We start from the raw sequence: 57,671 nt of genomic DNA, 5'->3' as shown, positions 1-57,671 counted from the left end.
TTGTTGTGCGAGATGAACAGGAACTGGGTCTGCTCGCTCATGTTGGCGACCAGATTGGCGTAGCGCTCGGTATTGGCGTCGTCCAGCGGCGCGTCCACCTCGTCCAGCAGGCAGAACGGCGCGGGGTTCAGCTTGAACAGCGCGAACACCAACGCGGTGGCGGTCAGCGCCTTTTCGCCCCCCGACAGCAGATGGATGGTGCTGTTGCGCTTGCCGGGCGGCTGCGCCATGACCTGCACGCCGGCATCGAGGATTTCCTCGCCGGTCATGGTCAGCTTGGCCTCGCCGCCGCCGAACAGCTTGGGGAACAGTTCGCCGAAGTGGCCGTTGACGACGTTGAAGGTCTCTTGCAGCAACTCGCGGGTTTCGCGGTCGATCTTGCGGATCGCGTCTTCCAGGGTCTCGATGGCGGTCATCAGGTCCTGGTGCTGGTCGTCCAGGAAGCCCTTGCGCTCGCGCGACGTGTTCAGCTCGTCCAGCGCGGCCAGGTTGACCGAGCCAAGCGACTCGATCTGGCGCGAAATGCGGGTGACTTCCGATTGCAGCCAGCTGGCGCGGCGCCATTCGTCCGGCTGGTTGGCCAGGTCCTGGGCCAGGGCCTCGCGGTCGACCTCGCGGGCGTTGAGCTGCTCGGTGAATTGTTCCTCGGCCAGGCGCGCGGCCTGTTCCTGCAGCTGCAATTCGGTGATGCGGGCGCGGCGCGGCTCGAGCGTGCGTTCCTGTTGCAGCCGGTCTTCGTCGGCGCCACGCAGCAGCGCCGCCAGGTTTTCCATTTCCTGGCGGGCGCGCGACAGCGCCTCTTCGCGCTCGGCGCGCACTTCCAGGGCGTCCTGCAAGCCGGCCTGGGAGGCCGAGGCGTCCAGGTCGACCAGGTCAGCCAGCAATTGTTCGAGTTCGACGCTGCCGCGCTGGCTCTGGTCGGCCGCCAGCTGCTGGTTGCGTTGCAGGTCGGTGATGCGGACCTGGATGCCGCGCTCGGCGAACTCGGCTTCCTGGGCGGCGCGCTCGAGTTCGCGCAGGCGGGCGCGGGCGGCCTCGGCCTGGGCGGCGAGGGTTTCGCCATCCATTTCGGCGTCGGCGAAACGGGACTGGTGTTCGGCCAGCTCCTCGTCGAGCGCCTCGAAGCGGGCCTCGGCCTCTTCGCGGGTGGCGCGCAGGTCTTCTTCGTGGGCCGCGATCTCTTCGAGATCCTGGCGCAAGCGCGCGGCGTGCTGGCCGGACTGCTCGGCCTGCTGCTGCAGGCGCGAGTGTTCCAGCTGGATGTCGTGCACCCGGCGGGTCACTTCGGCAACCCGCTGGCGCGCCGGCGCGATCGCCTGGCTCACCTGTTGCCAGGCCACTTCGGCGCGGGCGACAGCGGCGCGGGCCTGGTCGGCGATCAGTTGCTGCGCCTTGATCTCGCGTTGCAGGTTTTCGATCTCCTGCTGGCGCGCCAGCAGGCCGGCCTGTTCGGAATCCGGGGCGTAGAAGCGCACGCTGTGCGCATCCACCAGGTGGCCGGCCTTGACCACGCAGGCGGCGCCGGCCGGCAGCGTGGCGCGGGTCGCCAGGGCCTGGGCCAGGTCGGTGGCGGTATAGATGCCGGCCAGCCAGTCATTGAGCAGCGTGCGCAGATCGGGATCGGTGATGCGCAGCAGGCTGGCCAGCGGCGTCAGGCCCGCGGGCGCCGCCGGGGCGGGCGCCGCGGGGGGCAATTGGTAGAAGGCCAGGCGGGCGGGCGGCGCGTCGTCGGAAAAGGCGCGGGCCCAGTCCAGGCTGCGCACTTCAAGGGAGGCCATGCGTTCGCGCAGGGCGGCTTCCAGCGCGGTTTCCCAGCCCGGCTCGATGTGCAGCTTCTGCCACAGGCGCGACAGGCCGGCCAGCTCGTGCTTGGCCAGCCAGGGTTCCAGGGCGCCCTGCTTCTGCACGTCTTCCTGCAGCTTCACCAGGGCCGACAGGCGGGCTTCCAGGCGGGCCAGGTTCTGCGCATCGGTCTGGGCGGCGGCCTGGGCGCGGCTGCGCTCGGCGTCGGCGTCCGGCACCTTGCCTTCCAGGGTGGCCAGTTCCGCCTGGGCCTCCTCGAGCTGTTCCTCGCCGGCGACGCGATCGCCGGCCAGTTGCTCCAGGCGCACCGGGTCAGGGCTGTGCAATTCGCGCAGTTCCTGCTGCAGGCGCTCGCGGCGCTGCTCCAGGGCCTGCATCTGGCGGTCGGCATCGCGCTGGGTTTGCGCCACCAAGGCCAGGTTCTGTTCCACGCGGGCCAGGGCGGCGCGCATCTCGTCGCGGCCGGAGGCGGCTTCGCGCACGCGCTGCTCGACCGACGGCAGCGCGGCCTGGGCGTCCTCGGCGGCGGCGCGCGCCTCTTCGGTGCGGGCGGCGCCGGCGGCCAGGTCTTCTTCGGCCTGGGCGATCTGCTCGGCGCAGTGCTCGCGCTGGCTGTTCCATTCGGCGATCTGCTGCTGCAGCTGGTCGCGCCGCGCCTGCAGGCGGTTGCGGGAATCCACCACGTGGCGGATCTCGGCCTCGAGGCGGCTGACCTGGGCGTTGGCCTCGTACAGCGCGCCCTGGGCGGTGTGGACCGCGTCGCTGGCGGCGTAATGGGCCTGGCGCCGGGATTCGAGCGCGGCCTCGCCGGCGCGCAGGCCGGCGATGGCGGCTTCCAGCTCGTTCTGGGCCTGGGCCATTTCCTGGGCCTTCTTGGCGCGCTCTTCGCGCGCGCCGGTTTCCTTCAGGAACCACAGCGCATGCTGTTTCTTTTCGCCGTCTGCCTGCAGTTCGCGGTAGCGCGTGGCGACCTCGGCCTGGGCTTCCAGCTTTTCCAGCTGGCTGTTCAGTTCGCGCAGGATGTCTTCGACGCGGGTCAGGTTCTCGCGCGTGTCGGACAGGCGGTTTTCGGTCTCGCGGCGGCGCTCCTTGTAGCGCGACACGCCGGCGGCTTCTTCCAGGAACACCCGCAGTTCCTCGGGGCGCGCCTCGATCAGTCGGTTGATCATGCCCTGGCCGATGATGGCGTAGCCGCGCGCGCCCAGGCCGGTGCCCAGGAAGATGTCGTGGATGTCGCGGCGGCGGACCTGCTGGTTGTTGACGAAGTAGCTGCTGGTGCCGTCGCGCGTCAGCACGCGGCGCACGGCGATTTCGGCGTAGGTGCTCCATTGCCCGGCGGCGCGGCCTTCGCTGTTGTCGAACACCATTTCGACCGAGGCCCGGGCCGCCGGCTTGCGGTTGCCCGAGCCGTTGAAGATGACGTCCTGCATGGACTCGCCGCGCAGTTCCGAGGCCTTGGCCTCGCCCAGCACCCAGCGCACCGCATCGATGATGTTCGATTTGCCGCAGCCATTGGGGCCCACCACGCCCACCAGCTGGCTGGGCACGGGAATCACGGTGGGATCGACGAAGGACTTGAAGCCGGCGAGTTTGAGCTGAGTAAGACGCACAGTACGATGACGACGGGGTGGGTTGAACGAAAGGCGTTAACGGACCTGCCGCACACATTGCAAACCGGCCCCTGGAGGGCCGGCTCGCGGATGGGTCGTATGATACCGCAGGCAGTCTGTCCCCAAACGTGAACAACGGTCAAGCCGGGGACTGCCCTCCCCCTTGCCGCGCGCCGCCTGACCTGCCGCAACCCGCGGGCAAACGCTGAATAGCCCTACCTGCGCCACGGGCTATACTCGCTGACACTTTTTCGCAAGACGCATAATTTTCACGCAGACCGACCGGGCTCAGGTCAAAGTACGGGGACATTCTTGAAACGAGGTTTCTATCTGGTCATGGCCGCGCAGGCCTTCTCGTCATTGGCGGACAACGCGCTATTCATCGCCGCGATCGCCCTGATACAGGAACTGCACGGCCCGGACTGGCTGGCCCCGATCATGAAATGGTCCTTCGCGCTGGCCTACGTGGTGCTGGCGGCCTTCGTCGGCGCCATCGCCGACTCCTACCCCAAGGGCCGCGTGATGTTCTCCACCAACGCCCTGAAGGTGGCCGGCTGTCTGCTCATGTTCTCGTACGCCAGCATCGGCGTCGCCCCTGAATACCAGACCTACCTGGTCTGCGCCGCCTACGGCGTGGTGGGCATCGGCGCGGCGGCCTACTCCCCCGCCAAGTACGGCATCGTCACCGAAATGCTGCCCCCCACCATGCTGGTCAAGGGCAACAGCTGGATCGAAGGCCTTACCGTCTTCTCCATCATCCTGGGCACGGTGCTGGGCGGCCTGCTGATCTCGACCACGGTATCGACCGCGCTGCTGCAACATTCCTTCATCGGCAAGCTGGTCCACACGCCGGCCGAGGCGGCCATCCTGGTCATCGCCTTCGTCTACCTGCTGGCGGCGCTGTGCAATTTGCTGATCCCGCCGACCCACGTGCGCTATCCGCCGCAGCAGAAGAACCCGGTCAAGCTGATGCGCACCTTCTGGGGCTACGTCCGCGTGCTCTGGAAGGACAAGCTGGGGCAGATTTCCCTGGCCGTCACCACCCTGTTCTGGGGCGCCGGCGCGACGCTGCAACTGATCGTCATCGAATGGGGCCGCAGCCACCTGGGCTACCAGCTGGACAAGGCCTCGATGCTGATGGGCGTGGCCGCCCTGGGCACGGTGGTGGGTTCGATCCTGGCCGGCCGCATTCCGCTGCGGCGCGCCCTGGCGGTGCTGCCGGTGGGCGCGGCCATGGGGCTGGTGGTGCTGCTGATGCCGCTGGTCTATTCGCCCTGGAGCGTCTACCTGCTGCTGCTGATCACCGGCGGGCTGGCGGGCTTTTTCGTGGTGCCCATGAACGCCCTGCTGCAACACCGCGGCCACGTGCTGCTGTCGGCCGGCCATTCGATCGCGGTGCAGAACTTCAACGAGCAGCTCAACATCCTGCTGATGGTGGCCATGTACACCCTGCTGCTGTGGCTGCAACTGCCGATCAACATCATCATCGTGATCTTCGGCACCGTGGTGGCCGTGCTGATGGTGGTGTTCATGCGCTGGAGCCGGCGCAACCTGGCGGCCAACCCCGAGCTGCATGACCAGATCGGCCAGGAAGGCCACGGCCACGCGCTCGACCCGCACACGCGCTGATCATCATCGCGGCGGGCCGCCCTTGCGGCCCCGCCCATTGGCGGCCTTGCCGGCCGGGCCCGGTCTAGAGCTGCCGGGCCGCCAGTTTCAGGTCTTGCCAGGCGCGCGCCTTCTCGGCCGGACTGCGCAGCAGATAGGCCGGGTGATAGCTCACGATCACCGGGATCTCGCGCCCCTCTTCCGTCTTCATCTGGTGCACGCGGCCGCGCAGGCTGCCGATGGTCGCGTCCGTGCCCAGCAGCGTCTGGGCCGCGAACCGGCCCAGCACCAGGATGCGCTCGGGCTTGAGCAGCGCGATCTGGCGCATCAGGTAAGGACTGCAAGCCGCGATTTCCTCGGGCTTGGGATTGCGGTTGCCCGGGGGCCGGCACTTGATCACGTTGGCGATGAATACATCGCGCTCGCGGCTCATGCCTACCGCCGACAACATCGAGTCCAGCAATTGCCCGGAACGGCCGACGAAAGGCTGGCCTTGGCGGTCTTCCTGTTCGCCGGGCGCCTCGCCCACCACCAGCCAGCGCGTGGGCTGCTGGCCGCCGTGGCCGAACACCGCATGGCGCCGCCCGCTGCAAAGGCCGCAGGCAGTGCAGGCCACCACCTGTTCGCGCAATTCGTCCAGGTTGGCGTTCTTGACCGCTTCGGCCACCGGAATCGGCAGCGGGGCGGCGTCGGCCGCGACCTCGGGCTTGGGCGCCGGCTTGGGCGGCGGGCCATTGCGCAGGCCCGGGCCGGGCCCGGCGGGACGCGCGGCGACGGGCGATGCCACGGCCGCCGGCGCTGGCGCGGCGTCGCGGACCGGTGCCGGCGGCGCGCCGCCCGGCGTCGCCATTGCCGGCGAATCCTGTTTGGAAACAACGGCCTGGGCCTCGGACGCGACCGCGGGCCGCGGCGCCGGGCGCAGCCACAGGCGCTCCATGCCCAGCTCGCGCAGCCACAGGCGCTGCAGCGGATTGACGCGAGGCGCGGCCGCCGACTGCGTGGGGTTCGGGGCCGTCACGCCATCGCTCCCTTGGGCCTGTCCAGGCGCTTCTGCATCACCAGGGCATCCTCGCGTCCGCCCTTTTCGGCCGGATAGTAGCCACGCCGCAGGCCGATCTGCAGGTAGCCGCGGGCCTTGTAGAACTCGACCGCCGCGGTATTGGATGGGCGCACTTCGAGCAGCACGCCGTCCAGGCTGCGCTCGCGCGCCTGCTGTTCGCACCAGTCGAGCAGGACGCTGCCCAGCCCCTGGCGGTGCAGGCTGCGCGCCACCGCGATCACCAGCAGATGGGCCACGTCGGGCGCAAACATCAGGATACAGAAACCGGCCACGCGGCCATCACGGCGCAATGTCCAGGCGCCATAGCCGGCCGCCAGCGCGTCGGCGAAGTTGCCGCGGGTCCAGGGAAACGACTGGACATTGGCCTCCAGGGCCACCACCTCGTCCAGGTCGGCGTCGGTCAGCGGCTGGGGATATGCCGGCGCCAGCGTGGATTGCGCCTTGGGGTTGCCGCCCTCGCCCCGCAGGCGTTCCGCGGTGGTGAAAGCCACTTTGTCTCGGACGTAGAGCGGCGCGGCCTGCTCCGGCGCGACGGCCTCGCCCCGCGACCAGGCCTGGCGCGCCAGGCGGGCGACGCTGGCGGCCTCGGGCCGCTGCGCCTCGCCGGCGCGCCGCCATCCGGCCGGTATCGACATGTCCGCGGCGTAGGCATCCCAGGCATCGCCCGCCAGCAGGGGCTGCAGCGCCCGGCCAGCGGCGCGGGACCACGCGGGCAGGTGGTGCGCCGTCCAGGGCACGACCTCGGCCGCCGCGATCAGCAAGGGGGCCTGCAGGGTTTCCCAGACGGACTCTCCATCGGCGCCGGCAACCGGGCGATAGACCGCCAGGTAGACTTCATTCATGCGGGCGTCCAGCGCCACCACGATGGCGTCGTCCGGCACGCCGCCCGCCTGGGCGGCCACGGCCTGGTGCGACACCACCGGCAATACCGGGATCCCCAGCCCCATGGCCATGCCCTGGGCCACGCCGCAGGCCACGCGCAGCCCGGTAAAGCCGCCCGGCCCCTGGCCGAACGCCACCGCCTGCAGGGCGCCGGGCGCCAGGCCGGCCTCGGCCAGCAGTTCGTTGGCCATGGGCAAAAGGCGTTCCGCGTGCTCCTGGGAGCCCTCGTGTTCGCGAACGGCGACCTCCAGCCGCCCGTCGAAGGCGCGCAAAAGGGCCACGCCGCAGCGCGACGAAGAGGTTTCCAGAGCCAGCAGGTTTAGTTCCATAGATGCAGATTGTACGAAATACCGGGGGCTTGCCCCCGTATGTAAGGGGGATTTCAACCATGGTTCGCAATGTGTAATATCTTGTGAACGCCCACTAGCCGCTGGTTCTTGTCACTGTTACATTTCCGGCCATGAATACGCAAAACACCACCCCCACCCGAAAAATCCTCGTCGTCGACGATGATCCGCGCTTGCGCGATCTGCTGCGCCGGTATCTGTCCGAGCAGGGATTCAACGTTTTCGTTGCCGAAGACGCCAAAGAGATGGGCAAACTCTGGCAACGCGAGCACTTCGACCTGCTCGTGCTGGATCTGATGCTGCCCGGCGAGGATGGCCTGTCCATCTGTCGCCGGCTGCGCGGTGGCCACGACAACACCCCCATCATCATGCTGACGGCCAAGGCGGAAGAAATCGACCGCATCGTCGGCCTGGAGATGGGCGCGGACGACTACCTGTCCAAGCCCTTCAACCCTCGCGAACTGCTGGCCCGGATCAACGCGATCCTGCGCCGCCGCGGCACCGAGGAACATCCCGGCGCCCCCAGCCAGGAAAACGAATCCATCGCCTTCGGCCCCTACGTGCTGAACCTGTCGACCCGCACGCTCACGCGCAACGGCGAACAGGTGCCCATCACGACCGGCGAATTCTCGGTGCTCAAGGTGTTTGCGCGCCACCCGAAGATTCCGCTGTCGCGCGACAAGCTCATGGAACTGGCCCGCGGCCGCGAATACGAAGCCTTCGACCGCAGCCTCGACGTGCAGATCTCGCGCCTGCGCAAGCTGATCGAGCCGAACCCGTCCAAGCCCGTATTCATCCAGACCGTCTGGGGTCTCGGATACGTGTTTGTGCCGGACGGTGGCAGTTGATCGATACGCCCGCCCCGGGCAGGAGCGCAGCCTCGTGCCCCGCTTGCGCAGAACCTTCAGGAACCTGACTTCACGTCTGCGGCTCGGCTTGTTCGGCCGCACGTTCCTGTTGCTGGCCGCGCTCATGCTGGTCAGCCTGGGGGCGTGGCTACAAGTCTTCTTCAGCATGGAGCTGGGACCGCGCGCCAATCAAATGGCGCAGCGGGTGATCACGGCCGTCAATATCACGCGCACCGCGCTGATCTATTCGCACAACGGCGAACGCAGCAAGCTCCTGCTCGACCTGGCCACCAATGAAGGCATCCAGGTCTATCCGCGCGAGGTCACCGACTTCGCCGAAGCCCTTCCCGACGACGATTACTGGCAGCGCGTGGCGCAGCACATCCGCACGCGCTTCGGCCCCGAGACCCAGATCGCCTGGGGCGTGAACCAGGTGCCGGGCTTCTGGGTCAGTTTCCAGATCGAGAAAGACCTATATTGGCTGGTGTTCGAGCGCGAGCAAATCGGACTGACGGGCGGCATCGAATGGCTGGGATGGGGCGCCACGGCGCTGTTGCTGTCCCTGGTGGGCGCGGCGGTCAGCGTCGGCTTCGTCAACCGGCCACTGTCGCGGCTGGCGCGCGCGGCGCAGGTGCTGTCGCGTGGCGAGACCCCGGCGCCCCTGCCCGAGCAGGGGCCGCTGGAAATCCGCGACCTGAACGCCTCGTTCAACCGCATGGCCAAGGACCTGCGGCAGGCCGAGGCCGACCGCGAGCTGATGCTGGCCGGCATTTCCCACGACCTGCGCACGCCGCTGGCGCGCATGCGCCTGGAAATCGAACTGAGCGGCGTGTCGGAAGACGCGCGCCAGGCCATCGACGAGGACCTGGGCCAGATCGACCACAGTATCGGCCAACTGATGGAATACGCCCGTCCCGCCGGCACCCTGCCGCAACTGGCCACCGATATCTCGGCCGTGCTGGCCGAGCTGTACGAGCGTGAACGCAGCCACACGTCCTCGCTGGGCGGCGAACTGGACGCCACCCTCGAACCGGGCCTGCGCGCGCGCATCACCGCGCTGGACCTGAAACGCATCGTCAGCAACCTGATCGAGAACGCGCGCCGCTATGGCCGTTCGACCGACGGCATGGCCCATCTGGTCATGACACTGCAAGCTGAGGGCGGCATGATCGTCATCGAGGTGTCCGACCGCGGCCCCGGCATCGCCCCCGAAGACGTCGACCGCCTGCTGCGGCCGTTCTCGCGCGGCGAGGCCGCCCGCACCGGCGTCAGCGGCGCCGGCCTGGGCCTGGCCATCGTCGAACGCCTGCTCAAGCACGTGGGCGGCGCCCTGCGCATGCTGCCGCGCGAGGGCGGCGGCCTGACCGCCCGCATAGAGCTGCCCAAAGCGAAGTTTAGGAATTATCAATTAGACAACGATAATCCATAGCGTAGAATTTATGGTTTGAGGCACCGCCTTAATTCCACCAACAACTACTGGGAGTAAACATGAAAACTGTTGGCGACAAACTCGAGCCCTTCAAGGTTACCGGCGTCAAGCCCGGCTTCAACCAGCACGAAGAAAACGGCGTCTCGGCTTTCGAAGACATCACCGAAAGCTCGTTCCCCGGCAAGTGGAAGGTGATCTACTTCTACCCGAAGGACTTCACGTTCGTGTGCCCGACCGAAATCGTCGGCTTCAACAAGCTGGCCAAGGATTTCGAAGACCGCGACGCCGTCCTGCTGGGTGGCTCGAGCGACAACGAATTCGTCAAGCTGGCCTGGCGCCGTGAGCACCCGGACCTGAACAAGCTGGGTCACTACCAGTTCGGCGACACCACCGGCGCCCTGATCGACCAGCTGGGCGTGCGCGAAAAGGGTGCTGGCGTTGCCCTGCGCGCCACCTTCATCGTCGACCCGGACAACACGATCCAGCACGTTTCGGTGAACAACCTGAACGTCGGCCGTAACCCGGAAGAAGTGCTGCGTCTGCTCGACGGCCTGCAAACCGACGAGCTGTGCCCGTGCAACCGTACGGTTGGCGGCGCCACGCTGTAATTTCCAGCCCGGCCGGGACCTGCTCGCGGGTCCCTCGCCGGGCTTTAACTGCGCTAGATTATAGGTAAAAACTATGGAATTTCTGACGACCATTAAGGAACAGCTGCCGGATTGGGCCAAGGACATCCGCCTGAATCTGGACGCCGTGATCGCCCGCTCGACCCTGGCTCCGGAAGACGCCGTCGGCGCCGCCCTGTCGGCCGCCTACGCCGCGCGCAGCCCGGTGCTGATCGAAGCCTTCAAGAGCGGCCTGTCCGAAACCGACGCCAATGCCGCGCTGACCGCCTCGGCGCTCATGGGCATGAACAACACCTGGTACCCCTACGTCGAGATGAGCGGCGACGCCCAGCTCAAGAGCCTGCCGGCCCAGCTGCGCATGAATGCCTACGCCACCCATGGCGGCGTGGAAAAGAAGCGCTTCGAGCTGTTCGCGCTGGTGGCCTCCATCATCGGCAAGTGCCATTTCTGCGTCGGTTCGCACTACGAGAACCTGAAGCAGGACGGCCTGTCGACCGAGCAGCTGCGCGACGCCGGCCGCATCGCCGCGGTGGTCAACGCCGCCGCCCTGGCGCTGGCCGCGCAGGGCAAGTAAGCCCGCCTCCGCCACGCAGGCCCGCCCCGCCGCGCGCGGGCAATGAAAAAGCCCGCCTGTTCGCACAGGCGGGCTTTCTTTATTTGCCGGAAGGCGCTTGCGCCGCCCCGCTGCCGCTATTGTCCCTGGGACTTGACGGGAGCCGTCGGCAGGCCGTTGGCGAGCCAGGCCTCCATGCCGCCGCGATACCAGTAGACCGGCCAACCCATCATGCCGGCGCGCAGCGCGGCGTTATAGGAGGAGCGGTCGTTCATGCCGGCGCCCACGATGATCAGCGGCACGTTGTGTTCTTTCTCGGTGCCCGTCTTCTTGTGCAGCCAGCCGTCAAAGGCTTCCTGCATCTGGTCCGTCACACTGCCGTCCGAACCCGCATCGCTCAGCGGGAAGGCGCCGGGAATGGTGTCGCGCAGGCCGCTGGTGTCGATCACCAGGAAGTTCTTGTTCTTTTCATCGGTCAACAGGGCCACCACGTCCTTGGTGGTGATCACCTTGGCGCGGGGATGGGAGTTCGGCGTCGGGCCCTTGTAGGGCGCCGAGAACAGCAGGGTCGTCGGCGGCACGCCGCTATCCTGCAACTCGTCGAAACCGCCGTTGCTGGGCGCGCGCTGCGGCTGGCCGGCGGGCGGTTGCTGGCGCGGCTGCTGTTGCGGGGCCTGTTGCGGGGCTTGCTGCGGCGCCGCCCCGCCCTGCTTGGGCTCGCCACCGACCGTGCCCATCTCGATATCCGAGATCATCACCGCGATGTTCTCGATCAGCTCGTAGCACATGGTGATGGAGCCTTCGCGCGGGCTGTACCAGGCGTTGAGCTTGCCGCAGTCCTTGAAGACCACGTTCACCGGCCGCGGCAGCACGTAGGTCTGGCCCAGCAGCTTGATGTTGTTGGTGATGGCTTCGGACAGGTTGTTGGCGAACAGGTTGCCGATGCGGCGCGACGACGGTTCGAAGGTCACGTTCACCGGTGCGCCGGGGGCGTTCGCCGGCTGCTGGCCATCGGGCGACCACGTGCCGACGCGGGTATGCGGCGCCAGGATCCGGCGCCAGGCGCGGTTCTGCTTGGTGAATTCATCCGCGCAGCGCGCCTTGGTGCGGTCTTCGAAGCCGACCTGGTCGACCAGCGACGCGAACACGCCGGGGTTGCCGCCATACATGATGCACAGCATGTTGCGAAAGCGCTTGAGGTCGCCCGTGTGCTCGTCCTGCCAGGGCGAGTTGCCGGCGCCCTTGGCCTCGGCCAGCTTGCCGCTGTAGTACCACTGCAGGGCCGCGTACTTGGCCGCGCCCTGGGCCATGGCGTTGGTGTCCTTGTCGCTGGACGGGTACATGGTCGGCTCGACGATCTGCAGCGCCGAATAGATATCGACCGCGTCTTCCTCGGCGCCGGTCGAGGGCAGCTCCAGTTCGCCGATCAGCGCGTGGCCGAACTCATGCATGAAAATGCTGCGCATGATGCCGATGTACACCGCCACGATGCGCAGCGAGTCGCCGCCAAAGCGCGGATACGGGCCGGAACCCGGCAAGCCGCTGCTGGCGCCGGAATCCGGCGAGGCCTGCGGCGCGCGCGTCGGCTGCTGTTGCGGTTGCCCACCGCCGCCCTGGCCGGTGTTGGCATTGACGTTCGTGTTGATGGCGAAGTCCGCGATCCCGAAGGTGCCGACCTCGTAAGCCATGATGCCGAGCTCGGAACCCAGCGCGGGTTCGTTCTCGATATCGCCGATCTTCTGGCCGTTGACGATGAAGCGCGCCGCGCCCGGCACCTCGACAACCTTGATGCGGTCGGAGCCGTCCAGCTTGGCCACGTTGGGCACGTTGGCGATATCGCGGCGCTTGTCGCCGTCCAGACAGAACAGCAAGGTCTGCTTGGCGGCCGTGAGTTCGAGCAGGCACAGCCCCTTGCGCGAACGGTTGGTCAGCGCCAGGCCGATGGAAGCCTTGGGATTCTTCGAATTCAGGACCACGTTCACGTCGGTGATGCGGCCGCCTTCGGGCGGTTGTCCAACGTTCAGGTAGAGCGTTTGTTCGCTGCCGGCCGTGGCCTTGTTGCGCAGCGTGAACCAGCCATCCTCGACCCCTGCGGTCCAGCCTTGCAGCAGCTGCGTGCGGACAGCGCCCGCGAGCGGGCCGAGCTGTTGCTCGAATTCTGCATGTGCAGGCGAACCAAAGGCGACGAGAGCCACGAATAAGGCAGCGCCACGTACATGCATCCTAGTGTCCCTATTATCCAGACGTTAAGTAGCGGCAGAATATTCCAGTTCAAATGCCCCGGCAAGACGAAAACACGGGGCGTTTTCGGCCTGTACGCCCCAAACGACGCGGGATGCGCGCCAAACCGCAGCAGCCACGCGGCCCGCGCCCTTTTTTGCGGTTTGTTAATTTGTTGTGGACATGTATCCGTGCGAATAAAACAACGCCCGCGCACCGAAAAAATGGCGCGGTAAACACCGCGCCATCGATGCAAGCGGGGTGTGGGACGGCGCTCAGGTCCGCGCCAGCAGCGCCACCACCGTGGCCGAGATGCCTTCCTTGCGCCCCAGGTATCCCAGGCCTTCGTTGGTCTTGGCCTTGATGTTGACCTCGGTTTCGGCCAGGCCGGTATCGGCGGCGATGTTGCCGACCATGGCGGGCGCATGCGGGCCGATCTTGGGCGCCTGGGCATGCACGGTGGCGTCGATGTTCACGGGCGTCCAGCCGGCCTGGCGCACGCGCGCCACGGCTTCGCGCAGCAACACGCGGCTGTCCGCGCCCTTGAAGGCCGGATCGGTATCGGGGAAGTGGCGGCCGATGTCGCCCAGCCCGGCGGCGCCGAGCAGCGCGTCGGTGATGGCGTGCAGCAGCACGTCGGCATCGGAATGGCCCAGCAGGCCGTGGCTGTGCGGAATGGTCACGCCGCCGATGATCAGCGGGCGGCCTTCCACCAGCGCATGCACGTCAAACCCCTGGCCGACGCGGAAGGGAATACTCATAGCCATTTTTCCATCAGTTCGAAATCGTCCGGCCAGGTCACCTTGAAATTGCGCATGGCGCCGGGCACCAGCAGGGGCGCATAGCCCGCGGCCTCGATCGCCGAGGCCTCGTCGGTGACGGCAACGCCGTTCACCGCGGCCGCCGTCAGCGCATCGCGCAGCACGCCGGCGCGGAACATCTGCGGCGTCTGCGCCAGCCACAGGCCGTTGCGGTCCAGCGTGCGCTCGACCCGGTCGTGGCCGGCCTTGACGGTATCGGCCACGGGCAGCGCCAGCAGCCCGCCCACCGCATCCGCGAGGCAGGCGTCGATCAGGCGCGCCAGGGCCGGCGCCGGCAGGCCGGGGCGGGCCGCGTCATGCACCAGCACCCACGTGTCATCGGCCACGCCGCTCTCGGCCAGGGCGCCGGCCACCGTATCGGCGCGCGTCGCGCCGCCGCAGGCGCGCCAGACGGTGCGCGGCAGGCCGGCCAGGGCGTGGTCGACCCAGCCATCGCCGGGCGTCACCGCCACGCGCACCTGCGACACGCGCTCGTCGGCCAGCAGCGCCGCAACGGCATGGCGCAGCATGGGCTGTCCGGCCAACGGACGGTATTGCTTGGGCACGCTCTCGACGCCGGGGTGGCTGGCGCGGGCGCCGACGCCGGCGGCGGGAACGATTGCGATGATTGAGTCAGACATGGTGCGGTGATTTTATAATCTTCCGCTTGATGCCTGCTCCCAGCCTGATGCCCGCTCCCACCTCCTCCGCCACGGTAGCGCCGCCCGTCCCCGCGACCGCCCCCACTCTCGCCGCGCTCAAGCCCGGCACGCGCTATGCGCAACCCCGGCCGCCCGGCTCGGGCGATGCCTGGCTGCTGGCCGACCTGGCCCGGCAGGCCGGCGCGCCGCTGGTGGTGCTGACCGCGGAGCCGCTGGAAGCCCAGCGCCTGGCCGAGGAAATCGCGCTGTTCGCGCCCGGCCTGCGGGTGCGCCAGCTGCCCGACTGGGAAACCCTGCCGTACGACGCCTTCTCGCCGCACCAGGACCTGATCTCCGAGCGCCTGCATACCCTGCATTCGCTGATGATGAAGACGGTGGACGTGCTCACGGTGCCGGTCACCACCGCGCTGTACCGGCTGGCGCCGCCGTCGTTCCTGGCGGCCTACACCTTCTCCTTCAAGCAGAAGGACAAGCTCAACGAAGCAGCGCTGCGCGCGCAGCTGACGCTGGCCAACTACAACCACGTCACCCAGGTCACCGCGCCCGGCGAGTTCTGTCTGCGCGGCGGCCTGATCGACCTGTTCCCGATGGGATCGGCGCTGCCCTACCGGCTTGACCTGTTCGACGACGAGATCGAGACCATCCGCAGCTTCGACGTCGACACCCAGCGCAGCCTGTACCCGGTGCGCGAGGTGCAACTGCTGCCGGGGCGCGAATTTCCCATGGACGAGGAATCGCGCAACCGCTTCCGCGCGCGATTCCGCGAAGTGTTCGAAGGCGATCCCTCGCGCGCCCTGCCCTACAAGGACATCGGCAACGGCATCCCCTTCGCCGGGGTCGAGTACTACCTGCCGCTGTTCTTCGACGAGACGGCCACGCTGTTCGACTACCTGGCCGAAGGCACGCTCACCGTCACGGTCGGCGACATCGACGACGCCATGATGCGCTTCAGCCAGGACACCGGCAGCCGCTATGGCTTCCTGAAAAGCGACCGCGAACGGCCGGTGCTGCCCCCGTCCGCGCTGTTCCTGGACGAGCAGGCGCTGTACGCCCGCCTGAAGGATTTCCGCCGCCTGGCGCTGGGCGCCGGCCAGCCGCATCCCGACTTCCGCGCCGCGCCCGACGTCAGCGTCGCGCGCCGCGCCGAAGACCCGATCGCCAAACTGCGCGCGCTGGTGGGGCGGCACGATGGCCGCGTGCTGCTGTGCGCCGATTCGGCGGGCCGGCGCGAGACGCTGGTGCAGATGCTGAACGAGTTCGGCGTCACGCCCGACGCGCAACCCGAGACCATCGAGGCCTTTCTCGCGTCCGACGCCCATTTCGGCATCGTCGCCGCGCCCCTGGCCACCGGCTTCGAGCTGCCGCAGGCCGGGCTGGCGTTCCTGACCGAAAACGACCTGTATCCCGGCGTCGCCGCCACCGGCCGGCGCGGCAAGCGCGACCAGGAACGCGCCAGCAACGTCGAAGCGATGGTGCGCGACCTGTCCGAACTGCGCGCCGGCGACCCGGTGGTGCACGCGCAGCACGGCATCGGCCGCTACCACGGCCTGGTCAACATGGACATGGGCGAAGGCGAGATGGAGTTCCTGCATCTCGAATACGCCAACGGCAGCACGCTGTACGTGCCGGTGTCGCAGTTGCACGTGATCGCCCGCTACAGCGGCGCCGATCCGGAAGCCGCGCCGCTGCACCAGCTCGGCTCGGGCCAGTGGGACAAGGCGCGCCGCAAGGCGGCCAAACAGGTGCGCGACACCGCCGCCGAACTGCTGGCGCTGTACGCCCAGCGCGCCGCGCGCGAGGGCTTCGCCTTCAACCTGCCGCTGAACGACTACCAGGCCTTCGCCGAAGGCTTCGGCTTCGAGGAAACGGCCGACCAGGCCGCCGCCATCGAGGCCGTGATCGCCGACATGACCTCGGGCCGGCCGATGGACCGCCTGGTGTGCGGCGACGTCGGCTTCGGCAAGACCGAGGTGGCGCTGCGCGCCGCGTTCCTGGCGGTGGCCAACGGCAAGCAGGTCGCCCTGCTCTGCCCCACCACCCTGCTGGCCGAGCAGCACGCGCAGACCTTCTCCGACCGCTTCGCCGACTGGCCGGTGCGGGTGGTGGAGCTGTCGCGCTTCCGCTCGGCCAAGGAAGTATCGGCCGCCATCGAGGGCATCAACGACGGCCGCGTCGACATCGTCATCGGCACCCACAAGATCCTGTCCAAGGACGTGAAGTTCAAGCGCCTCGGGCTGGTCATCATCGACGAGGAACACCGCTTCGGCGTGCGCCAGAAGGAAGCGCTCAAGGCGCTGCGCGCCGAGGTCGACGTGCTCACCCTGACCGCCACGCCGATCCCGCGCACGCTCGGCATGTCGCTCGAAGGCATCCGCGACTTCTCGGTCATCGCCACCGCGCCGCAAAAGCGCCTGGCGATCAAGACCTTCGTGCGGCGCGAGGACGGCAGCACGCTGCGCGAGGCGCTGCTGCGCGAGCTCAAGCGCGGCGGCCAGTGTTACTTCCTGCACAACGAGGTCGAGACCATCCACAACCGCCGCGCCCGCCTCGAAGAGCTGGTGCCCGAGGCCCGCATCGCGGTGGCCCATGGCCAGATGCCCGAGCGCGACCTGGAACAGGTGATGAAGGGCTTCTACCAGCAGCGCTACAACGTGCTGCTGTGCACCACCATCATCGAGACCGGCATCGACGTGCCCAGCGCCAACACCATCGTGATCCACCGCGCCGACCGCTTCGGCCTGGCGCAGCTGCACCAGCTGCGCGGCCGCGTCGGCCGCTCGCACCACCAGGCCTACGCCTACCTGCTGACGCCGGGCGAGGACGCCATCACCAGCAACGCCAAGAAGCGGCTGGAAGCGATCCAGGCCATGGAGGAACTGGGCTCGGGCTTCTACCTGGCCATGCACGACCTGGAGATCCGCGGCACCGGCGAGGTGCTGGGCGATTCGCAGTCCGGCAACATCCAGGAAGTCGGCTTCTCGATGTACAACGAGATGCTCAACGAAGCGGTGCGCGCCCTGCGCGCCGGCGAAGAGCCGGACCTGGACGCACCCTTCAACCTGGCCTGCGAGGTTAACCTGCACGCGCCGGCGCTGCTGCCGTCCGACTACTGCGCCGACGTGCACGCGCGCCTGAGCGTCTACAAGCGCCTGGCCCACGCCGCCGACGAGGACGACCTGATCCAGATCCAGGAAGAACTGATCGACCGCTTCGGCAAGCTGCCGGAAGCGGCGCAGACGCTGCTGACCACGCACCGCCTGCGCCTGGCCGCGCAACCGCTGGGCATCGTCAAGATCGACGCCAGCGAAACCCAGGCGCTGCTGCAGTTCGGCCCCAAGACCAGCGTCGATCCGGCGAAAATCATCGAGCTGGTGCAGCGGCAACGCCACATCAAACTCGCCGGACAGGATAAATTGCGGGTTGAGATCAAGGCCGCGCAGATCCCGGCTCGCGCCGATGCCGTGCGCGCCGTGCTGCGCGCCTTGAAGTAACCCGCCCCGACCTTCGCATTTTTATGACTATCCATCACCTCGTCGTCCAATCCCCCGGCCTGACCGTCGAACACGCCGAACAGCTCGCCGCCCTGGCGCAGGCGCAAGGCGTGGCCCGCATCAGCGCCACGGCCGCGCGCCTGCTCGACGTGCAGCACGATGACGCCACGCGCGCCGACGTGGTGGCGTGGGCCGAGCGCCATGGCATCGACACCGCCTTCGTGCCGGCCGGCCTGAAGCTGTCGCACTGCAAGGTGCTGGCGATGGACATGGACTCGACGCTCATCAACATCGAGTGCATCGACGAGATCGCCGGCGTGGCCGGCGTCAAGGACAAGGTCTCGGAAATCACCGAGGCCGCGATGCGCGGCGAGATCAAGGACTTCGCCGAAAGCCTGCGGCGCCGCGTGGCGCTGCTCAAGGACGTGCCGGCCGAAGCGCTGGAACAGGTCTACACCGAAAAGCTGCGCCTGAACCCGGGTGCAGAACGCCTGATCACCACCGCCCAGGCCGCCGGCATCAAGGTGCTGCTGGTGTCCGGCGGCTTCACCTTCTTCACCGACCGCCTGCGTGAGCGCCTGAAGCTGGACAGCGCGCACGCCAACACGCTGGAAATCGACAACGGCGTGCTGACCGGCCGCGTGCTGGGCGATATCCTGGACGCCGACGCCAAGGCCGTCTACCTGCGCGAGTTCGCCCGCACCCACGGCGCCACCAAGGAGCAGGTCATCGCCATGGGCGACGGTGCCAACGACCTGAAGATGCTGGGCGCCGCCGGCTTCCCGGTGGCCTACCACGCCAAGCCGCTGGTGCGGCAGCAGACCCGCTACGCGCTGAACGTCTCGGGCCTGGACGGCGTGCTGAACTGGTTCGAAAGCTGATCCTGCCTCAGTAGCGCATGTTCACGCTCAGGATCGCCGAGCGGCCCGGCGCGATGTTGGCGTAGTGCGCCGGATAGGCCTTGTCGTAGTAGGTCTTGTCGAACAGGTTGAAGACGTTCAGCTGCAGGTTCCAATTCTTGTTGAAGCGGTAACCGGCCATCGCATCGAAGCGCCAGTACGACGGGATGTAGGTGGTGTTGGCGGTGTTGCCGTACTGCTTGCCGACGTAGTAGGCGCCACCGCCCAGCGTGAAGTCCGGCGTCACCGCGTAGGTCGACCACAGGCTGAAGCTGTTCTCCGGCGTGTTGGGGAACGCATTGCCCTCGTCGGCGCCGGCGCCGTCCTTGAGCTTGCTCTTCATGAAGGTGTAGCCGCCGAACACCTGCCAGGCGGGCGTGATGCTGCCCGAGAAGCCCAGCTCCAGGCCGTTCACTTCCTTCTTGCCAGCCATGGCGTAGTCGCCCGACGGCAGCGTGACGCGGGCGTTGGTGGTCTCGGTGCGGAACAGCGCGGCCGTCAGCGTCATGCGGCGGTCCAGCACGTCCCACTTGGTGCCGATCTCGTAGGTCTTGTTCTTTTCCGGCGCCATGTCGGCCGCGTTCATGCCGACGTTGCCGCGGCCCGGCGTGAGGGCCAGGCTTTCGCTGCCTTCGCCCAGCGTGGCGTTGGACGGCGTCGACGAGGTCGCGTACGACACGTACACGCTGCCGTTGTCGGCCGGCTTGAACACCAGGCCCAACTGGTAGTTCAGCAGGGTGTCGTCACGCTTGATGACCTGGTACTTGTTGGCCGGCGTATTGGTGAACTTGGTCTCGTAGCGGTCCAGGCGCAGACCGCCGTTGACCAGCCATTGCGGCGTCAGTTCCACGGTATCGAAGGCGTAGATCGACTTGGTGATGGTGCGCGAACGGGTCGGCTGGCCGACGCGGTCGCCGTCCAGCGTGTTGACCCAGGGATCGTGCGGATCCGGGTCGTACAGGCTGGTGCAGTTGTAGTTGGAGGCCGCGCCCAAGGACTTGCAGGCATTGGCCGCGCCGGAGCCGGAACCGCGATTGATCGCCAGCGTATCTTTCTTGCCCTCCTCCTTGGACAGCTCGATGCCCACGTTGAAGCTGTGCTTGAGCGAGCCGGTCTCGAACTTGCCCGTCAGCTCGGTCTGGTTGGCCAGGCTGTCGACGCGGCTGGCACGGGTGTTGGCGCGGCGCCAGACGCGGCCGTTGAGCACGTTGCCCTGGCTGTCGTCGGGCTGCGTCCAGACGTAGTCCTGGGTCGAATAGGTATAGCGCGTCATGTTGCGCAGGGTCAGGCGGTTCGAGAAATCGTGCTCGATGCCGATCGTGCCCATGTCGGACGTGGTCTTGCGGTAGTCGCTGGACAGGCCGTAGAAATTATTGCGGTCGACGCTGGCCGGACCGGTCTGCGTGACGCCCATGAAGCTGCCGTTGCGCTGCACCTTGGTGCTGGGATAGGCGTACGGGATGCCGCTGTCGGGCAGGTCGTCCGACTGCATGTGGTAGTAGCTCAGCGTCACGCGGGTCGGCGTGTTCACGCCGAAGGTGATGGTGGGCGCCACGCCCCAGCGGCTGTTGTTGACCATGTCGCGGCCGGCCACGTCGGCGTCGTGATACATGGCGTTCAGGCGGAAGGCGGTCTTCTCGCCCAGCAGCCAGTTGCTGTCGATCGTGCCGCGATAGTAGCTGTCGGTGCCGATGCCCAGGCTGGCCGCGGTGAAATTCTCGGCCTTGGCCGTCTTGCTGATCAGGTTGATGCTGCCGCCGGCGCCGCCACGGCCGCCAAAGGCGCCGTCCGAACCCTTGATGACCTCGATCTGCTCCAGGTTGAACACCTCGCGCGAGGTCGCGCCGATATCGCGCATGCCGTCGACGTAGGTGCTGGCCTGGGCGTCGTAGCCGCGGATGATCGGGCGGTCGCCGAGCGGATTGCCGCCCTCGCCCGCGCCGAACGTGATGCCCGGCGAGTTGCGCAGCGCCTCGGTCAGGGTGGACGCCGCCTGGTTCTGGATCACTTCCTGCGGAATGACCTGCACCGACTTGGGCGTGTCCAGCAAGGGCGCGGTGAACTTGGTGGAAGCGGAATCCTTGACGTCGTACGGCACCAGCGCATCGCCCTGCACCTGCACGGGTGTCAGCTGCGTCACGCCCTGTCCGCCCGATTGCGCCTGCGCGGCCGGAGCCAGGAACAGCGCCGGGGTCGCCAGCACCGCGGCCAGCGATCCGCTGAGCGACGTGACGGCAAAGGTGTCTTCGGATTTCAACGCTTTCTCCAGAATATGAATAGCAACGATTCTTGTTTTTTGGAAGGTTGCGATTCTGGCCTTCGAATCTGAAAGCCTCCTGAAAGAAAGATCAATTCCCCGTAAAGCCGGGAAAAAAACAACACAAGTTAAGAGAACTTCATTGATGTGGCTTTGTATATAACGGGGGTATTCCCTGAAACCTCGCTGAATCCGCAAGGGATCCGAACGGATCCGGCCGTCACTCCTGCCTTCAAAAAAACCACCGCGAAGGTGGTTTTTTGAAGGGTCCCGCTCAGTAGCGCAGTCTCACGGACAGCAGCGCCGCCCTGCCCGTGCCGAGCGCGGCGTGGTTCTTCGGCCTGGCCCGGGTGTAGAAAGTCTGGTCGAACACGTTCAGGACATTGAGCTGCAACGCCAGGTGGGAGCTGAACTTGTACTTGGCCATCGCATCGAAGCGCCAGTACGACGGCACCCAGCGCGCCTTGGGCGCACCGCTGGCATCGACGCCCGCGTCGGCGTTGCCGTAGACCTTGTCGACATAGTAGGCGCCGCCGCCCAACGTCAGTTCAGGCAGCACCTTGTAGGTGGACCACAGGCTGAACGCATTGCGCGGCGTGTTCGGCAGCTCCTGGCCCTCGGCGCCGATGTCCTTGCGTCCGCCCCGGATCAGCTTGCTGTCCAGGAAGGTATAGCCGCCATAGATGTTCCATGCCGGCGTGATGGAACCGGAGAAGCCCAGTTCGATGCCGCGCACGCGGGTCTGGCCCGCCTGCTCGTATTCGTTCGGCAACACCTCGATGTTGGTGTTCCTGCGCGTATCCTGGAACACCGCGCCCGTCAGCGTCAGGCGTTCATCCAGGACCAGCCACTTGACGCCCGCCTCGACCGAACGGCTTTTTTCCGGCGCCGCCGCCTCGTCCGAGCTTTTCCTGAGAATGTCGGAAGCCGTGGCACCCGCCACCGCGGACGGCGTGGACGACGTGCCATAGGACGCATAGATCGTGCCTTGGGGCACGGGCTTGTAGGCCAGGCCCAACTGGTAGTTGAACAGATTGTCGGTGCGGCGGTAGCCCTGCTTTTTCTTGTCGTGGCCGCTGGTGCGGTAATTGTCCCAGCGCAAGCCGACGCTGGCCTGCCATTGTTCGTCGAACTTGAGGGTGTCGAAGCTGTATAGCGCCAGGGTGTCGGTGGCGTAGGGAGCCGGCCAGCTGCGGGCGGTGCGGCAAGGATAGGCCACGTTCGGATCGGGATTGCGCAGCGAGGTCTGCGTCAGATCGGCCGGGCATTTGGTGACGCCATCCGAAGACAGGACCTGGTCGTTGGTGTAGGCCATGGTCTGCTTCACGCTGGTGTACTCGAAGCCCAGGTCGAACCCGTGCTTGACGGCGCCGGTCAGGAACTCGCCGCTCAGGTCGGTCTGGTTCGCGAATGCCTTGGTGGTGTAGTACCTGCCGTAGGCCGGCCTGTCCACGATCCCCGCGGGCAGGTTTGCGAGCGTGAGGTCGGGCTGGGTGGCGAGGTAATCGGCGGTTTCGCGGCCATATCGAACCACGTTGCGCAACGTGAGCTTGTCGGAGAAATCGTGCTGGAAATCGACGGTGGCCATGCCATCGCGCGTCTTCATGAAGTCGCGTTCGGCCAGGCCGTAGAAGTTCTTGCGGCTGATCCCCAGGGTCTCCGTGACCGGCAGACCCACTCGCGGGTCGTAGGGGATGGAGTAGTCCGGCATGCTGTCGTTCTGGTAGTGGTAGTAGCTCAGCGTGATGCGGGTCGGCGTGCCCATCCCCAGCATCAGCGACGGCGCCACGCCCCATCGCTCGAAATTCACCGCCCTGTCGCGGCCCGGCACGTCACCCTTGGTGCCCATGACATTCAGGCGGAAAGCGGATTTTTCGCCCAGCCGCCAGTTGCTGTCGACGCTTCCCCGGTAGTTGCGATCGGTGCCGATCTGGCCCGTGACCTCGGTGGCATCCTTGGCCTTGGGCGCCTTGCTGACGAGGTTGATGCTGCCGCCCGCCCCGCCGCGGCCGGAATAGACCGAATCGGGCCCCTTGATGATCTCGACCTGTTCCAGGTTGAAGGTGTCGCGCGCCTGCATGCTGGCATCGCGCATTCCGTCCAGGAACAGGCTGCTGGCGGCATTCTGGCCGCGGATGACGGGCAGGTCGCCGCCGGCGCGCCCGCCTTCGCCAGCAGCGAAGGTGATACCCGGCGAGTTCTGCAGCACGTCCTGCAAGGAGCTGGCGGACTGGTCGGACATGACCTGCTTGGGCACCACCTGCACCGAACGCGGCGTGTCCAGCAGCGGCGCGGTCATCTTGGGCGACTGCGCGGCATCGGGCTGGTAGGGCGAATCCTCGCCCTCCACTTCCACCGGCGCCAGCTGCGTGACGCCATGGGCGCCGGACTGCGCCAGCGCATAGGGGCTGATGAACAGTGCGGGAACCGCCACCGCGGCAGCCAGCGAACTGGCCAGGGTATTCAATGCATACGAGTCTTCGTGCTTCACCATCAACCTCCAGAACATGAATGACAAGCATTCCTGTTTATGACAGGTTGCGATTCTGTATTGGAAAGCTGATCGAGTTCAGGCCGTGCCCGGAAATCGGACGCGGTAACGCGAGAGTGGCGCGGTGTGATGCCATTTCGCCACGAAAACGGCAATCGACGGCAACGCTGGCACGCATAAGCCAAACGCCCCTTGCGGGGCGTTTGGCAGGTACTGCGAAGGCGTGGCGGGCGGTTCAGGTCCGCAGGCGGGGATGGCGCTTGAAGAGATAGCGATACACGAACCCCGGATAAGCCAGCACCAGGTACAGGCTCAACGTGATGGCGTAGAACTCCCAGGTCTGCGCGAAGCGATTGCCCAGCACGGACTCGAACGTGAATCCCAGGGCGCCCACGATCAGGTAGAACACCAGCACTTCGACCAGGCGCATCCAGAACGGCTTGACGGCCTCGGCCCCGCCCTGCTTCCACGGCAGCACGGCGAACACGCGCTCCGTCAGGAAAGGCAGGTTCGCGCTGACCAGGGCCAGCGCGATCAGGAGCCATACCGCCAGGGTCTGGTTCATCGCCCGTTCCGCTTACAGGCTGAGCGAGCTGCGGATGGCCTGCACGCACAGGGCCATCAGGCCGCCGGGCAACAGGCCCAGCACCAGGATCAGCAGGCCGTTGACCGACAGCACGCCGCGTTGGCCGCAGGTGGCCGACATCGGGGCGGCATCGGCCGCCGGCTCGTCGAAGTACACGACCTTGACCACGCGCAGGTAATAGAACGCGCCGATCAGCGAGAACAGCACCGCGATCACGGCCAGCGTGACGTGGCCGGCGCTGACCAGCGCCTGCAGCACCGCCAGCTTGGCGTAGAAGCCCACCAGCGGCGGGATGCCGGCCAGCGAGAACATCAGCAGCAGCACGATGGCGGCATGCCACGGGCTGCGGCGGTTCAGGCCCTTCAGGTCGTCGATGTGCTCGCACTCGAAACCCTGGCGCGACAGCAGCAGCACGATGCCGAAGCTGGCCAGCGTGGTCAGCACGTAGGTCAGCATGTAGAACAGCGACGCGCCGTAGGCGGCGGACGCCAGTTCCGGCTTGCCGGCCACCGAGCCCGACATCAGGCCCAGCAGCACGAAGCCCATGTGCGAGATGGTCGAGTAGGCCAGCATGCGCTTGAAGTTGGTCTGCGCGATGGCGGTCAGGTTGCCGATGGCCAGCGACAGCACCGCCAGGATCATCAGCATCGGCTGCCAATCGGCCGCCAGGCCGTGCAGGCCGTCGACCAGCAGGCGCAGCGTGATGGCGAAGGCCGCCAGCTTGGGCGCGCCGCCCAGGATCAGCGTGACCGCGGTCGGCGAACCCTGGTAGACGTCCGGCACCCACATGTGGAACGGCACGGCGCCGAGCTTGAACGCCAGGCCCGAAACCAGGAACACGATGCCGAACACCAGGGCCAGCTTCTCGGCCTTGCCGGCGGCGATGACCTTGGAGACTTCGGCCAGGTCCAGGTGACCGGTGGCGCCGTAGACCATCGACATGCCGTACAGCAGGAAGCCCGAGGCCAGCGCGCCCAGCACGAAGTACTTCATGGCGGCTTCGGTGGCGACGACGTTGTCGCGACGCAGCGCGATCAGCGCGTACAGCGCCAGCGACATCAGCTCCAGGCCCAGGTAGATCGAGATCAGGTTGCCCGACGAGATCATCACCATCTGGCCCAGCAGGGCGAACAGCGTCAGCACGTACAGTTCGCCGCCGCGCATCATGTCGCGCAGCTGGGCGTAGACGCGGCCGTAGACCAGCGTGACCGCCACCGCGATGTACGAGGCGATCTTGAGCAGGTGCGACAGCTCGTCGGTGACGTACAGGCCGTTGAAGGTCGAACCCGTGACGCCGTTCTTCCACTGCAGCGCCGACACCACGGTCAGCACGCCCAGCGCCAGCATGGTCAGCAGGAACGTCGGCTTGCGCTCGGGGTGATTGCTGACCGCGTCGACGAGCAGGATAGCCAGGCCGAAAACCAGCAGGAGGATTTCCGGTGTCGCCAGGGCGAAATCGATTTGGGATTGCATCATTGTCTTGTCTTACAGTTTCGAGACGGCAACGTGTTGCAGCAGGGCCTCGACCGACACGTGCATCACGTCGGTGAAGGGCTTGGGATAGATCCCCATGTACAGCACGGCGATCGCCATCACGCCAAGAATCACGAATTCGCGGCGGTTGATATCGGTCAGCTCGCGGACGTGGTCGTTGGCGACGTCGCCCAGGACCACGCGCTTGACCATCCACAGCGAATACGAAGCGCCCAGGATCAGCGCGGTGGCCGCCAGCAGGCCGATCCAGAAGTTGTGCTCGACCGCGCCCATGATCACCATGAACTCGCCGACGAAACCGCTGGTGGCCGGCAGGCCGCTGTTGGCCATCGAGAACAGGATGAAGAACGTGGCGAAGCGCGGCATCACGTTGACCACGCCGCCGTAGTCGGCGATGCGGCGCGAGTGCATGCGGTCATAGAGCACGCCGATACACATGAACATGGCGCCCGAGACGAAGCCGTGGGAGATCATCTGCACGATGGCGCCTTCGACGCCGGCCGTGTTGAAGATGAAGAAACCCAGGGTGACGAAGCCCATGTGGGCGACCGACGAATAGGCCACCAGCTTCTTCATGTCGTCCTGCACGATCGCCACCAGGCCGATGTAGATCACGGCGATCAGCGACAGCGTGATCATCAGGCCGGCCAGGCTGTGCGAGGCGTCGGGCGCGATCGGCAGCGAGAAGCGCAGGAAACCGTAGGCGCCCAGCTTCAGCATGATCGCGGCCAGCACGATGGAGCCGCCGGTGGGCGCCTCGACGTGGGCGTCCGGCAGCCAGGTGTGCACCGGCCACATCGGCACCTTGACCGCGAAGGCCGCCAGCAGCGCCACGAAGATCAGGATCTGCGGGGTGTAGCCCAGCTTGGTCTGCTGCCAGGTCAGGATGTCGAACGAACCGCCCGAGGCATTCCACAGGTAGACGAACGCCACCAGCGTCAGCAGCGAGCCCATCAGGGTGTAGAGGAAGAACTTGAAGGCCGCGTACACCCGGTTCGGTCCGCCCCAGACGCCGATGATGATGTACATCGGGATCAGCGTGGCTTCGAAGAACACGTAGAACAGCATGCCGTCCAGCGCGCAGAACACGCCCACCATCAGACCCGACAGGATCAGGAAGGCGGCCATGTACTGCGACACGCGGCTGGTGATGACTTCCCAGCCGGCCAGCACCACGATGATGGTGATGAACGCGGTCAGGAGCACGAACCACAGCGAAATGCCGTCCACGCCCAGGTGGTAGTTGACGTTGAAGGCTTCGATCCAGGAGGTCTTCTCGACGAACTGCATGGCAGCCGTCTTGGAGTCGAACCCGGTGTACAGCGGGATCGTGACGAGGAAGCCGGCGATCGAGCCGATCAGCGACAGGCCGCGCGTCAGGCCGGGACGGTCGTCACGGCCCACCGCCAGCACCAGCAGGCCGAATACGATCGGGACAAAGATCGCAAGCGTGAGCCAGGGGAAAGTGTTGGATGCCATCTCGCTTGCCATCATTGGGGAATCAGCACAAAGAAAGTCACCAGCGCCATGATGCCGATGATCATCGCGAACGCGTAGTGATAGATGAAGCCGGACTGCAGGTGGCGGCTGATCGCCGACACCCAGCCCACCACGCGGGCGCTGCCGTTGATCAGCAGGCCGTCGATGATGCCGCGGTCGCCGGTCTGCCACAGGCCACGACCCAGGCAGCGCAGGCCGCGGGCGATGATCTGCTCGTTGACCCAGTCGACGTAGTACTTGTTCTCAAGCACCTTGTTGACGCCCGACAGGCTCGACTTGATCGCGGCCGGGACCTTCGGGTTGATCAGGTAGCAGTACCAGGCGATGACCGCGCCGGCCACGACCAGCCAGAACGGCAGGGTCTGGAAGGCGTGCAGGCCGAAGGCGACCCAGCCGTGCCATTCTTCATGCAGTTCGTGCATGGCGGGATGCTGCGGCAGCACCGTGATCACGCCGTTGAAGAACTTGCCGAACAGCATCGGATCCACCGCCCAGGCGCCGATCAGCACCGACGGGATCGCCAGCAGGATCAGCGGCAGGGTCACGACCCAGGGAGACTCGTGCGGCTTGCCGCCGTGGTGGCCATGGTCGTCGTGGCCGTGGTCGTCATGGCCGTGCGCGTCGTGGCCGTGGCCATGACCGTGGTCGCTGGTGTCGAAGCGTTCCTTGCCGTGGAAGACCAGGAAGTACACGCGGAACGAGTACAGCGAGGTCACGAACACGCCGATCAGCGTGGCGTAGTAGGCGAAGCTGGCGCCCCAGACGTGGGCGGCGCCGGCCGCTTCGATGATGTGTTCCTTCGAGTAGAAACCCGAGAAGAACGGCGTGCCGACCAGGGCCAGCGTGCCCAAGAGGAAGGTGATCCAGGTGATGGGCATGTACTTGCGCAGGCCGCCCATGTTGCGGATGTCCTGGTCATGGTGCATGCCGATGATGACCGAGCCCGCGCCCAGGAACAGCAGCGCCTTGAAGAACGCGTGCGTCATCAGGTGGAAGATCGCCACCGAGTAGGCCGAGGCGCCCAGCGCGACGGTCATGTAGCCCAGCTGCGACAGCGTCGAATACGCCACCACGCGCTTGATGTCGTTCTGGATGATGCCCAGGATGCCCAGGAACAGCGCGCCGATGGCGCCGATCACGATGATGAACGACAGCGCGGTGTCCGACAGCTCGAACAGCGGCGAGAAACGCGCGACCATGAAGATGCCGGCCGTCACCATGGTGGCGGCGTGGATCAGCGCGGAGATCGGGGTCGGGCCTTCCATCGAGTCGGGCAGCCAGGCGTGCAGGGGCACCTGCGCCGACTTGCCCATGGCGCCGATGAACAGGCAGATGCAGGCCACGGTCAGCAGCATCCAGTCCGAACCGGGCAGCGTCAGCTTGGACAGCTTGTCGGCCTGGGCGAACACTTCACCGTAGTGCATGGTGCCGGCGTAGGCGAACAGCAGGCCGATGCCGAGGACGAAGCCGAAGTCGCCGACGCGGTTGATCAGGAACGCCTTCATGTTGGCGAAGATCGCGGTCGGGCGGGTGTACCAGAAACCGATCAGCAGGTACGACACCAGGCCCACCGCTTCCCAGCCGAAGAACAGCTGCACCATGTTGTTCGACATCACCAGCATCAGCATGGAGAACGTGAACAGCGAGATGTACGAGAAGAAGCGCTGGTAACCGGGATCGTCGGCCATGTAGCCGATGGTGTAGATGTGCACCATCAGCGACACCGAGGTCACCACGACCATCATCATGGCCGACAGCGGATCGATCAGGAAGCCGATTTCCAGCTTGGTCTGGCCGATCAGGCTCCAGGTGTAGACCGCGCCGTCGAAGCGCAGGCCGTTGAGCACGTCGCCCAGCACCACCACCGAACCGATGGCGGAGATGAGCACGCCCAGGATGGTGATGACGTGCGAGGCGCGACGGCCGATCGGACGGCCCAGGAACCCGGTGCCGAAAAGGCCCGCGAGGATTGCTCCGGCCAGCGGCGCCAGCGCGATGAGCAGGTAGAGATTGGGTGAGCTAGACATTTTCTTCCAATACCCCGTCAGCCCTTCAGGCGATCGAGTTCGTCAACGTTGATCGTGTTCAGGTTGCGGAACAGCAGCACCAAAATGGCCAGGCCGATCGCCGCTTCGGCGGCGGCCACGGTCAGGATGAAGAACACGAACACCTGGCCGGCGGTGTCGCCGAACCAGCTGGAGAACGCCACGAAGTTCATGTTGACGGCCAGGAGCACCAGCTCGATGGACATCAACAGGATGATCAGGTTGCGGCGGTTCAGGAAGATGCCGAAGATCCCGATGGCGAACAGGATCGCCCCCAGGATCAGGTAATGGGCCAGCGTCAGCGTCATTGTTTTTCTCCTTGGGGCGCGGCGGGCGCGGCGGTGCCGTTCTGGGCCTGGGCGCGCTCGCTCTGGGCGGGCATGCTCACCATGCGGAAGCGGTCCTTCGAGCGCACGCGGACGGCGGCGACCGGGTCGTTGTACTTGACGTCGCGGCGGCGGCGCAGGGTCAGCGCGATGGCGGCGACCATGCCGACCAGCAGCAGCGCGGCGCCGACTTCGATGGCGTAGATGTAGTGCGTGTACATCGCTTCACCGAGGGCGCGGGCATTGTTGTAGTCGCCGGCGACCGGGGCCTGCGGGCCCGCGCCGTACCAGGTCGAACCCAGCACGAAGGCCATTTCCAGCACCATCACCAGGCCGATCACCAGGCCCAGCGGCAGGTAGGTCTTCATGCCCTGGCGCAGCGCATCCATGCGGATGTCGAGCATCATGACGACGAACAGGAACAGCACCATCACGGCGCCCACGTACACCAGCACCAGCAGCAGCGCGAGGAACTCGGCGCCCAGCAGCATCCACAGCATGGCCGCGTTGGCGAACGCCAGGATCAGGTGCAGGACGGCGGTGACCGGGCTGCGCGCGGTGATCACGCGGAACGCCGCGATCACCAGCACGGCGGCCAGTATGTAAAACAGGACAGTGGTAAAAGTCATGGATCAGGACCCTGGGCTCAACGGTAGGGAGCGTCTTCGGCCCGGCGGCGGGCGATTTCGGCTTCGTAGCGGTCGCCCACGGCGAGCAGCATGTCTTTGGTGAAATACAGGTCGCCGCGCTTTTCGCCGTGGTATTCGTGGATGTGCGTTTCCACGATCGAGTCCACGGGGCAGCTTTCCTCACAGAAGCCGCAGAAAATGCACTTGGTCAGGTCGATGTCGTAGCGCGTGGTGCGGCGGGTGCCGTCGTCACGCTGGTCCGACTCGATGGTGATGGCCAGCGCGGGGCACACGGCTTCACACAGTTTGCACGCGATGCAGCGCTCTTCCCCATTGGGGTAGCGGCGCAGCGCGTGCAGGCCGCGGAAACGCGCCGAGGTCGGCGTCTTTTCCTGCGGGTAGCGCAAGGTCACCTTGCGCTTGAAGAAATACTTGCCCGTCAGGCGCATGCCCTTGAGCAGTTCGGCCAGCATCAAGCTGCCGAAGAAATCTTTGATCGCTTCCATATCCTGCCTCTGCCTGGCGGCTTAGCGCCAAATGTTCCAGGGCGTCTGCATCCAGATCGCCACAATGACCAGCCAAACACCGGTCAGCGGGATGAAGATCTTCCAGCCCAAACGCATGATCTGGTCGTAGCGGTAACGCGGGAACGACGCGCGGAACCACACGAACAACGAAACCACGACGAACGTCTTGAGACCGAGCCAGATCCAACCCGGGATCCAGGTCAGCGGCGCGATGTCGATCGGCGACGCCCAGCCCCCCAGGAACATGATCGAGGCCATGCACGACAGCAGGATCATGTTGGCGTATTCGCCCAGGAAGAACAGCGCGAAGGCCATGCCCGAGTATTCGACCATGTGGCCGGCCACGATTTCCGATTCGCCTTCCACCACGTCGAACGGGTGGCGGTTGGTTTCGGCCACGGCCGAGATCACGTAGATCACGAACAGCGGCAGCAGCGGCAGCCAGTTCCAGGACAGGAACGTCAGGCCCTTGTCGGCGAACCAGCCGCGGTTCTGCACATGCACGATCTCGGACATGTTCAGGCTGCCGGACACCAGCAGCACCGTCACCAGCACGAAGCCGATGGCCAGTTCGTACGACAGCATCTGGGCCGAGGCGCGCAGCGCGCCCAGGAACGCGTACTTCGAGTTCGAGGCCCAGCCGGCGACGATCACGCCGTACACGCCGATCGACGTGATGGCCATGATGTACAGCAGGCCGGCGTTGACGTTGGCCAGGACCACGTCGGGGCCGAACGGCACCACCGCCCAGGCGGCCAGGGCCGGCATCAGCGTGACCACGGGAGCCACGACGAACAGCACCTTGTTGGCCTGGCTGGGGACCACGACTTCCTTGGTCAGCAGCTTGAACACGTCGGCGAACGGCTGCAGCAGCCCCTTGAAACCGACGCGGTTCGGGCCCATGCGCACGTGCATGGCGCCGATCATCTTGCGCTCCCAGTACGTCAGGTAGGCGACGCACAGGATGATGGGCACGGCGATGACCACGATCTTGATGATCGTCCAGAGAACCATCCAGACCGTCGGACCGAGCAATGCCGTTCCGTGGCTTTCAAGAACATTGAGCCATTCCATCAGGCACGCTCCACGCTGAGTTGACCAAATGCGCCACCCAGGGCTGCGGTATTTTCAAAGGCTGCGGCGATGCGCACGGCGCGATCGGCCACGGCGTCGTCCTGCACGGTTTCGAGCTCGACAGCGCCCTGCCCGCCCGTCACGCGGACCTTGACGCCGGCGGTCAGGCCCAGGCTGGTGAGCGTGTTGCCGTTCATGCGGGCGGCGGGCTTCTTCGAAGCCGGCGCGGCCTGCAGCGGTTCCGAGCGGCGCACCATGGCGTCGCTGCGGTAGATCGGCACGTCGGCGACGCGTTCCAGCCCGGTCAGGGGCTGGCCCAGGCCCAGCGGGGCCTTGATGTCGTTGGACAGGCGGCCTTCGACGCCGCCGGCCAGCGCGGCATCGCGCACGGACTCGGAGGTTTCGTCATCGAAGCCAGCCAGGTGCAGGACGTTGCCCAGCACGCGCAGGACCTTCCAGGCCGGACGGGTCTGGACGAAAGGCGCGACCGTGCCCTTGAAGCTCTGGGCCAGGCCCTGGGCGTTGACGAAGGTGCCCGAGGTTTCGGTGAACGGCGCCACCGGCAGCATGACGTCGGCCCATTCGGCGGCGGCCGAACGGTAAGGCGTCAGGGCCACGGCGAATTGCGCGCCGCGCAGCGCGGCGATGGCTTGCTGGCCATTGTCGGCATCCAGCAGCGGCTCGGCGTGCAGCACCACGTAGGCCTTGAGCGGCTCGGCCAGCATGGCGGCGGCGTTCTTGCCGCCCTTGCCCGGGATGGCGCCGGCCAGGTAACCACCGACGGTGTTGCCGCCGGAGGTCAGGAAACCGAACTTGCCGCCGGCCAGGTCGGCCACGGCGCGGCCGTTGGCGGCCAGGGTCGAGGCCTGGGCGCTGGCCACGGCCAGGTTGCCCATCAGCACGGCGGTGTTGGCGCCCGACGCCAGGCTGGCGGCGATGATCTTGGCGTTCTCGCCCGGGGTGACCGAGGCGAACTCGGCCGGCACCGCGGCTTCCTTGGCTTGCGCCAGGGCCACGGCCACTTCGGCCAGGGCGCGCGGCAGCTCGGACGGGGCCACGGTGAGGCGGCCGGCGACCGGCATCAGGGGATCGTCGGCGGCACTGTCGACCATCAGGATCTGCGTGCCGCGCTTGGCGGCCTGGCGCAGGCGCTGGGCCATCAGCGGGTGATCCTTGCGCAGGAACGAGCCGACCACCAGGACGCGGTCCAGGTTGTCGAGTTCGGCGATGGGCATGCCCAGCCACGGCGCGCCGGTCAGCGCGGCGTCGAAGGCCGGGTCGGTCTGGCGCAGGCGGAAATCGATGTTCTCGGAACCCAGCGCGCGGACCAGGCGGCCCAGCAGCGCGTATTCCTCGGTGGTGGCGTATTCCGACGCCAGGGCGCCGATCTGGCCGGCGCCAAAGCTGTCACGCACGCGCGACAGGCCCTGGGCCACGGCAGCCAGGGCGTCGGCCCAGGAGGCTTCCTGCCACTTGCCGTCGGCGCCCTTGATCATCGGCGCGGCCAGGCGGTCTTCGCTGTTCAGGCCTTCGTACGAGAAGCGGTCGCGGTCGCTGATCCAGCATTCGTTGATGGCTTCGTCCTCGAACGGCACCACGCGCATGACGCGGTCGCCCTTGACCTGGACCACCAGGTTGGCGCCCAGGCTGTCGTGCGGGCTGACCGAACGGCGACGGGCCAGTTCCCAGGTGCGGGCGCTGTAGCGGAAGGGCTTGGAGGTCAGCGCGCCCACCGGACAGATGTCGATCATGTTGCCCGACAGTTCGGATTCGATCGAGCGGCCCACGAACGAGGTGATTTCGGAGTGCTCGCCGCGGCCCAGCATGCCCAGTTCCATGACGCCGGCGATTTCCTGGCCGAAGCGCACGCAGCGGGTGCAGTGGATGCAGCGGCTCATTTCCTCGGCGGAAACCAGCGGGCCCAGGTCCTTGTGGAACACCACGCGCTTTTCTTCCTGGTAACGCGAGGAAGAGCCGCCGTAGCCCACGGCCAGGTCCTGCAGCTGGCATTCGCCGCCCTGATCGCAGATCGGGCAGTCGAGCGGGTGATTGATGAGCAAGAATTCCATCACCGACTTCTGAGCGGCGCGAGCCTTCTCGGAGCAGGTGTGCACGACCATGCCGTTCGTCACGGGGGTGGCGCAGGCGGGCAGCGCCTTGGGCGCCTTTTCCACTTCGACCAGGCACATGCGGCAGTTGGCCGCGATGGACAGTTTCTTGTGGTAGCAGAAATGCGGCACGTAAAGCCCGACTTTCTGGGCCGCATGCATCACCATGCTGCCCTCGGGCACTTCTACCGTATTGCCGTCGACGGTTAGTTCAACCATTGCTGTTCCTGAGACCTACAGATATTGCGGAACCACACACGACTTGTGCTCGATGTGGTGCGCGAATTCGTCGCGAAAATGCTTGAGGAAGCCACGCACGGGCATGGCGGCGGCGTCACCCAGGGCGCAGATGGTGCGGCCCATGATGTTGCCCGCCACGTTGTCCAGCATGTCCAGATCTTCCGGACGGCCGTGGCCGTTTTCGATGCGGTGCACCATGCGGTACAGCCAGCCGGTGCCTTCGCGGCACGGCGTGCACTGGCCGCAGCTTTCCTCGAAATAGAAATACGACAGGCGCAGCAGCGACTTGACCATGCAGCGCGTCTCGTCCATGACGATCACGGCGCCCGAACCCAGCATGGAACCCGCCTTGGCGATGGCGTCGTAGTCCATCGTGGTTTCCATCATGATGTCGGCCGGCAGCACCGGGGCGCTCGAACCGCCCGGGATCACGGCCTTGAGCTTCTTGCCGCCGCGCATGCCGCCCGCCAGTTCCAGCAGGGTCGAGAACGGGGTGCCCAGCGGGATCTCGTAGTTGCCGGGACGCTCGACGTCGCCGGTGATCGAGAACAGCTTGGTGCCGCCGTTGTTGGGCTTGCCGACTTCGAGGTAGGCCTGGCCGCTGTTGCGGATGATCCAGGGCACCGCCGCGAAGGTTTCGGTATTGTTGATGGTGGTGGGCTTGCCGTACAGGCCGAAGCTGGCCGGGAACGGCGGCTTGAAGCGCGGCTGGCCCTTCTTGCCTTCCAGCGATTCCAGCAGCGCGGTTTCCTCGCCACAGATGTAGGCGCCATAGCCGTGGAACGCGTGCAGCTGGAAGTTGAATTCCGAACCCAGGATCCTGTCGCCCAGGAAACCGGCGGCGCGCGCCTCTTCCAGGGCCTCTTCGAAGCGCTCGTAGACTTCGAAGATTTCACCGTGGATGTAGTTGTAGCCGACGCTGATGCCCATCGCGTAGGCGGCGATCGCCATGCCTTCGATCACGATGTGCGGGTTGAAGCGCAGGATGTCGCGATCCTTGAACGTGCCCGGTTCGCCTTCGTCCGAGTTGCAGACGAGGTACTTCTGGCCCGGGAAGGCGCGCGGCATGAAGCTCCACTTCAGGCCGGTCGGGAAGCCCGCGCCGCCGCGGCCGCGCAGGCCCGACGCCTTGACTTCGGCGATCACGTCTTCCGGCTTCATGCCGGTGGTGAGGATCTTGCGCAGGGCTTCGTAGCCGCCGCGCTTGACGTAGTCGGCCAGGCGCCAGTTGGCGCCGTCGACGTCGGCCATGATCTGCGGCTTGATGTGACGGCCGTGCAGGCACATCGAATTGGACAGGTCGTTCAGCGGGTTGGGCTCCAGGCCCTGCGCGAACTGCTTGTAGATGTCCGGCGCGTTCATGCCGACTCTCCTTGCGCCTTGAGGGCCGCGACCAGCGCGTCCAGCTTCTCTTCGGTCATGCGCACGCACATATGCTTGTTGTTCACGATCAGCACGGGGGAATCGCCGCAGGCGCCCATGCACTCGCCCTCGACCAGGGTGAACTGGCCGTCGGCGGTGGTTTCGCGATAGTCCACGCCCAGCTTGCGCTTGAGGTAGTCACCCGCACGTTCGCCGTCGCGCAAGGCACAGGGCAGGTTGGTGCAGACCGCGATCTTGGTCTTGCCGACGGGCTTGACGTCGAACATGTTGTAGAAGGTGGCGACTTCCTGCACCGCGATGGGCGGGACGCCGATGTAGTTCGCTACATCTTCGATGATGTCGGTAGCCAACCAGCCCTTCTCTTCCTGCGCGATGGCAAGAGAGGCCATGATGGCGGACTGCCGCTGGTCGGCCGGGAACTTGGCGAGTTCTCGGTCGATTTTCTGGTAGGCCTGTTCGGAAAGCAGCATAGTTTGAATCCGGGTTATGCGGGCGTGCTCGTGACTGTCTGGCGGATCAGCGATCGATCTCGCCGAAAACGATGTCCTGCGTACCAATGATGGTGACGGCGTCGGCGATCATGTGACCGCGCGACATTTCGTCCAGCGATTGCAGGTGGGCAAAGCCGGGGGCCCGAATCTTCAGGCGGTACGGCTTGTTGGCGCCGTCCGACACCAGGTAGATGCCGAACTCGCCCTTGGGATGCTCCACCGAAGCAAACGCTTCGCCCGGGGGCACGTGGAAACCTTCCGTGAAGAGCTTGAAGTGGTGGATCAGCTCTTCCATGTTGGTCTTCATGGCGGTGCGCTTGGGCGGGGCGATCTTGTGGTTCTCGATCATGACCGGGCCCGGGTTGTTGCGCAGCCATTCCACGCACTGGCGGATGATGCGGTTGCTCTCGCGCATTTCGGCGATGCGGACCAGGTAGCGGTCGTAGCAGTCGCCATTGACGCCGACGGGAATGTCGAAATCGAGCAGGTCGTAGACTTCGTAGGGCTGCATCTTGCGCAGGTCCCAGGCCACGCCCGAGCCACGCAGCATCGGGCCGGTGAAGCCCAGCGCCTTGGCGCGGTCGGGATCGACCACGCCGATGCCGACCAGGCGCTGCTTCCAGATGCGGTTGTCGGTGAGCAGGGTTTCGTACTCGTCGACGCAGGCGGGGAAGCGGTTGGTGAAGTCTTCGATGAAATCCAGCAGCGAGCCCGAACGCGCGTCGTTCATGACGCGCACTTCCTTCTCGCCACGGTATTTGCTGGTCTCGCCGTACTGCGGCATGGTGTCCGGCAGGTCGCGGTAGACGCCGCCCGGACGATAGTAGGCCGCGTGCATGCGCGCGCCCGAGACCGCTTCGTAGCAGTCCATCAGGTCTTCGCGTTCACGGAAGGCGTACAGGAACACCGCCATGGCGCCCACGTCCAGCGCGTGCGAACCCAACGACATCAGGTGGTTCAAGAGGCGCGTGATCTCGTCGAACATCACGCGGATGTACTGCGCGCGCAGCGGGGCTTCGACGCCCAGCAGCTTCTCGATGGCCATGACGTAGGCGTGCTCGTTGCACATCATGGACACGTAGTCCAGGCGGTCCATGTAGGGCAGCGCCTGGATGTAGGTCTTGTGCTCGGCCAGCTTTTCAGTGGCGCGGTGCAGCAGGCCGATGTGCGGGTCGGCGCGCTGGATGACTTCGCCGTCCAGCTCGAGCACCAGGCGCAGCACGCCGTGGGCGGCCGGGTGCTGCGGGCCGAAGTTGAGCGTGTAGTTCTTGATTTCTGCCATGATTCAACGTCCCAAGCCGTAGGTGTCTTCGCGCACCACGCGCGGCGTGATCTCGCGCGGGTCGATCGTGACGGGCTGGTAAATGACGCGCTTCTGTTCCGGGTCGTAGCGCATTTCGACGGTGCCGGAGAGCGGGAAGTCCTTGCGGAACGGGTGGCCGATGAAGCCGTAGTCGGTCAGGATGCGGCGCAGGTCGGGGTGGCCTTCGAAGACGATGCCGTACAGGTCGAACGCCTCGCGCTCGAACCAGCCCACGGCCGGCCAGCATTCCATCAGCGAGGCGACCATCGGGAATTCGTCGTCCGGCGCCCAGGTGCGCACGCGCAGGCGCCAGTTGTTCTCGACCGAAAGCAGGTGCGCGACCACGGCGAAGCGCGCGCGGTGCACCTTGGCGTTGGCTTCCTCGGGCAGCTGGCGCGTGCCGTTGCCCCAGGTGAGGTAGTCGACGCCACAGAGGTCGATACAGATTTCGAAGCGCAGGCCGGCTTCGGTGCGCAGCTTGTTGCAGACGGAGAACCACTGCTCCGCGGGCACTTCGAGCGTCAGCTCGCCCAGCGCCTCGGTCAGCGCGATGTCCGCGCCGAGGGTGGTCTGCAAATTGTTTTTCAGGGTTTCGAGCCTGGTCATCATCTTGTACGCTTAGGTGAACCGATACGCTGTTTCGCGGGGTCCTGCGGCGGCGTTTGCGGCGGCCGCGGACCGGTGCGCAAACTCAGCGCGCAATCGTGTTGGTCAGGCGGATCTTGTTCTGCATCTGCAGCAAGCCGTAGACCAGCGCCTCGGCCGTGGGCGGGCAGCCCGGCACGTAGACGTCTACCGGTACGATGCGATCGCAGCCGCGCACCACGGAATACGAGTAGTGGTAGTAACCGCCACCATTGGCACAGGAGCCCATCGACACCACCCAGCGCGGTTCGGGCATCTGGTCGTAGACCTTGCGCAGCGCCGGCGCCATCTTGTTGCACAGCGTGCCGGCCACGATCATCAGGTCGGACTGGCGCGGGCTGGGACGGAAGATGATGCCGAACTGGTCCAGGTCGTAGCGGGCCGCGCCCGCGTGCATCATCTCGACCGCGCAACAGGCCAGGCCGAAGGTCATGGGCCACATGGAGCCGGTTTTCGCCCAGTTAAGGAACTTGTCGGCGCTGGTTGTGATGAACCCTTGCTTGAGAATGCCGTCTATAGCCATATTCGTCTCTGATAGCGTGCGGTGATGAAATAACCCGGAGGGTCATTCCCAGTCCAGCGCGCCCTTTTTCCATTCGTAGATGAAGCCGACGGTCAACACGGCGAGGAAAACCATGACCGTCCAGAAGCCGACGATTCCAACCGTGCCCTGGGCGATGGCCCACGGGAACAGGAACGCGATTTCCAGGTCGAAAAGAATGAACAGGATCGCCACCAGGTAGTAGCGCACGTCAAACTTCATGCGCGCGTCTTCGAACGCTTCGAAGCCGCACTCATAGGGGGATAGCTTCTCGGCGTAGGGACGCCGCGGGCCAAGGAGGGAGCCGGCCGTCAGAAGCGCGAACCCGATAAGGGTGGCCACTACGATAAACAGCAGGACGGGGAAATACTGTTGCAGGTTCATTCAGGCGTCCGTCAAATGCGCAAACCTTAGGATTGTAGCATTCGCGCGGTTACTTCCGGCTGAACTCTGTAGCGTGAACAGCGGGTGAAAGACTGCATTTCTCCAGTGGAACAATCGCAATCTTTGACGGGAAGCAAACAGCTTACCGCAATCGCGCCACGCCCGCGCCGCCAGCACGATAAAACGCCCGCACAGCGGCCACGCGCGACACCATTCACACCTCCTTCGCCGCTGATCGCGCACACCTCGCGACGACACACGACACCCGCCCGCACGCACCGCCATGCGCGCGGACCTGTCGCTTAAAAAAGCAGACATTTCGGACATAAAAAAAGCCACCCCGGAGGGTGGCTTCATATGAACGGGCCGAAGCCCGCTCATGCACTACGAATCGAGGCAGGACTTGCGCCCTGCTTTCGATTAGAAGCGGTGACGCAGGCCGACGCCGACGGCGGTCGCCTTGACGCCATCGTTGAAGGCGTAGTTCTTCGAGTACGAACCGTAGGCGTACAGGTTGGTACGCTTGGACAGGTCGTAGGTGTAGCCCAGCGAGTACACGTTCATCGTGGCGTCGTCGCCCGTCAGCTTGTCGTTCGACGGATCGACACGTTGCCACGAACCGAACAGGCTCGAAGCACCGCCGATCGGGGCCGACAGACCCAGCATGTACGAGTTGGCCTTGAAGCCATCAGCGAACGAGTTGTTGGTGAAGCCCAGGTCATTGCCGTTGGCCAGCGTGCCCGAAGCACCCGACGGATTCGACGTGGTGAACCAGCCATCGGTCGTGCGAGCGTAGGCCAGAGCCAGCTTCACGACTTCGAAGTCGTAGCTGCCGCCGATCATGTACGAACGCGGGGTGGCGTCGACTTCGTCTTGGAACTGCTTGTTCGAAGCCTTCAGTTGGTCGTAGGACAGAGCCACGTTCAACGGGCCGTTGACGTAACGCAGACCGGTCGTGATGGCACGGACGTTGTCGGCGGTGCGGAAGCCCGAACGACGAGCGTCGGTGTTGCGATCATCAGCGCTGAACGAGTAGCCAACGCCAAACTGGAAGCCGCTGAACGACGGGGTTTGGTACATGACCATGTTGTCGTAGCGAGCGGTGTTGGCAGCGCTCATGCCGGTGCCGATGTTGGCGACGTTGAAGCCGGCGCCGAACGGATCGATCGAACCGAAGTACTTCGAGGCGATGTTGGTTTGACGACCGAAGTCCAGTTGGCCCCAGCTGTCGCTGGCCAGACCGACGGTGGCTTGGCGACCGAACAGACGACCGTCTTGAGCGGAGTTGCCGTTACCCGAGTTGAAACCCGATTCCAGTTGGAAAACAGCGCGCAGGCCGTCACCCAGATCTTCCGAACCACGCAGGCCCCAACGCGAACCGTTCTGAACGCCGTTGATCATGCCGATACGGCTGCCGTTGGCATCGCCAGCACCGCTGATCTTGTTGTAGCCGATACCCGTGTCGATGATGCCGTACAGGGTGACAGACGTTTCTGCCTGGGCGACACCGGCGAAACCGGCGAGCAGGGCGGCAGCGAGCAGAGTCTTTTTCATTTAAGAAATCTCCGTTGATTTGAGTGACAAGAGCAGCAATCCAGCAAACCAGCCTGCCGCCCCCCTAACTCCGCGAAGGGAAGTTGACGCTATTGCATCAAAAATCAGGGGGGCTGGCTATGGTAGACACCAGAAAAGTGCAGGTTTGCGACAGCCTTGTTGGGATATTGCAACATCAGACCAATCCCGCTAGGGCTAACCCTGAATTTTGCAAACGATCACGTATTCACGCGACTTTCAGCCCTGACCCCAATAATTCGCTGATACCGCCCTTATTTCTTTTGAACGATTTCCCCCCGGTCCGCCAGCGCCCGGTTGAGGCCCTGCCGTCCCGCCGGCCCGCGCCCTTGCGTGGCCGGTTGGCGATGTCTTTAATAACGTTTTTATTTAAATAAATCGTCGATATTATTTAACAACACCTCAATCCCCTGGCTGCCGATGCCTACCTCAACTCCGCGCGCTGACCGCAACGAACGCCTGAGCGCCCTGCGCCGCCAGATGATCCTGGACGCCGCGCAGCGCGTATTCGAGCGTGACGGCCTCGAAAAGACCACCATCCGCGCGATCGCCAAGGAAGCCGGTTGCACCACGGGCGCGATATATCCCTGGTTCGCCGGCAAGGAAATCCTGTACGGCGCCTTGCTGGACGAATCGTTGCAGCGCCTGCATGCGCATCTGCAGGCGGCGACCGCCGACTGCGCCCCCGCTGCCGCGGCGCGCCAGGCCATCCTGGCCTTTTTCGGCTACTACGCCGAGCGCCGCACCGATTTCTCGCTCGGGCTGTACCTGTTCCAGGGCCTGGGGCCGCGCGGCCTGGGCCGCGACATGGACGAACAGCTGAACGGCCGGCTGCGCCAATGCGTCGACGTGCTGGGCCAGGCGCTGGCCCGCACCAAGTCCTGGGCCGCCGGCGCGGTGCAGGTCGAGCAGATGAACGTCTTCACCTACCTCATCGGGCTGTTGTTGCTGCTGCACACCCGCCGCCTGAAATCCCTGGGCCAGCAGGCCGACGTCCTGCTGGATCATTATTGCCACGCGCTGGAACAACGATGACCTCCACCACCCTGCCCTGCGCCCAGGCCGAGGCGCCACTGATCAGCCTGGCCGACTTCCAGCTATTGCTGGCCGAACAGCATCCCTTTTCCCTGTTGCTGGGCATCGAGGTGCAACGGATCGGCCGCGGCACCGCCCTCGCCGTCCTGCCCGCGCGCGACAGCCACCAGCGCCTGGGCGGGATCGTCGCGGGCCCGATGCTGATGGGGTTGGCCGACCTGGCCATGTATGCCGCGGTGGTCGGCGCCACCGGACAGGCCCATGCCGTCACCGCCAGCCTGACCATCAACTTCCTGCGCAAGAGCCCGGCCGGGGCGGTCCACGCCGACGCCCGGCTGCTCAAGGTGGGCCGCCTGTCGGCGGGCGAGGTCATCCTGACCGCGGCCGGCGGCGGCGAACCGCTGGCCCATATCGTCAGCACCTGGTCGGTGCCCAAGCCATGAGCCTGCGCATCAGCATCGTGGGAATGGGGCGCACCGGCACCCAGGCGGCACGGCGGCTGCTGGCGGCCGAGCCCGATATCGCCCTGACGGTCTATGACATCGACCCGGACCGCTGCGAGGACTTCCGCGGCAGCGCGACCCTGGCCACCTCGGCGCGTGAAGCCCTGGCCGAGTCGGACACCATCGTGCTGGCGCTGCCGCGCGAACGCGAGATCGACCGCACCCTGGAGCGCTTCAGCGACGGCGAAGTGACCGCGCCCGTGGCCGGCAAGCTGATCGTCGACCTGGAACCCCCGCCACCGGACCGGGCGCGCCGGCTCGACCAGGCGATCGCCACCGCCGGCGGCCGCTATGCCTGCGCCGCGCTGAGGTCGCGGGATATCCGCGGAACCGACGCGCGCCTACTGGATGCGCTGCTCCCGCCGCGCTGAAGCGCTCGCCCGTTCCGTCACGGCCACGCAAATGGCCAGCCAGGCGAAGCTGATGGCAAAACCCGCCGCCACGTCGCTGGCGAAGTGCACCTGCAACAGGACCCGGCTCAACCCGATCGCCATGATCAGCGCGGCGGCCAGCGCCACGCCTGGCAACCGCCAGGCCTGAGGCGCGAGACGCCAGGCCAGGTAACACGCCGCGCCGTACACCGCCATGGCCGCCGAGGCATGCCCGCTGGGGAAACTCCAGCCCAATGCCGTCGCGAAACCGTGGTCATGTTCGGGGCGGACGCGCTCGAAGCCGTGCTTGAGCAGCCGGTTGAGCGCCCCGCCGCCGCCGGTGGCAATGGCGCAGAAAGCAGCCAGGCGCCACTGCCGGTGCCACAGCAATGCGACCGTCATCGCGATGGCCAGCACCGTCAACAGGCTGCGATCGCCCAGGGTGGTGAACCACGACAGCAGCCACAGCACGGAATCCGCCATCGACATGCTCAGGGCGCCTGCCAGGGCGCTATCGAACTCGACCACCACGCCCGGTCGCGTCACGGCCGCGGCCAGCGACAGGAAGACGGCGCAGGCCAGGGCGACCGCGCCGGCGAAGCCAGCCAGGCGGGCCGCTGGCGCGGCCCGGACATAGGCCCGCGCCAGCAACACCGCCACGAGCGCGATGCCCGGCGGCGCCAGCATGAACAGGAGCAGCGCGTGAGACGCCACCCCGGCCGCGCAGGAATCGGTCATCGCGCCCCCGCCGGCAGGCCGGCCTGGCCATCGCCGCCAGCCGTCGTGACCAGCGTCCTGTCGGCCGGCACGAAAGCGTGGGCGCCAGCGGCGTAGTCCCAGCGCTCCACGTGGCAGACGCGCGTATCGCCCGTGGTTTCGCAACTGATCAGGTTGACCGAATTGGGGATATTGCCCCGCACCCGGCGCGAGCATGCGGTGCCGGCCTGCACCACCCAGCCGGCGGCCACGGCCGGGTCGACGCTGGCGGGCAGCACGTAGGGCAGGTGGATATGCCCCCCCAGGATCAGGTCGATCCCGGCCTGGGCCCAGGCGGCCAGCGCACGTTGGCGGCCGATCAGCAGGTTGGAGTGATCGGATTCGACCTTGGCGCGCATCGGGTGATGCGCCACCACCACCCGCAACTGCCCCGGCCTGGCCTGGCGCAGGCGCTGCGCCACGCGCGCGATCTGCGCATCGGAAATCTCGCCGTCCTTGCGGCGGCGGGGCCGCGTGGTGTTGACGCCGATGGCCAGCAGCCCGTCGGATTCATAGACCGGCTCGAGCACGGCGCCGAGCGCGCGCTTGTAGTTGCCGTAAGGATTGAGCGCCCGCGCGAACAGGTTGAAGAGCGGAATGTCGTGATTGCCCGGCACCGCCAACACCGGCAGCGACAGGCGCTCGATGAACTTGCGGGCGGCGGCGAACTGGCCGCGCCGCGCGCGCTGGGTGATGTCGCCGCTGATCACGACCAATTCGGGTGAAAGTGATCGGGCCAGGTCCAGCGCGGCCTCGACCACCGGCTTGCGCTCGGTGCCGAAGTGGGTGTCGGAGAACTGCAGGATGCGCGTCATGGCCGCCCCTCTTCCGGGGCGGCGACCGGCACCACCAGCGGCAGAGGCGTGTCGGACACCTTGAATTCCAGCGGGGTGTCCATCCAGGATATTTCGCCATCCATGGCGACCTTGACGCGGCGGCGCCCACGGATCGAGACCATCAGACGGTCGAAGGCAAAACTGACGACGTGCTCGGCCTCGCCCAGCCGGCTGAACAGGCCGCGCAGCAACAGGCCGTACAGCGCCAGCGTGCCGACCGGCCGCGCCGCCATGGCCACCAGGTGGCCGCGGTCCAGTTCGGCGGGATCGATGCCGATATGCTCCAGTTGCAGGCGATTGTTGCCCACCACCAGCGTTGGCGAACGCAGGTCGCGCACGCGGCCTTCGTAGTCGAGCCGCAGGCTGAGCTGGCGCGGCGCGCGCATCAGCGTCACGAGCCCGGACCACAGCGCCACCAGGCGGCTGCGGCCGAAGCGCTGCTTGTAGGCTTCGCGGTCTTCGAGCAGTTGCGGGTACAGGCCCAGGCTGGCATTGACCAGGAACAGGCGGCCGTTGAGCAGGCCGACCTGCACCGGCCGCAGCTCGCCGCCCAGCAGGCCGCGCAGCGCGGCTTCGGTGTCCTGCGAGATGCCGTAGCGGCGGCCGAAGTAATTGAAGGTGCCTTGCGGCAGGATGCCGAACGGCACGCCCTGCCCCAGCACCTGGCCGGCGACGGCGTTGAGCGTGCCGTCGCCGCCGGCCGCGACCACGATGCCGCCAGCCTCGCGCGCCAAGGCCACGGCCTCGCGGGCGGTGGCGACCAGGCGCGACGGATCATCGACCGGCATCAGCTGGAAGCGGCGGCCGGCCTCGTCGAGCACGCGGCGGATGATGTCCTGCAGCGCTTGCGCGTCGCCGCGCCCGGAGCCGGTGTTCAGGACGATGAAGAGGGGTTCGTGTCCCGTCAGGGGAGGAGCCCCGCTCGCCGGGCTCTGCTGGATAGGCGTCATGGGCAAAAGATAGCCCATGGCGGCAAATCGCCGCAACCGTGCCGGCGCGCGCCGGGCGGGCGCGCCGGCACGAGGCTCAGCGGCCGACCGCGTAGGCCTGCATCAGGCGCGGCGTGGCGGCCGCGTGCAGCAGGCCGTCGGCGTCGCGCGAGGCGGCGGTCAGGCGGCCGACCGACCATTGCGGCACTTCCTCGATCTGGTGGCCGCGGGCGTGCAGCGCGGCAATGGTCTCGGCGCCGAAGCCGCTTTCCACCGCCAGGTGCCCCGGCTTGCGGTCGCGCGGGTAGAACGAGGTGGGGAAATGCATGGTGTGCGACATCGGCAGGTCGATGGCTTCCTGCAGGTTCAGGCCATGGTGCGCGTGGCGCAGGAAGAACAGCAGTTGCCATTGCTCCTGCTGGTCGCCGCCCGGCGTGCCGAATGCGAGATAGGGCCGGCCCTCGCGCAGCGCCAGCGACGGCGTCAGCGTGGTGCGTGGACGCTTGCCCGGCGCCAGCGTGCCCGGCAGCCCCTCCTCCAGCCAGAACATCTGGGCGCGGGTGTTCAGCCCGAAGCCCAGTTCCGGGATCACCGGCGAGGACTGGAACCAGCCGCCCGACGGCGTGGCCGAGATCATGTTGCCCCAGCGGTCGATGACGTCCACGTGGGTGGTGTCGCCGCGCTTGACCGAGGCGCGCATGTCGGCCAGCGTCGGTTCGTTGGTCGCGCTGCCGGGGGCCGACACCTTGGACAGCCGCTGCAGGGTGTCCATCACGCGCGCCACCTGCGCCTCGAAACCGGGGATCTGTCCGGGCCGCAGGTCCTGCGAGGCTTGCTCGCCGATGAGGGCGCGGCGCGCGTCGTTGTACTCGTCGGACAGCAGTTGCGCCAGCGGCACGTCGACGAAGGCGGGATCGCCGTAGTAGGCCTCGCGGTCGGCGAAGGCCAGCTTCATGGCTTCGGTGACGCGGTGCACGAACTCGGCGCTGGTCGGGCCGACGCCGGCCAGGTCCATGTCCTTGAGCAGCGCCAGGGTCTGCAGGAATACCGGCCCCTGGCTCCAGGCGCCCGCCTTGGCCACGGTGTAGCCGTGGTAGTCATAGGTGGCGGGCTGGTCGTAGCTGGCCGACCAGCCGGCCAGGTCGTCGGCGGTGATCACGCCGCGATGGCGCTGGCCGCTTTCGTCCATGACCTCGTTGCCGCGCGCGAACCTGTCGATGGCCTCGGCCACGAAGCCGCGGTAGAAGGCGTCGCGGGCCGCCTCGATCTGGCGCTCGCGGTCGGCGCCGGCCTGTTCCGCTTCCCGCAGCACGCGGGTCCAGGTGGCGGCCAGCGCCGGGTTGCGGAACAGCTTGCGGGCCTCGGGCACGTTGCCGCCGGGCAGGTAGACCTGCGCGGAGGTGGGCCAGTGGGCCTGGAAGAAGTCCTTCAGGCCGGCGATGGTGTTGGAGATACGCGGCATCAGCGCGTGGCCGTGTTCGGCGTAGTAGATGGCGGGTTCCAGCACGTCGCGCACGCGCATCGTGCCGTGGTCGCGCAGCAGCTGCATCCAGGCATCGAAGGCGCCGGGGATCACGGTGGCCAGCAGGCCGTTGCCGGGGATCAGCGCGAGGCCTTCGGCGCGGTAGCGCTCGAGCGTGGCGGCGGCGGGCGTGGCGCCCTGGCCGCACAGCACTTCGACGCGGCCGGTGCGGGCGGAATAGAACACCGCCGGCACTTCGCCGGCCGGGCCGACCAGGTGGGGCTCGACCACCTGCAGCACGAAGGCCGAGGCGACACAGGCGTCGAACGCGTTGCCGCCGCGCTCCAGCAGCGACATGCCGGCCGAGCTGGCCAGCCAATGGGTGGACGTCACGACACCAAAGGTGCCGAGGATTTCCGGGCGAGTCGTAAACATCATGGTGCGATCCTGTTGCGGACGGCGCGAGGCCGGCGGCCGCGAGAGACAAGTAAAAACGGGACCCGCAACCGGATCCCGTGTCTGGCTCGATGCTACTTCCCGGCCAGGGTGACGCCCTTCAGGCGAATCAGGCCATCGGGATACGGCACGAAGCCTTCCAGCTTCTTCTGCGTGCCGAAGGTCCACGGCAGGTAGAACAGGTAGACGATGGGACGCTGGTCCTGCATCACCGACAGCACCTGGTCGTACAGGGCGCGGCGCTTGGCCGTGTCCGGCTCGGCGCGGGCGTCGTTGAGCAGCTTGTCGGCCTGCGGGTCGCAGAACTTGCCGTCGTTCAGGTTGCCCTTGCAGCTCAGGTACTGGTGGATGTTGCCGCTGGGATCGACCCGGCCCGACCAGCCGCTCTGCCCGACTTCGAAGTCACCGCGGGCCAGCGACGATTGCAGCGAGGCGAACTCCACCGGACGCAGGGTGATGTCGAAGCCGGCTTCGGCGCCCATGGCCTGCACCAGCTCGAACACCTGTTGCATGGTGGTGTTGTTGCCGAAGGTGATCTCGAACTTGACGCGGTCGAAGCCCGCTTCCTTGAGCAGGGCCTGGGCCTTCCTGGGATCGCGGCCGGCGTGCTCGAACGACTTGTTGTAGGCGAAGCTGGCCGGCGGGAACGGCTGGTAGGCCGGCTGGTACTGGCCTTCGCCGATGACCTGGTTGAGCACGTCGCGGTCGATGGCCAGGTCAAGCGCCTGGCGCACGCGCTTGTCCTTGGCCAGGGGGTTGTTGGCGCGCGCGCCGTTGCCCAGGTTGACCGAAATCGACTGGAAGCCCAGGCCGGTGACCGGCGCCAGGCGCAGGTTGGCGTCGTCCTTGACCGCCTTGGCATCGCTGGGCGCCACGCGTTCGATGATGTCGAGGTCGCCGGCGCGCAGGTTGTTCAGGCGCACGGTGTTGTCGGGGATCGGCGTGAACACCACGCGGTCGAAGTGGTAGTTGGCGGCGTCCCAGTACTTGGGAAATTTCTCGAGCACGATGCGGTCGTTCTGCACCCGCTCCTTGAACTGGTACGGGCCGGAGCAAACCGGCTTGCCGCCGGGGTCCTTGTCGAACGAGGCGGGCGAGATCATCATGCCGGCCCGGTCGGACAGTTGCGACAGCAGCGAGGCGTCGGGTTCGGACAGGTGCAGCACCACGGTGCCGGCGTCGGGCGCGTCGACGCTGGCCACGGTGGCCAGTTCGCTCTTGCGGTTGCTGTCGGGCAGCGTGCGGGCGCGGTCCAGGTTGGCCTTGACGGCGGCGGCGTCGATCGGCGTGCCGTCATGGAACACGGCATCGGTGCGCAGCTTGAACGTCAGGGTCTTGTTGTCCGGGCTGGTGCTCCAGGACTGGGCCAGCTGCGGCACGAACTTCAGGTCCGGCGTGATGTCGACCAGCTTGTCGCACAGCGAGGCGAACACGATGCGGCCGACAAAGGTGCGGGCGCGGGTCGGATCGAGCACGTCCGGGTCGTCCTGCAGGCCGACCCTCAGGGTCGATTGGGCGTGGGCCAGCCCGCTGGCCAGCATTCCCGCCATGGCCATGGCGAGGCAGAGTTTACGCATGAATGATCTCCGTCGATTCAGGCGGCCTGCTTCCCCCCGCGCCGGACGGCGCGCCGCCCGGCAATGAGGGAACAGACCCCGAGCCGTGCTGCATCGCCGGGCCCATCCCCCCGTTGCGCACGTTCTTGTTGGATTCTGCGCCAGGCGCGCGGCGATTGTATAGAGCGGCGGCCGCCAGGCGCCCGCCCCTGGTCCCGGACGACCGCCTTACGGACGGAACGACGTCGATCCTTCAGGGCAACCGGCAGGGCGCCGAGAAATCCACCGCCTCCAGCACCGCTTCACGCAATCTGGCGACCAGCGGCCGGGCGTCGTCGCGCCGGTACTGGAATGAATACGGCAGCGCCGCCGGCGCCGGCTCGCAGTGCAGCACGCACAGGCTGCCTTCCGCCTGCAAGGCCTGCGCCCAGTGGCTGGGCAGCAGGCCGACGCCGGTGCCCTCGATCAGCAGGCCGGCAATGGCGCCCCAGTTGTTGCAGCACAGGCGCTCGCCGGCCACGTCGCGCCCGGCCAGCCAGTCGTCGATGATGCGGGTGGTGCCGGCGCCCGGCGGCAAGGTCACCAGCGGCAACCGCGCCAGCAATGCCGGCGACATGCGGGTGTCGCCCTCGAGCACGGCGGGCGCGGCGACCCAGGCGAACGCGGCTTCGCCGATCGGCGCGGAAGCGATGTTGGGCCGCGAGGAACGCCCGGCGATGACGGCGAAGTCCAGTTCGCCGTCGGCGACCCGCTGCTCCAGCACCTGGCCGATGTCCACGTAGGGTTCCAGCACCAGTTCGGGATAGGCGGCGCGCACCACGCCGATCAGGCGCGGCAGCCAGGTGAGCGCGGTCAGTTCGCCCACGCCGAAACGGCAGCGGCCGCGCAGGACCGGGGTTTCCGCCAGGGAGGCGCGAATCTGGTCGGCCGCGGCCAGCAGTTCGCGCGCCTGCGGCAGCAGCCGCTGGCCGGCGTCGGTCAGCACGGCCTTGTGGCCGCTGCGGTCGAACAGCGGCCGCCCCAATGCGTCCTCGAGTTCGGCGATGCGCTTGGACAGTGACGACACCGACAGGTGCAGGCGCTCGGCCGCCACGGCGAAACTGGCGCAGGTGGCGGCCCAGTAGAAGGCTTCGAGTTGCTTGAGGGTCATGGCCGGATTGTAGGGGCACGGCCTGGCGTGGCGGCGGCCGGCGCGGCATCGGGACGCGGGCTAACGGGTCGGCCGCGTCCAGGGGGTCAAGCGGCCTGCGGCGTCCGCAGTTGCGGCGACAGCCGCAGGGTGTCGATGGCGGCGCGGAGCATGCGCTCGACGCGCGGCCAGATATCGCCCTTGAGGCGATCGGACCAGCAGATAGTGCCGAACACGCCCTCGATCAGGGAGTGCAGGTAGACATTGGACAGGCGCACGTCCAGCGCGCGCGGCAGGTCTTCGCGGCTGACCGCGGCGCGCAGCAGTTTTTCGGAGGTGCGCAGGGCGTGGCGTTCCCACAGGTCGCGCCGGCGCAGGAGTGGCGCGTTCTCGTCGCTGCGCTCGCATTTCAGGTACAGGATTTCAAGCACGCGCTGCACCGAGCCTTCCTCGGCGTAGATCTGCACGTACTGGCGCATCGAGGCATACAGCGATTCCAGCGCCTCGCCGTCGGTCGAGACCCGGGTCAGCGACACGGCTTCGCCCAGGGCCCGGTCGCACATGGCGATGCAGACGTCGATCTTGTTCTTGTAATGGCCGTAGACGGCGCCCCGGGAAACGCCCGCGAAATCGGCGATATCGCTCATGGTGGTACTGGCCCCCCCCTTGGACAGGAACACGTGCTCGGCGGCGTCCAGGATGCGGTCGCGGGTGCGTTGGGATTCTTCTTTCGTCTTGCGGGCCATACAAAGATCTCCTTGTAAATGAACGGGTTGCGGGGAAAAACGGATCGACGTGAAAACGGCGGCCCCGTTTGCGGAGGCCGCCGTCTGCGCACTGTAAAGATGTATGCAGCCGTCAGCATACTTTTGAACAAAACAATTAATCAAGCATGACGGATTAAATGATAGACTGCGGACCCCACAGGGAAAACCCGCGCACTTTCCCTTCCTCGCCCGCCATGGGCAACCCACAATGACTTCTAAAAATGTCGCACCGAGTCCCTCTCAGAACGCTCGCACTCGTATCCGTACTGCTTCTTGTTTCCGCCTGCTCGAAGAAGGAAGCCCCCGAAACCGCCAAGGCGCCCGCCGAAATCGGCGTCATCGTGGCCAAGGCCACGCCCACCTCGGTGGCCAGCGAACTGCCCGGCCGGCTGGAGCCCTATCGCGAGGCCGAAGTGCGCGCCCGCGTGGCCGGCATCGTCACCCGCCGCCTGTATGAAGAAGGCCAGGAAGTGGCGCGCGGCGCCCCGCTGTTCCAGATCGATCCGGCGCCGCTGCAGGCGGCCTACGATTCCGAGGCGGCCGCGCTGGCGCGCGCCCAGGCCAACCTGTCCGCCGCCGCCGACAAGCTGCGCCGCTACGCCGACCTGGTGTCGGACCGCGCCATCAGCGAACGCGACCACGCCGAGAGCGTGGCCGAGGAACGCCAGGCGCGCGCCGAAGTGGCGTTGGCCAAGGCCAACCTGCAGAGCGCCAGGCTGCGGCTGGAATACGCCCGCGTCACCTCGCCGATCGACGGCCGCGCGCGCCGCGCGCTGGTCACCGAGGGCGCGCTGGTGGGCGAAGGCCAGGCCACGCCGCTGACCGTGGTGCAGCAGCTCGACCCGATCTACGTCAACTTCTCGCAGCCCGCGGCCGAGGTCATGCAGTTGCAGAAGCAGATCCGCGCCGGCGCGCTGGAGGGGGTCGCGCCCGACAAGATGCGGGTGCGCCTGCTGCTGCCCGACGGCTCCGAATACGGCCAGGGCGGCACGCTGTCGTTCGCCGACCTGGCGGTGGACCCGGGCACCGACAACGTGACCATGCGCGCGCTGTTCGACAACCCGGACCGCGTGCTGCTGCCCGGCATGTACGTGCGCGTGCGGCTGGAACAGGCCGTCAACCGCGACACCTACCTGGTGCCGCGCGACGCCCTGCTGCGCAATGCCGACGGCGCGCACCTGCTGGTGGCGGGCGACGACGGCGAGCTGCGCAGCGTGGCGGTGGCCGCGCACCGCCTGCTGGGACCGAACTGGGTCATCACCGAGGGGCTCGAGGGCGGCGAACGCGTGGTCGTGGAAAACGCCGCGCAGCTGGCCCCCGGCCAGAAAATCAAACCGGTCGAGCGGGCCGCGCCAAGCGCGCCCATGGCGACCGCGGGAAATAACGAAAAAAGGTAAACCGCCATGGCGCGTTTCTTTATCGATCGCCCCGTCTTCGCGTGGGTGATCTCGCTGCTGATCGCGCTGGTCGGCCTGTTGTCGATCCGCGCGCTGCCGGTGGCGCAGTATCCGGACATCGCTCCGCCGGTCGTCAACATCGGCGCCAGCTATCCCGGCGCCTCGGCCAAGGTGGTCGAGGAGGCTGTCACCGCCATCATCGAACGCGAGATGAATGGCGCCCCGGGGCTGATGTACACCTCGTCCAGCAGCGACTCGACCGGCTGGGCCAGCATCAACCTGACCTTCAAGCAGGGCACCAACCCCGACATCGCGGCGGTGGAAGTGCAGAACCGCCTGAAAGCAGTCGAACCGCGCCTGCCGGAATCCGTGCGGCGCGACGGCGTGCGCGTGGAGAAGGCCGCCGACAACATCCAGCTGGTGGTGTCGCTGAAGTCGGATGGCAGCCTGGACGACATGCAGCTGGGCGAACTGGCCGCATCCAATGTGCTGCAGGCGCTGCGCCGGGTCGAAGGCGTGGGCAAGGTGCAATCGTTCGGCGCGGAAGCGGCCATGCGCATCTGGCCGGACCCGGCCAAGCTCACCGCCCTGTCGCTGACGCCGGGCGACATCGTCTCGGCCCTGCGCAGCCACAACGCGCGCGTCACCATCGGCGAACTGGGCAACCAGGCCGTGCCGCAGGACGCGCCGCTGAACGCCAGCATCGTGGCGGGGGAATCGCTGCACACGCCGGAACAATTCGCCAACATTCCGCTGCGGGCGCAACCGGACGGCGCCACGCTGCGCCTGAAGGACGTGGCGCGGGTGGAACTGGGCGGCACCGACTACATGTACCTGTCGCGCGTCAACGGCATGACGGGCACCGGCCTGGGCATCAAGCTGGCGCCGGGCTCGAACGCGGTCGAGACCACCCGCCGCATCCGCGAAACCATGCACGAACTGGCGCAGTACTTCCCGCCGGGCGTGAGCTGGGACATCCCGTACGAGACCTCCACCTTCGTCGAGATCTCGATCCAGAAGGTGCTGATGACGCTGCTGGAGGCGGTGGCCCTGGTGTTCTGCGTGATGTACCTGTTCATGCAGAACCTGCGCGCCACGCTGATCCCGACGCTGGTGGTGCCGGTGGCGCTGCTGGGCACCCTGGGGGTGATGCTGGGGCTGGGCTATTCGATCAACGTGCTGACGATGTTCGGCATGGTGCTGGCCATCGGCATCCTGGTGGACGACGCCATCGTGGTGGTCGAGAACGTCGAGCGCATCATGGCCGAGGAAGGCCTGTCGCCGCATGACGCCACGGTCAAGGCCATGGGCCAGATCAGCGGCGCCATCGTCGGCATCACGGTGGTGCTGGTGTCGGTGTTCGTGCCGATGGCGTTCTTCGACGGCGCGGTCGGCAACATCTATCGCCAGTTCGCCGTGACGCTGGCGGTGTCGATCGCCTTCTCGGCCTTCCTGGCGCTGTCGCTGACGCCGGCGCTGTGCGCCAGCCTGTTGAAACCGATCCCGGCCGGCCACCACGAGAAGCGCGGCTTCTTCGGCTGGTTCAATCGCGCCTTCGCGCGCCTGACCACGCGCTATACGGCGCGCGTGGCCGGCGTGCTGGCGCGGCCGGTGCGCTTCGGGCTGGCCTACGCGCTGGTGATCGGCGTGGCGGCGCTGCTGTTCGCGCGGCTGCCGTCGTCGTTCCTGCCCGACGAGGACCAGGGCAGCTTCATGGCCATGGTGATCCTGCCGCAGGGTTCGCCGCAGGCCGAGACCATGGCCGTGGTCAAGGACGTCGAGCGCTACATGATGGAGCACGAGCCGGTGCAGTACGTGTATTCGGTCAACGGCTTCAGCCAGTACGGCAGCGGCCCGAACTCGGCCATGTTCTTCGTCACGCTCAAGGACTGGAAGGAGCGGCGCGATGCCTCGCTGCACGTCGATGCGGTGGTCAAGCGCATCAACGAGGCCTTTGCCGACCGCAAGAACCTGATGGTGTTCGCGCTCAACTCGCCGCCGCTGCCGGACCTGGGCTCGACCTCGGGTTTCGACTTCCGGCTGCAGGACCGCGGCGGCCTGGGCTACGAGGCCTTGACGCAGGCGCGGCAGAAACTGCTGGCGGCGGCGGCCGAGCATCCGGCGCTGACGGACGTGGTGTTCGCCGGCCAGGAAGAGGCGCCGCAGCTGCAGTTGCGCATCGACCGCGACAAGGCGCAGGCCATGGGGGTGCCGATCGACGAGATCAACACCGCGCTGGCGGTGATGTATGGCTCGGACTACATCGGCGACTTCATGCTCAACGGCCAGGTGCGGCGCGTGACCGTGCAGGCCGACGGCAAGCGCCGCGTGGACGTGGACGACATCTCGCGCCTGCACGTGCGCAACCTGCAGGGCCAGATGGTGCCGCTATCGGCGTTCGCCACGCTGAAGTGGTCGATGGGGCCGCCGCAGTTGAACCGCTACAACGGCTTCCCGTCGTTCACGATCAACGGCTCGGCCGCGCCGGGCCACAGCAGCGGCGAGGCCATGCGCGCCATGGAAACGCTGGCGGCCGAGCTGCCGCGCGGCATCGGCTTCGATTGGTCGGGCCAGTCGTACGAAGAGCGGCTGTCCGGCAATCAGGCGCCGGTGCTGTTCGCGCTGTCGGTGCTGATCGTGTTCCTGGCGCTGGCGGCCTTGTACGAAAGCTGGTCGATTCCGCTGGCGGTGATCCTGGTGGTGCCGCTGGGCGTGATCGGCGCGCTGCTGGGGGTGACCGTGCGCGGCATGCCCAACGACATCTACTTCAAGGTCGGCCTGATCGCCACCATCGGCCTGTCGGCCAAGAACGCGATCCTGATCGTGGAAGTGGCCAAGGACCTGGTGCGCGATGGCCAGGGCATCCTGTCCGCCACGCTGGAAGCGGCGCGGCTGCGGCTGCGGCCGATCGTGATGACCTCGCTGGCCTTCGGCGTGGGCGTGCTGCCGCTGGCGCTGGCCAGCGGCGCCGCCTCGGGCGCGCAGGCCGCCATCGGCACCGGCGTGCTGGGCGGGATCATCACCGCGACCGTGCTGGCGGTGTTCCTGGTGCCGCTGTTCTTTCTTATCGTGGGGCGCATGGTCGGCATGCGCGCCCGTCCCGCGCGCCCCACGGGCCGCGAACCGCTGGAGACGACGCCATGAAGCCCGTGGCAATGACCCTGCTGGCGCTGGCGCTGTCCGGCTGCTCGCTGGCGCCGACCTATGAGCGCCCCGCGGCGCCCGTGCCGGCGCAGTACGACACGCCGGCGCAGGCCGGCCAGGCCGCCGCGCCGCAGGACTGGCGCGCCTATTTCAATGACCCCGCGCTACAGGCCTGGATCACGGCCGCGCTGGCCAACAACCGCGACCTGCGGGTCGCGGCGCTGCGCATCGAAGAGGCGCGCGCGTTGTATGGCGTGCAGCAGTCCGAACGCCTGCCGGCCATCGACGCCAGCGGCGAATTCAGCCGCGGCCGCTTTACCGAGCCGGGCCGGTCCGGCACCGCGGTGTCCAGCCGTTATCGCGCGGCCGTCGGCATCACCGCCTTCGAGCTGGATTTCTTCGGCCGGGTGCGGAGCCTGTCGGACGCCGCGCTGGCGCGCTACCTTGCGAGTGAAGAAGCGCATCGCGCCGCGACGCTGGCGCTGGTGGCGGAAACGGCCACGGCCTACTTCAACCAGCGCTCGCTGGCCGAACAACTGCGCCTGACCGACAGCACGCTGGCGCTGCGCGAGGCCTCGCTCAAGCTGACCCAGCGCCGCTACGACGCCGGGCTGGAAACCGCCATCGGCCTGCGCACCGCGCAGATGCTGGTGGAAAGCTCGCGCGCCACGCGCGCCGAGCTGACCCGCGAAGCCAGCCTGGCGCGGCACGCGCTGGGCCTGCTGGCGGGCGATTTCGCGCTGCCGCTCGGCGTCGATCCGGCGCCGCTGGAAAGCCAGAGCCTGACGCCGCTGGCGGCGGGCCTGCCGTCCGAGCTGCTGACGCGCCGTCCCGACCTGCGCCAGGCGGAACAGGCGCTGCTGGCAGCCAACGCCGATATCGGCGCGGCGCGCGCGGCGTTCTTCCCCTCGGTGCAGCTGACCACGGACATCGGCACCACCGCCGACCGCTTCTCGGACCTGTTCAGCGGCGGCACCGGCGGCTGGAGCTTCGCGCCGCGCCTGACGCTGCCGATTTTCAACGCCGGCCGCAACCGCGCCAACCTGTCGCTGGCCGAGACCCGCAAGCACATCGCCGTGGCGCAGTACGAGGGCAGCATCCAGGCGGCGTTCCGCGACGTGGCCGACGCCCTGTCGGCGCGCGACGCGCTGCGCGACCAGATCGAGGCCCAGCGCAAGGTGCGCGACGCCGACCGCGAACGCCAGCGGCTGGCCGAGAGACGCTACACGCGCGGCGTGGCGAACTACCTGGAGATGCTGGAGGCCCAGCGCAGCCTGTTCGAATCGGAACAGGAATACATCCGGCTGCAGCAGCGCCGGCTGGTCAATGCGGTGGACCTTTACAAGGCGCTGGGCGGCTGGGACGACGGCAAGGCGCCGGCCTCGTGATGCCTGCCGTCAGGGGCGCGGGCTGATGCGGTAGGCGCAGCGGCGCGCGCCCAGCAGGATGTGCTCTTCACGCTCGACGCGCACGTCCTCGCCCAGCACCTGGCGGAACAATTCCAGTTCGCTGCGGCAAAAGCCCATACAGGCCTGGGCGGCGGCGCAGATGGGACAGTGGTTTTCGATGAACAGGAAATCATCGCCATCCCGGCGGGTTTCGGCCATGTAGCCTTCCGCCGACCGCACCCGCATCAGGCTGTCGACGCGCTGCGCCAGGTCGCGCGCGCCTTGCAGCGCCTGGCGGTAATTGGCTAGCATGGCGGCCTCGCGCACCGAGATCAGCTTGTCGACGCCCTCGTCGCCGAACACCTGGCGCACGGCGTTGATCATCTGCACCGTCATGTCGGCGTGCGTGTCGGGAAAACGGCGGTGGCCGGCGTCGGTCAGGAACCAGATCTGCGTTGGCCGGCCGCGCCCGGCGCTGCGGCTTTCCGAATCCACCAGGCCGTCCGCGTGCAGGCGCGCCATCTGCTGGCGCACCGCTTCCGCCGTGACGTCGAGCGCCTTCGCGATGACCGCGACCGACTGCGGGCCGCGTGTCTTGAGCGTCATGAGCACGCGGTCCGCAGGCTGGTGCGGCTGCCAGGAGAGGGGGTGGGACAGGTTGTCGTCGGACATGGAAGATCGGAAAGGCGCCAAGCCCCTATGGTGCCACGGATTGCGCCTCCCAGCCGCCGCCCAGCGCCTTGTAGAGGGCGACCAGGCTGGTATAGGAAGCCGTTTCGGCCACCGCCACCGCGTCCTGCGCCCGCAGCTGCGTGCGCTGCGCGTCCAGCACCGTCAGGTACGGCGCGCTGCCTTCGCGATAGCGCAGGCGCGCCAGTTCCGCGGCGCGGCCGCTATGGGCAGCCGCCTGCGCCAGGTTGCCAAGCCGCTGCTGGGTCTGGCCGTACTGCGTCAGCGCCCCCTCCAATTCCTCGACCGCCTGCAGCACGGTCTGTTCGTAACGCGCCACTTCGCCCTGCGAACGGGCCTGGGCGGCGCGCTTGCGGGCCAGCGCCGTCGGCAGGTGGAAAGCCGGCCAGTTCACGCCGGGCGCCACGCTGAAGGCGCGGCTGGACGCGCTGCCGAAATCGGCGCCGCGCAGGGCCACGAAACCAAGGAAACCGCCCAGGTCGATGCGTGGGTACAGCTCGGCGGTGGCCACGCCCACGTCGGCGTTGGCGGCCGCCATGTTGCGCTCGGCCGCCAGCACGTCGGGGCGGCGCGCCAGCAAGGCGCCGACGTCGCCGATGGGCAGGCGCGCCGCCAGCGGCGCTTGCGGCGTGGCCGCGTCCAGTTCGCCCAGTTCCGCCGGACGCAGGCCGGCCAGCACCGCCAGCCGGTACAGCGCCAGGCGCCGGGCGGTTTCCTGCAACGGCACGCTGGCCTGCACCGTTTCCAGTTCGGCGCGGGCGCTGGCCAGGTCGCCCTCGTCGCCGCGGCCGGCCGACACCATGGCCTGGATCACGCGC

At 67.0% G+C, this 57,671-nt stretch carries 46 protein-coding genes (2 of these 46 only partly in view); 13 read left to right on the top strand and 33 right to left on the bottom strand.

Going from position 1 to position 57,671, the window contains the following annotated elements; translation table 11 throughout:
* On the bottom strand, positions 1-3,413 hold the 5' portion of the coding sequence (smc, locus tag AT699_RS06935; RefSeq protein ID WP_024068087.1) for a chromosome segregation protein SMC. It extends 121 nt beyond the left edge of the window; the window shows 3,413 of its 3,534 coding nt (coding positions 1-3,413); it begins with the start codon at positions 3,411-3,413; its stop codon lies beyond the left edge, outside the window.
* 312 nt (positions 3,414-3,725) lie between these two features.
* On the opposite strand from smc, the gene lplT reads away from it, so the two are divergent.
* Complete coding sequence (gene lplT / locus AT699_RS06930; protein ID WP_006389235.1) at positions 3,726-5,042, top strand: lysophospholipid transporter LplT; 1,317 nt, start codon at positions 3,726-3,728, stop codon at positions 5,040-5,042.
* 64 nt (positions 5,043-5,106) lie between these two features.
* Here the strand turns inward: lplT and AT699_RS06925 are convergent, their stop codons facing one another.
* Positions 5,107-6,039, bottom strand: a complete 933-nt coding sequence (locus AT699_RS06925; protein WP_024068086.1) for a uracil-DNA glycosylase — start codon at positions 6,037-6,039, stop codon at positions 5,107-5,109.
* The gene (gene tsaB / locus AT699_RS06920; protein WP_054445387.1) at positions 6,036-7,292 is read right to left on the bottom strand and encodes a tRNA (adenosine(37)-N6)-threonylcarbamoyltransferase complex dimerization subunit type 1 TsaB; all 1,257 of its coding nucleotides are present in this window, start codon (positions 7,290-7,292) and stop codon (positions 6,036-6,038) included. The genes AT699_RS06925 and tsaB overlap by 4 nt, the downstream gene beginning before the upstream one ends.
* Before the next feature lie 131 nt (positions 7,293-7,423).
* Between tsaB and risA the strand changes: the two genes are divergently transcribed.
* The 4 genes from risA to AT699_RS06900 all read left to right on the top strand — a co-directional run bounded on the left by risA (position 7,424) and on the right by AT699_RS06900 (position 10,787).
* Positions 7,424-8,158, top strand: coding sequence for a response regulator transcription factor RisA (risA, locus tag AT699_RS06915; protein WP_003813882.1), 735 nt, complete (start codon positions 7,424-7,426; stop codon positions 8,156-8,158).
* Between the two features lie 34 nt (positions 8,159-8,192).
* Entirely contained in the window at positions 8,193-9,587 is a 1,395-nt protein-coding gene (gene risS / locus AT699_RS06910; RefSeq protein WP_049054076.1) for a sensor histidine kinase RisS, read from the top strand.
* Between the two features lie 59 nt (positions 9,588-9,646).
* Positions 9,647-10,195, top strand: a complete 549-nt coding sequence (locus tag AT699_RS06905; protein WP_006389231.1) for a peroxiredoxin — start codon at positions 9,647-9,649, stop codon at positions 10,193-10,195.
* Positions 10,196-10,268: 73 nt separating this feature from the next.
* Positions 10,269-10,787: a carboxymuconolactone decarboxylase family protein gene (locus AT699_RS06900; protein WP_006389230.1), complete on the top strand. Its 519-nt coding sequence runs from the start codon at positions 10,269-10,271 to the stop codon at positions 10,785-10,787.
* Between the two features lie 116 nt (positions 10,788-10,903).
* Here AT699_RS06900 and AT699_RS06895 read toward each other — a convergent pair whose 3' ends face one another.
* The 3 genes from AT699_RS06895 to ispD all read right to left on the bottom strand — a co-directional run bounded on the left by AT699_RS06895 (position 10,904) and on the right by ispD (position 14,427).
* Positions 10,904-12,961, bottom strand: a complete 2,058-nt coding sequence (locus tag AT699_RS06895; protein ID WP_232254237.1) for a DUF4344 domain-containing metallopeptidase — start codon at positions 12,959-12,961, stop codon at positions 10,904-10,906.
* Between the two features lie 300 nt (positions 12,962-13,261).
* The gene (ispF, locus tag AT699_RS06890; RefSeq protein ID WP_006389228.1) at positions 13,262-13,747 is read right to left on the bottom strand and encodes a 2-C-methyl-D-erythritol 2,4-cyclodiphosphate synthase; all 486 of its coding nucleotides are present in this window, start codon (positions 13,745-13,747) and stop codon (positions 13,262-13,264) included.
* Positions 13,744-14,427 (bottom strand): 2-C-methyl-D-erythritol 4-phosphate cytidylyltransferase, encoded by a 684-nt coding sequence (gene ispD, locus AT699_RS06885; RefSeq protein ID WP_024068081.1) that lies wholly within the window; start codon positions 14,425-14,427, stop codon positions 13,744-13,746. The genes ispF and ispD overlap by 4 nt, the downstream gene beginning before the upstream one ends.
* Positions 14,428-14,456: 29 nt before the next feature.
* On the opposite strand from ispD, the gene mfd reads away from it, so the two are divergent.
* Positions 14,457-17,939: a transcription-repair coupling factor gene (mfd, locus tag AT699_RS06880; protein ID WP_024068080.1), complete on the top strand. Its 3,483-nt coding sequence runs from the start codon at positions 14,457-14,459 to the stop codon at positions 17,937-17,939.
* Between the two features lie 23 nt (positions 17,940-17,962).
* Positions 17,963-18,820, top strand: a complete 858-nt coding sequence (gene serB / locus AT699_RS06875; RefSeq protein ID WP_020924737.1) for a phosphoserine phosphatase SerB — start codon at positions 17,963-17,965, stop codon at positions 18,818-18,820.
* A 7-nt stretch (positions 18,821-18,827) separates the two neighbouring features.
* Here the strand turns inward: serB and AT699_RS06870 are convergent, their stop codons facing one another.
* The 18 genes from AT699_RS06870 to AT699_RS06785 all read right to left on the bottom strand — a co-directional run bounded on the left by AT699_RS06870 (position 18,828) and on the right by AT699_RS06785 (position 40,416).
* Entirely contained in the window at positions 18,828-21,095 is a 2,268-nt protein-coding gene (locus AT699_RS06870) for a TonB-dependent receptor (protein WP_024068079.1), read from the bottom strand.
* 274 nt (positions 21,096-21,369) lie between these two features.
* Entirely contained in the window at positions 21,370-23,604 is a 2,235-nt protein-coding gene (locus AT699_RS06865) for a TonB-dependent receptor (protein WP_024068078.1), read from the bottom strand.
* 217 nt (positions 23,605-23,821) lie between these two features.
* The gene (locus AT699_RS06860) at positions 23,822-24,151 is read right to left on the bottom strand and encodes a DUF2818 family protein (protein ID WP_024068076.1); all 330 of its coding nucleotides are present in this window, start codon (positions 24,149-24,151) and stop codon (positions 23,822-23,824) included.
* A 12-nt stretch (positions 24,152-24,163) separates the two neighbouring features.
* Positions 24,164-25,648, bottom strand: coding sequence for an NADH-quinone oxidoreductase subunit NuoN (nuoN, locus tag AT699_RS06855; RefSeq protein WP_006389222.1), 1,485 nt, complete (start codon positions 25,646-25,648; stop codon positions 24,164-24,166).
* Between the two features lie 9 nt (positions 25,649-25,657).
* Positions 25,658-27,160, bottom strand: a complete 1,503-nt coding sequence (locus AT699_RS06850) for an NADH-quinone oxidoreductase subunit M (protein ID WP_020924741.1) — start codon at positions 27,158-27,160, stop codon at positions 25,658-25,660.
* Entirely contained in the window at positions 27,157-29,193 is a 2,037-nt protein-coding gene (gene nuoL / locus AT699_RS06845; RefSeq protein ID WP_006389219.1) for an NADH-quinone oxidoreductase subunit L, read from the bottom strand. Before nuoL ends, AT699_RS06850 begins: the two co-directional genes overlap by 4 nt.
* Positions 29,194-29,210: 17 nt before the next feature.
* On the bottom strand, positions 29,211-29,519 hold the full coding sequence (gene nuoK, locus AT699_RS06840) for an NADH-quinone oxidoreductase subunit NuoK (protein ID WP_006217969.1): 309 nt from the start codon (positions 29,517-29,519) through the stop codon (positions 29,211-29,213).
* Positions 29,516-30,166, bottom strand: a complete 651-nt coding sequence (locus AT699_RS06835) for an NADH-quinone oxidoreductase subunit J (RefSeq protein WP_006389218.1) — start codon at positions 30,164-30,166, stop codon at positions 29,516-29,518. Before AT699_RS06835 ends, nuoK begins: the two co-directional genes overlap by 4 nt.
* Before the next feature lie 17 nt (positions 30,167-30,183).
* Positions 30,184-30,672 (bottom strand): NADH-quinone oxidoreductase subunit NuoI, encoded by a 489-nt coding sequence (gene nuoI, locus AT699_RS06830; RefSeq protein ID WP_006389216.1) that lies wholly within the window; start codon positions 30,670-30,672, stop codon positions 30,184-30,186.
* A 21-nt stretch (positions 30,673-30,693) separates the two neighbouring features.
* On the bottom strand, positions 30,694-31,767 hold the full coding sequence (nuoH, locus tag AT699_RS06825; protein ID WP_006389215.1) for an NADH-quinone oxidoreductase subunit NuoH: 1,074 nt from the start codon (positions 31,765-31,767) through the stop codon (positions 30,694-30,696).
* The gene (nuoG, locus tag AT699_RS06820; RefSeq protein WP_024068074.1) at positions 31,767-34,094 is read right to left on the bottom strand and encodes an NADH-quinone oxidoreductase subunit NuoG; all 2,328 of its coding nucleotides are present in this window, start codon (positions 34,092-34,094) and stop codon (positions 31,767-31,769) included. Before nuoG ends, nuoH begins: the two co-directional genes overlap by 1 nt.
* A gap of 15 nt (positions 34,095-34,109) precedes the next feature.
* Positions 34,110-35,477: an NADH-quinone oxidoreductase subunit NuoF gene (gene nuoF, locus AT699_RS06815; RefSeq protein ID WP_006389213.1), complete on the bottom strand. Its 1,368-nt coding sequence runs from the start codon at positions 35,475-35,477 to the stop codon at positions 34,110-34,112.
* Positions 35,474-35,968, bottom strand: a complete 495-nt coding sequence (nuoE, locus tag AT699_RS06810) for an NADH-quinone oxidoreductase subunit NuoE (RefSeq protein ID WP_006389212.1) — start codon at positions 35,966-35,968, stop codon at positions 35,474-35,476. Before nuoE ends, nuoF begins: the two co-directional genes overlap by 4 nt.
* 46 nt (positions 35,969-36,014) lie before the next feature.
* Entirely contained in the window at positions 36,015-37,271 is a 1,257-nt protein-coding gene (locus tag AT699_RS06805) for an NADH-quinone oxidoreductase subunit D (RefSeq protein WP_006389211.1), read from the bottom strand.
* A 3-nt stretch (positions 37,272-37,274) separates the two neighbouring features.
* Complete coding sequence (locus AT699_RS06800; protein WP_006389210.1) at positions 37,275-37,901, bottom strand: NADH-quinone oxidoreductase subunit C; 627 nt, start codon at positions 37,899-37,901, stop codon at positions 37,275-37,277.
* Positions 37,902-37,983: 82 nt separating this feature from the next.
* Positions 37,984-38,460, bottom strand: a complete 477-nt coding sequence (locus tag AT699_RS06795; protein WP_006217960.1) for a NuoB/complex I 20 kDa subunit family protein — start codon at positions 38,458-38,460, stop codon at positions 37,984-37,986.
* A gap of 42 nt (positions 38,461-38,502) precedes the next feature.
* Entirely contained in the window at positions 38,503-38,862 is a 360-nt protein-coding gene (locus tag AT699_RS06790) for an NADH-quinone oxidoreductase subunit A (RefSeq protein ID WP_020924744.1), read from the bottom strand.
* 420 nt (positions 38,863-39,282) lie between these two features.
* Positions 39,283-40,416, bottom strand: a complete 1,134-nt coding sequence (locus AT699_RS06785) for a porin (protein ID WP_024068073.1) — start codon at positions 40,414-40,416, stop codon at positions 39,283-39,285.
* Positions 40,417-40,854: 438 nt separating this feature from the next.
* On the opposite strand from AT699_RS06785, the gene AT699_RS06780 reads away from it, so the two are divergent.
* From AT699_RS06780 to AT699_RS06770, 3 genes are read left to right on the top strand one after another with little or no spacing between them, the layout of a single operon-like run.
* Positions 40,855-41,469 carry a TetR/AcrR family transcriptional regulator gene (locus AT699_RS06780; RefSeq protein WP_024068072.1) on the top strand — a complete coding sequence of 205 codons (615 nt, stop codon included), beginning with the start codon at positions 40,855-40,857 and terminating at the stop codon, positions 41,467-41,469.
* The gene (locus AT699_RS06775; RefSeq protein WP_006389207.1) at positions 41,466-41,912 is read left to right on the top strand and encodes a PaaI family thioesterase; all 447 of its coding nucleotides are present in this window, start codon (positions 41,466-41,468) and stop codon (positions 41,910-41,912) included. The genes AT699_RS06780 and AT699_RS06775 overlap by 4 nt, the downstream gene beginning before the upstream one ends.
* Complete coding sequence (locus tag AT699_RS06770; RefSeq protein ID WP_024068071.1) at positions 41,909-42,343, top strand: NAD(P)-binding domain-containing protein; 435 nt, start codon at positions 41,909-41,911, stop codon at positions 42,341-42,343. The genes AT699_RS06775 and AT699_RS06770 overlap by 4 nt, the downstream gene beginning before the upstream one ends.
* Here AT699_RS06770 and AT699_RS06765 read toward each other — a convergent pair.
* From AT699_RS06765 to axyZ, 7 genes are all read right to left on the bottom strand, one after another.
* Positions 42,314-43,081, bottom strand: a complete 768-nt coding sequence (locus AT699_RS06765; RefSeq protein WP_024068070.1) for a phosphatase PAP2 family protein — start codon at positions 43,079-43,081, stop codon at positions 42,314-42,316. The genes AT699_RS06770 and AT699_RS06765 overlap by 30 nt on opposite strands.
* Positions 43,078-43,914 carry a metallophosphoesterase family protein gene (locus AT699_RS06760; RefSeq protein ID WP_024068069.1) on the bottom strand — a complete coding sequence of 279 codons (837 nt, stop codon included), beginning with the start codon at positions 43,912-43,914 and terminating at the stop codon, positions 43,078-43,080. The genes AT699_RS06765 and AT699_RS06760 overlap by 4 nt, the downstream gene beginning before the upstream one ends.
* On the bottom strand, positions 43,911-44,885 hold the full coding sequence (locus AT699_RS06755; RefSeq protein ID WP_035184019.1) for a diacylglycerol/lipid kinase family protein: 975 nt from the start codon (positions 44,883-44,885) through the stop codon (positions 43,911-43,913). The genes AT699_RS06760 and AT699_RS06755 overlap by 4 nt, the downstream gene beginning before the upstream one ends.
* Before the next feature lie 76 nt (positions 44,886-44,961).
* Positions 44,962-46,761, bottom strand: coding sequence for a gamma-glutamyltransferase family protein (locus AT699_RS06750; RefSeq protein ID WP_054499452.1), 1,800 nt, complete (start codon positions 46,759-46,761; stop codon positions 44,962-44,964).
* 95 nt (positions 46,762-46,856) lie between these two features.
* Positions 46,857-48,359: an ABC transporter substrate-binding protein gene (locus tag AT699_RS06745; protein WP_024068067.1), complete on the bottom strand. Its 1,503-nt coding sequence runs from the start codon at positions 48,357-48,359 to the stop codon at positions 46,857-46,859.
* A 232-nt stretch (positions 48,360-48,591) separates the two neighbouring features.
* The gene (locus AT699_RS06740) at positions 48,592-49,488 is read right to left on the bottom strand and encodes a LysR family transcriptional regulator (RefSeq protein WP_006389200.1); all 897 of its coding nucleotides are present in this window, start codon (positions 49,486-49,488) and stop codon (positions 48,592-48,594) included.
* 86 nt (positions 49,489-49,574) lie between these two features.
* Positions 49,575-50,213: a multidrug efflux transcriptional repressor AxyZ gene (gene axyZ, locus AT699_RS06735; RefSeq protein ID WP_006389199.1), complete on the bottom strand. Its 639-nt coding sequence runs from the start codon at positions 50,211-50,213 to the stop codon at positions 49,575-49,577.
* 242 nt (positions 50,214-50,455) lie between these two features.
* On the opposite strand from axyZ, the gene AT699_RS06730 reads away from it, so the two are divergent.
* The 3 genes from AT699_RS06730 to oprZ are packed head-to-tail and all read left to right on the top strand — an operon-like array spanning position 50,456 to position 56,163.
* Entirely contained in the window at positions 50,456-51,631 is a 1,176-nt protein-coding gene (locus AT699_RS06730; RefSeq protein WP_024068066.1) for a MexX/AxyX family multidrug efflux RND transporter periplasmic adaptor subunit, read from the top strand.
* Positions 51,632-51,637: 6 nt separating this feature from the next.
* Entirely contained in the window at positions 51,638-54,775 is a 3,138-nt protein-coding gene (axyY, locus tag AT699_RS06725; protein WP_006389197.1) for a multidrug efflux RND transporter permease subunit AxyY, read from the top strand.
* Positions 54,772-56,163 (top strand): multidrug efflux RND transporter outer membrane subunit OprZ, encoded by a 1,392-nt coding sequence (oprZ, locus tag AT699_RS06720; protein ID WP_024068065.1) that lies wholly within the window; start codon positions 54,772-54,774, stop codon positions 56,161-56,163. Before axyY ends, oprZ begins: the two co-directional genes overlap by 4 nt.
* Positions 56,164-56,172: 9 nt before the next feature.
* Here the strand turns inward: oprZ and AT699_RS06715 are convergent, their stop codons facing one another.
* Entirely contained in the window at positions 56,173-56,835 is a 663-nt protein-coding gene (locus AT699_RS06715; protein ID WP_026382616.1) for a helix-turn-helix transcriptional regulator, read from the bottom strand.
* 25 nt (positions 56,836-56,860) lie between these two features.
* Positions 56,861-57,671, bottom strand: the 3' portion of a protein-coding gene (locus tag AT699_RS06710; RefSeq protein WP_024068064.1) for an efflux transporter outer membrane subunit. Its footprint extends 620 nt past the window's final position; only the last 811 of its 1,431 coding nucleotides appear in the window; its start codon lies beyond the right edge, outside the window — the gene reads right to left on this strand; its stop codon occupies positions 56,861-56,863.

It is taken from the genome of Achromobacter xylosoxidans (genome assembly GCF_001457475.1).
GTDB lineage: Bacteria > Pseudomonadota > Gammaproteobacteria > Burkholderiales > Burkholderiaceae_B > Achromobacter > Achromobacter xylosoxidans.
This window is presented reverse-complemented; position numbering and strand designations above follow the sequence as displayed.

Excerpts from the sequence above, each read along its gene's own strand:
- oprZ (WP_024068065.1), top strand. The coding sequence starts at position 54,772 with ATGAAGCCCGTGGCAATGACCCTGCTGGCGCTGGCGCTGTCCGGCTGC.
- AT699_RS06905 (WP_006389231.1), top strand. The coding sequence starts at position 9,647 with ATGAAAACTGTTGGCGACAAACTCGAGCCCTTCAAGGTTACCGGCGTC.
- nuoF (WP_006389213.1), bottom strand. The coding sequence starts at position 35,477 with ATGAACGCGCCGGACATCTACAAGCAGTTCGCGCAGGGCCTGGAGCCC.
- nuoE (WP_006389212.1), bottom strand. The coding sequence starts at position 35,968 with ATGCTGCTTTCCGAACAGGCCTACCAGAAAATCGACCGAGAACTCGCC.
- AT699_RS06745 (WP_024068067.1), bottom strand. The coding sequence starts at position 48,359 with ATGCGTAAACTCTGCCTCGCCATGGCCATGGCGGGAATGCTGGCCAGC.
- AT699_RS06800 (WP_006389210.1), bottom strand. The coding sequence starts at position 37,901 with ATGATGACCAGGCTCGAAACCCTGAAAAACAATTTGCAGACCACCCTC.
- serB (WP_020924737.1), top strand. The coding sequence starts at position 17,963 with ATGACTATCCATCACCTCGTCGTCCAATCCCCCGGCCTGACCGTCGAA.
- mfd (WP_024068080.1), top strand. The coding sequence starts at position 14,457 with ATGCCTGCTCCCAGCCTGATGCCCGCTCCCACCTCCTCCGCCACGGTA.
- AT699_RS06780 (WP_024068072.1), top strand. The coding sequence starts at position 40,855 with ATGCCTACCTCAACTCCGCGCGCTGACCGCAACGAACGCCTGAGCGCC.
- ispD (WP_024068081.1), bottom strand. The coding sequence starts at position 14,427 with ATGTCTGACTCAATCATCGCAATCGTTCCCGCCGCCGGCGTCGGCGCC.
- nuoI (WP_006389216.1), bottom strand. The coding sequence starts at position 30,672 with ATGGAAGCGATCAAAGATTTCTTCGGCAGCTTGATGCTGGCCGAACTG.
- AT699_RS06835 (WP_006389218.1), bottom strand. The coding sequence starts at position 30,166 with ATGACTTTTACCACTGTCCTGTTTTACATACTGGCCGCCGTGCTGGTG.
- risA (WP_003813882.1), top strand. The coding sequence starts at position 7,424 with ATGAATACGCAAAACACCACCCCCACCCGAAAAATCCTCGTCGTCGAC.
- AT699_RS06805 (WP_006389211.1), bottom strand. The coding sequence starts at position 37,271 with ATGGCAGAAATCAAGAACTACACGCTCAACTTCGGCCCGCAGCACCCG.
- AT699_RS06760 (WP_024068069.1), bottom strand. The coding sequence starts at position 43,914 with ATGACGCGCATCCTGCAGTTCTCCGACACCCACTTCGGCACCGAGCGC.
- AT699_RS06730 (WP_024068066.1), top strand. The coding sequence starts at position 50,456 with ATGTCGCACCGAGTCCCTCTCAGAACGCTCGCACTCGTATCCGTACTG.
- AT699_RS06750 (WP_054499452.1), bottom strand. The coding sequence starts at position 46,761 with ATGTTTACGACTCGCCCGGAAATCCTCGGCACCTTTGGTGTCGTGACG.
- AT699_RS06755 (WP_035184019.1), bottom strand. The coding sequence starts at position 44,885 with ATGACGCCTATCCAGCAGAGCCCGGCGAGCGGGGCTCCTCCCCTGACG.
- AT699_RS06740 (WP_006389200.1), bottom strand. The coding sequence starts at position 49,488 with ATGACCCTCAAGCAACTCGAAGCCTTCTACTGGGCCGCCACCTGCGCC.
- nuoH (WP_006389215.1), bottom strand. The coding sequence starts at position 31,767 with ATGGAATGGCTCAATGTTCTTGAAAGCCACGGAACGGCATTGCTCGGT.
- AT699_RS06770 (WP_024068071.1), top strand. The coding sequence starts at position 41,909 with ATGAGCCTGCGCATCAGCATCGTGGGAATGGGGCGCACCGGCACCCAG.
- AT699_RS06865 (WP_024068078.1), bottom strand. The coding sequence starts at position 23,604 with ATGTTCTGGAGGTTGATGGTGAAGCACGAAGACTCGTATGCATTGAAT.
- AT699_RS06900 (WP_006389230.1), top strand. The coding sequence starts at position 10,269 with ATGGAATTTCTGACGACCATTAAGGAACAGCTGCCGGATTGGGCCAAG.
- ispF (WP_006389228.1), bottom strand. The coding sequence starts at position 13,747 with ATGAGTATTCCCTTCCGCGTCGGCCAGGGGTTTGACGTGCATGCGCTG.
- nuoG (WP_024068074.1), bottom strand. The coding sequence starts at position 34,094 with ATGGTTGAACTAACCGTCGACGGCAATACGGTAGAAGTGCCCGAGGGC.
- AT699_RS06775 (WP_006389207.1), top strand. The coding sequence starts at position 41,466 with ATGACCTCCACCACCCTGCCCTGCGCCCAGGCCGAGGCGCCACTGATC.
- AT699_RS06860 (WP_024068076.1), bottom strand. The coding sequence starts at position 24,151 with ATGAACCAGACCCTGGCGGTATGGCTCCTGATCGCGCTGGCCCTGGTC.
- tsaB (WP_054445387.1), bottom strand. The coding sequence starts at position 7,292 with ATGGAACTAAACCTGCTGGCTCTGGAAACCTCTTCGTCGCGCTGCGGC.
- axyZ (WP_006389199.1), bottom strand. The coding sequence starts at position 50,213 with ATGGCCCGCAAGACGAAAGAAGAATCCCAACGCACCCGCGACCGCATC.
- axyY (WP_006389197.1), top strand. The coding sequence starts at position 51,638 with ATGGCGCGTTTCTTTATCGATCGCCCCGTCTTCGCGTGGGTGATCTCG.
- nuoN (WP_006389222.1), bottom strand. The coding sequence starts at position 25,648 with ATGATGCAATCCCAAATCGATTTCGCCCTGGCGACACCGGAAATCCTC.
- AT699_RS06790 (WP_020924744.1), bottom strand. The coding sequence starts at position 38,862 with ATGAACCTGCAACAGTATTTCCCCGTCCTGCTGTTTATCGTAGTGGCC.
- nuoK (WP_006217969.1), bottom strand. The coding sequence starts at position 29,519 with ATGACGCTGACGCTGGCCCATTACCTGATCCTGGGGGCGATCCTGTTC.
- AT699_RS06795 (WP_006217960.1), bottom strand. The coding sequence starts at position 38,460 with ATGGCTATAGACGGCATTCTCAAGCAAGGGTTCATCACAACCAGCGCC.
- AT699_RS06765 (WP_024068070.1), bottom strand. The coding sequence starts at position 43,081 with ATGACCGATTCCTGCGCGGCCGGGGTGGCGTCTCACGCGCTGCTCCTG.
- AT699_RS06715 (WP_026382616.1), bottom strand. The coding sequence starts at position 56,835 with ATGTCCGACGACAACCTGTCCCACCCCCTCTCCTGGCAGCCGCACCAG.
- AT699_RS06785 (WP_024068073.1), bottom strand. The coding sequence starts at position 40,416 with ATGAAAAAGACTCTGCTCGCTGCCGCCCTGCTCGCCGGTTTCGCCGGT.
- AT699_RS06850 (WP_020924741.1), bottom strand. The coding sequence starts at position 27,160 with ATGATGGCAAGCGAGATGGCATCCAACACTTTCCCCTGGCTCACGCTT.
- nuoL (WP_006389219.1), bottom strand. The coding sequence starts at position 29,193 with ATGTCTAGCTCACCCAATCTCTACCTGCTCATCGCGCTGGCGCCGCTG.